Here is a 57,671-nt window from a genome sequence, read left to right as displayed (position 1 = left end):
CGGACCCAGCTCCACATCCAGCACCACCTCGCCGTCCGGGGCCGGCAGGTCCTGCGCAGGCAGGGCCAGCTCGGCCACCACGGCATGGGCTGCCGGAAGCACCGCCAGCAACTGGCCGCTGTGCAGGGCGGGCGGGCCGACATGGGCCAGGGTGTCCGTCGAAGCGCTGCCCAGCACGGGCGCCACCTCATAGCCGCCGCGCACCGCCACATAGCAGCGGGCACCGGCGACGGGTTGGGCAAGGCTCAGCGTGTCGCCATCGGCCAGCGCAATCGCGGCATGACGCGGCGCAGACCAGCGGCGTCCGTCGGCCGTGGTGATGCTGATGGGTGCATCCGCGCCCGTCACTGCAACGACGTTCTCGCCCACGCTTTGCAGCGACAGGCCCCCACCTACTGTCTCCAGCACCGGCAGCTGGCTGGCATTGCCGACCAGCCGGTTGGCCGTCTTGAACGCCGCCTGATCCATGGCACCGGAGGCAGAAACACCCTGCCCGGCCTGGCCGTGGCGACCCATGTCCTGGAACAGCGTGAGCAGACCCGTGGCGCGCACACGCAAGGCGCAGCCATTGAAACTCGTAGCTGCTTGCGCCTGTTCGCTTTTGGTCTCAGATACTTTTCCATCTGAAATCGAATCAGAGAAATCGCCAGCAGCTACTTTTTGAGTAGCAGCATCGACAAACTGCACGCGGTAGCCGGGCTGCAGCAAAGCCGGCAGATCGCGCGCCAGATCCCACATCGCGGCATCGGTCACGCCGATGATCTGCCAGCCGCCGGGGCTGGCCTGTGGATAGACCGCGCTGAAGCTGCCGGCCAGCGCCACCGCACCGGCCGGAACCTTGGTTCGCGGCGTGGCACGGCGTGGCACGTTGAAGATGGGATCCCCACCGCTCAGATAGGCAAAGCCCGGCGCAAAGCCGGTGAAGGCCACCGACCATTCGCTGCCGGTGTGGCGGCTCACCACTTCCTCGGCTGTGATGCCCAGTATCTGCGCAACCTCGGCCAGATCTTCGCCGTCATAGCGCACGGGAATCTGCACCAGCACATCCGAGCGCTGCACGCTGCCGCTGAGATCGCAGTCGGCAATGCGTCTTACCAGTTGCGCCGCGCCGATGATATGGGGCGCGAACTGGACAAGAATGGTGCGCGCGGCAGGCACCAGCTCCTGCACGCCCTCTATGGGTTGGGCCTGCAAGGCACCCAGCAGCACCAGCGTCTGCTGCAGGTCGGCCAACTCCACCAGAATGGCCTGGCGGTTGACGGGCAAAAAGCGCATGGAACTCATGGTGCTGTTTCCACAAAGGAGGTGATCTGCACGCCCTCCTGCTCGAAACGCTGGCGGATGTTGCGCGCAATGGCCACGGCACCGGGACTGTCGCCGTGCACACAGATGGAGTCTGCCTCCACGCGCACCAGGCTGCCGTCCACGGCCTCGATCACGCCCTCACGCACCAGGGTCAGCATGCGCTGGGCGATCAGGTTTTCGTCGTGCAGCACGGCACCAGGCTCGCGGCGCGAGACCAGGGCGCCGTCGGGCGTATATCCGCGATCGGCAAAGGCCTCGGCCACTACGCAGAGACCCGCATCGCGGGCCCAGGCTATCAGGGGCGCACCTGCCAGAGCCATCAGCACCAGCTTGGGATTGATGGCCTTGATGGCATTGATCACATCCATGGCCTGGCGCTTGTCCTGGGCAATGGTGTTGTAGAGCGCGCCGTGCGGCTTGACATATTGGACGCTGGTGCCGGCTGCCTGCGCCAGGCCTTGCAGAGCGCCGATCTGGTAGATCACGTCGGCCACCAGATCGCCGCTGGCCACATCCATGTTGCGACGCCCGAAACCCGACAGGTCGCGGTAGGCCACATGCGCACCCACGACCACGCCGCGCGCCTTGGCAGCCCTGAGCGTGGTCAGCATCCCGGCCGGGTCGCCGGCATGAAAGCCGCAAGCCACATTGGCGCTGCTGACGATGTCCAGCATGGCCGCATCGTCGCCCATGCGCCAGGCGCCAAAGCTCTCGCCCAGATCGCTGTTCAAATCCATTTTCATCATTCGTCTCCCGGTCAGCCTCAATGCAGCTGACCTGCGTGTTCCAGCAAATCCTGCTGCACCGTCATGGCCGTATGAATGGCTGTACGTATGCCCTGGATCTGTGTGTCCAGCGCCATGCTGGCCATGCCTGGCTGGCGCGCGGCCTGCTGCGGCAGCGCAGGTATGTGAATAAAGCCGCCGCGCACGCCGGGGCCCGCACGGCGAGACAGCCTGTGCATCAGGGCATAGAACACATGGTTGCAGACAAAAGTGCCCGCCGTGTTCGATACCGAAGCCGGAATGCCCGCATCGCGCAGATGGCGCACCATGGCCTTGATGGGCAGGGTCGAGAAGTAGGCCGCGGGCGCGTCGCGCACCACGGACTGATCGACGGGCTGATGGCCAGCGTTGTCCGGAATGCGGGCATCGTCGATATTGATGGCCACGCGCTCGGGCGTGATTTCGCGGCGCCCGCCGGCCAGTCCGAGGCTGATGATCAGCGTGGGCTGCAGCCTGGCCAGCGCCTCGTCGAGCGCAACCATGGCCGCGCCGAACACGCAGGGCAGTTGCACGGCATGCACCACGCCATCAGCAATCAGCTCGCCATCCAGCGCTCGCGCCACTTCCCACGAGGGGTTGACGCTGTCTTTGTCGAAGGGCTCGAAGCCGGTCAGCAGGATTCGGTGGGCAGCCTCAGTCATGGCAACTCTCTCTTAACGGAACATCAGGAAGTTGAGCAGGAACACATTGACGATCAGCAGCGTGATGGCCGTGGGAACCTGCGCACGGATGACGGCATTTTTGTCAATTTCCAGCAGTGCTGCGGGCACCAGGTTGAAGTTGGCCGCCATGGGTGTGAGCAAGGTGCCGCAGTAGCCCGACAACATGCCGACCGCAGCCATCACGGCCGGGTCACCATGGTAGACGCCAACCAGCACGGGCACGCCCACACCGCCCGTCATCACCGGAAAGGCCGCAAAGCCATTGCCCATGATGACGGTGAACAGCGCCATGCCGATCACGTACACGGCCACGGCCACAAAGCGCACATCCATGTTGATGTAGGTGGTGGTCACATAGGCCACTGCCTTGCCCACGCCGGCATCCGAGAACACCAGACCCAGCATGCCCAGCATCTGCGGCAGCACCAGGGCCCAGCCCAGCGCGTCGATCAGGCGGTGCGACTCGCGCAGGCCCTGCACCGGGGTCTCGCGTGTCATCTTGCAGGCCAGCACCAGCGCGATCACGCAGCCGATGCCCAGACTGACCAGCGTGCTGTTCTTGGGGTCGATCAGGGGAGTGCCGCCAAAGACCAGATGCTTGGCCGACAGCGTGCCCACCATGGTGATCAGCGGGATGGCCAGCGCCGGCACGAACAGCTTGTTGCCCAGGCGCTTGGCGCTTTCCAGGTACTGCGCATCGGTGCGCGGCTGGTGCTTGCCGCCCATCACGCCGCCGAAGCCGGCAATCAGGGCCATGACGACCGCGACCGCTCCCACCCATACGGGCGGCAGCAGATCACCGACGAGGAACACCAGCGCATACAGCGCCCAGAACAGGCCAGCCGAGAAACGGCGCGGGTTGCTGCCATCGCGCAGCGTCATCAAGGCCGTCACCGCCAGCACCAGGCCGACGAGGTAGTACAGGTATTGAATGGTGATGGTCATGCCTGTTCTCCCTGGGCAGATTTCTTTTCCGCAGCAATTTCACGCGCCAGCTGCTTGTCCAGGCGATGCAGGCGGAAGGCATGGATGGCAAATGCCGAGATGGCCGTGGGAATGCCCCACAGCGCGACATGAATCGGCTCGACCTCGATGCCGGCCTCCTTGAGGAAGGTGGTCATCAGCACGATCGCGCCGAAGGCCACAAAGATGTCTTCACCAAAGAACAGGCCCACGTTGTCCGTGGCAGCCGACAAGGCGCGCAGCTTCTCGCGCACCTTGCCCGACAGCTTGCCGTAGCGGTTTTCCGTCGCGCCTTCGGCCATGGGAGCCAGCAGCGGACGCACCATCTGGGGATGCCCGCCAAGGCTGGTCAGGCCGATGGCTGCCGTGAGCTGACGCGCTGCCAGGTAGACGATCAGCAGACGGCCGGCTGTGGCCGACTTGATGGAGCTGATCCAGTTCTGCGCATGCTGACGCAGGCCATGGCGCTCCAGCAGGCCGATCACGGCCAGCGGCAGCAAGATGATGAGTGGCAGATTGCGGGTCTTGATGAAGCCGGTCCCGATGGCGGCCAGAACCTTGTCCAGCGGAAAGCCCGCCGCAAAGGCTGTGCCGATGGCGGTCACGATGACCACCAGCATGGGATTAAAGCGCAGCGCGAAGCCGGCAATGATGATGAGCACGCCGATCAGCGGCCACAGGTTTACGTCTACAGGCATGGAAGCCTCCGGAAATCACGCCCTGATCCGCTGCGCGGCGGGCTCTACCAAAGACGGGAACGCTATCGGCAACCCCGCCCAGCTCTTTTGAGGAAGGCCGGGCAGCTCTGCTTCAGACCTGCTTCATTCCTCATATTGTTGAACAATCTATTTAGATTGATTCCACAAATGAAATTGTTTGCAGAACAAATAGACTTTGTAATAGAGCAAACCCTAGGTTGCACCACTCTTTGGGACTTCTCTGAGTCAACAGAACGATGGCTACACTCTGGCGACAGCCAAAAGGGAACGCCATGAAAGTCGCAGCAGAGGTCCAGAACCTGACCGAACGCATCGCCGAAGAAATACGCAGCCAGCTGGTCAAGGGCGTGCTGAGCCCGGGCCAGCGACTGTCCGAAGCGGCACTCAGCGAAGCGCTGGATATTTCGCGCAACACCTTGCGCGAGGTGTTCCGCATGCTGACCAAGGAAGGTCTGCTGGTGCACGAGCCCAACAAGGGCGTATCGGTGGCCGTGCCCAGCATGGCGTCCATCATCGACATCTATCGCGTGCGGCGCATGATCGAGTGTCAGGCCCTTGCACAGGCTTACCCCATGCACCCGGCGCTGACGCGGATGCGCGAGGCCGTGGAAAGCGGCCAGCGGCACAGCGAGGCCGAGGACTGGTCCGAGGTGGGCACAGCCAATATGGCGTTTCACAAAGCCATCGTGGCCCTGGCCGACAGCGAACGCCTCAACGAGATGTTCTCGCATCTGCTGGCGGAGCTGCGCCTGGCCTTCGGCCTGCTGCGCGACCCGCATTTTCTGCATGCACCTTATGTGAGCATGAACCTGAAGATTCTGCAGATCTTCGAAGCCGGCAGGCCCGCGGAGGCGGCACAGGAGCTCAGTGCCTATCTGGTGCATTCCGAACGCATCATTCTGGCCGCCTATGCCCGGCGTCTGGCAGAGGCGGGGATCAAGGCCCCTTGAGGGATCTTGTTCAACAAAATGCCATTTTCAATAGAGGCAAAGCAATAAAACACCCTACGTTTCTTTGAAACTCGTTGAAATCCCTCATGGATGTTTGTTGAGACAAATGCTACTTTTGGCACAACTCTTGCCTGAGTTCATTCGTCTGCATCTCTTATCCGAGGAGTTCTCATGAAGCGTCGCATTTTCTGCGCCACCGCAACCTTGCTCGCCGGCATCGGCATTGCCGGTCATGCCATGGCACAAACCAAGTGGGATTTCGCCACCGCATACGGGCCTGGAAACTTTCACTCCAAGAACAACGAACTGTTTGTGAAGGATGTGGATGCTGCCACGGGTGGCAAGCTCAAGATCACGCCGCACTTTGGTGCGTCGCTGTTCAAGATGCCCGAAATCAAGCGTGCCGTGCAGACCGGCAATGCACAGATGGGCGAATTCTTTCTGGTGAGCTTTCAGAATGAGTCGCAGATCTTCGGCGCCGACGGACTCCCGTTCCTGGTGAGCAACTATGACGAGGCCTACAAGCTCTATCAGGCTCAGAAACCCGCGCTGCAAAAGCTGCTGGACAAGCAGGGACAGGTGCTGTTGTATTCCGTGGCCTGGCCTCCCCAGGGGATCTACACCAAAAAGCCCGTCAACTCCGCGGCCGATCTCAAGGGCATGAAGTGGCGCGTGTACTCCCCCACTACCGCCCGTATTGGCGAACTGATTGGCGCCCAGCCCGTGACCGTGCAGGAGGCCGAGCTGTCCCAGGCTCTGGCGACCGGCGTGGTGGATGGCCTGATCACCTCCAGCGCAACCGGTGCCGACAACAAGCTGTTTGAAAGCCTGAAGTACTACTACAACGTGCAGGCCTGGATTCCCAAGAATGCCGTGACCGTGAGCAAGAAGGCCTTTGGCGCGCTGGACAAGAGCACGCAGGAGGCCGTGCTCAAGGCCGCTGCCGCTGCCGAGCAGCGCGGCTGGAAAGAGTCCAGGGAAGTGGATGCACGCTCGATTGCCGCCCTCAAGCAAGGTGGCATGCAGGTCGAGCAACCCTCCGCCCAGCTCAAGGCAGACCTGGGCAAGATCGGCGCGACCGTGATCAAGGAATGGACGGACAAGGCCGGCGCTGACGGCCAGGCCATTCTCGACGGCTACAAGGCTGGCAAGTAAGGCGCAGATTGCATCGGCTCGCCCGACCCCGTCATCCGGGGCGGGCGGCCGACGACCTCATCCTCTCAGGAAGACAAGCATGCGCAAGTTACTCAACGGCCTCTATGACGGCAGTGCCTGGCTTGCCGGCATCGCCATGATCGGCGTGCTGGCGATGGTGCTGCTGACCATCACCAGCCGACTCTTTGGCTTCAGCGCCCCGGGCACCGATGCCTACGCAGGCTATGCCATGGCGGGCGCTGGCTTCATGGCCCTGGCCAGCACCTTGAAGAAAGGTGAACATATCCGCGTCACCCTGCTGCTGGGCGCGCTCAAGGGCAAGGCCTACAAGGCGCTGGAATTGACCGCCCTTGGCGTCGCCACCATTCTTTCGGCCTTTCTGGCTTTCTATTCCACGCGTCTGGTATGGCAGTCCTGGGAGATCGAAGACATCTCCGTGGGCATAGACGCCACACCGCTGTGGATTCCGCAGATCTTCATGGCTCTTGGCACGATTGTTTTTTTCATCGCGTTCTGTGACGAACTGGTGCTGGAGCTGCTGGGTAAACGCAAGGCGGTAGAGAAGGAGGGAACCCCTCATGAATGAAATCACCGCAAGCATTGCACTGATTGTGGTGCTGCTGGTCCTGCTTGGCGGCGGCGTCTGGGTCGGACTGACGCTGGCAGGCGTTGCCTGGTTCGGCATGGAATTCTTCACCGCGCGCGCTGCGGGCGATGCCATGGCCATGACCATCTGGGGCTCTGCCAGCAGCTGGACCTTGACGGCCTTGCCCCTGTTTGTCTGGATGGGCGAGATTCTCTACCGCACCAATCTGTCCGAGAGCATGTTTCGAGGTCTGGCGCCCTGGGTCAATGCGCTGCCGGGCCGCCTGCTGCACACCAATGTCATTGGCTGCACGATTTTTGCGGCAGTGTCCGGCTCCTCGGCCGCCACCTGCGCCACCGTGGGCAAGATGAATGTGCCCGAGCTGCGCAAACGCGGCTATCCCGAGAACATGGTGATCGGCTCGCTGGGCGGCCCCGCCACACTGGGTCTGCTGATCCCGCCCTCCATCATCTTGATCGTCTACGGCGTATCGGCCGAGCTGTCGATCTCCAAGCTCTTCATGGCAGGCGTGCTGCCAGGCATCATGCTGGCCCTGATGTTCAGCGGCTGGATCGTGGTCTGGGCCCTGATGAACCCGGACAAGGTGCCCAAGGCCGACAGCACCATGAGCTTCAAGCAGAAAGTCTACGAGTCGCGCCACCTGATCCCCGTCGTGCTGCTGATCTCGGGCGTGATTGCCAGCATTTACAGCGGCATTGCCACGGCGACCGAAGCCGCCGGCATAGGCGTGATGGGAGCGCTGATTCTGTCGGCCCTGCAAGGTGCACTGAGCTGGAAGAACTTCAAGGAATCGCTGTTCGGAGCCACCCGGCTGTACTGCATGATTGCGCTGATCCTCGCCGGTGCAGCCTTCATGACCTTGTCCATGGGCTATATCGGACTGCCACGCCAGCTGGCTGAATACGTGGGCAGCCTGAACCTGTCGCCCGCCATGCTGATTGCGGTACTGGGCCTGTTCTACATTCTCATCGGCTGCTTTCTGGACGGCATCTCCACCATTGTGCTGACCTCCGGCGTGGTTCTGCCCATCATCCAGGCCGCAGGCATAGACCCCCTGTGGTTCGGCATCTTCCTCGTGATCACAGTGGAGACCGCTCAGATCACGCCACCGGTGGGCTTCAACCTGTTCGTGCTGCAGGGCATGACGGGCAAGCAGATCACCTATCTGGCCCGCGTCTGCGCACCCTACTTCCTGCTGATGGTGCTGGCACTGGTCATACTGTGGTTCTTCCCGCAGATCGTGACCGTGCTGCCCAATAATATGTAAGCAAAATCGCTCTACTCGAACGCCCCGCAAGGGGCGTTTTTCATAGGCGAGCCAAGATGGCCGCATGCATGCCAGGACATGCGGGCTTCAACGCCGGGATGTTGATGCCGCATCCATCTGACAGGGTGTTACGAAAAATGCTCACTACGCTGTTAGATTAGTTGGGTTAGCCATCCAGACACATCGCAATGAAAGAAAAAATCAACTTCATTGAGAGGGAGCGCCTCTACCGACATGAACTCAAACGCCGCCGCGTGAAGTTTCTGCCCATGCAGGTACTGCGCCGGGTCTTCAAAGCGGCAGGAGTCTAGCCAGCGCTGAAGCCAGCCATCCACCTGTCATGCCAAAAACGAAACAGCGCTCCATGGGAGCGCTTTTTCGTGGCACGAAGCAACCGGCTTATTCCACCGTGACCGACTTGGCCAGGTTGCGCGGCTTGTCCACATCGGTGCCGCGTGCCACCGCCGTGTGATAGGCCAGCAGCTGCAGCGGCACCACGTGCAGAATGGGGCTCAGGGCACCATAGTTCTCGGGCATGCGAATCACATGCATGCCTTCGCTGCTTTCGATATTGGTCTTGGCATCGGCCAGCACATAGAGAACACCGCCGCGCGCACGCACTTCCTGCATATTGCTCTTGAGCTTTTCCAGCAGTTCGTCGTTGGGTGCCACGGTGACCACAGGCATCTGGCTGTCCACCAGTGCCAGCGGGCCATGCTTGAGCTCGCCGGCAGGATAGGCTTCGGCGTGGATATAGCTGATTTCCTTGAGCTTGAGCGCGCCTTCCAGAGCGATGGGGTAGTGAATGCCGCGACCCAGGAACAGCGCGTTTTCCTTCTTCGCAAAGTCTTCGGCCCAGCTGATGATCTGCGGCTCCAGCGCCAGCACGGATTGCAGGGCCACGGGAAGGTGGCGCATGGCCGTCAGATACTGCTGCTCCTTCTCTTCCGTCAGACGTCCCTTGGACTGGGCCAGCGCCAGCGTCAGCAGGAACAGACCTGCAAGCTGCGTCGTGAAGGCCTTGGTCGATGCCACGCCGATTTCCACGCCGGCGCGCGTGATATAGGCCAGCTCGCACTCGCGCACCATGGCGCTGGTGGCCACATTGCAGATGGTCAGGCTGTGCTTCATGCCCAGGCTCTGGGCATGGCGCAGGGCCGCCAATGTATCGGCCGTCTCGCCCGACTGGCTGATGGTCACGATCAGTGTCTTGGGATCGGGCACGCTGGTGCGGTAACGGTACTCGCTGGCCACCTCCACATTGCAGGGGATGCCGGCAATCGCCTCTATCCAGTACTTGGCCGTGCAGCCGCTGTAATAGCTGGTGCCGCAGGCCAGGATCAGGACCCGGTCGATCTCCTTGAATACTCGCCAGGCCGCCGCGCCGGTCTTGCCTTCCGAAGTGACCCCGTCAAACAGCTCGGGGGCAATGTTCTTCAGGCCTTCCAGCGTATCGCCCAAAGCGCGCGGCTGCTCGAAGATTTCCTTTTGCATGTAGTGGCGATAAGGGCCCAGTTCGGCTGCGCCGCTGTGCGCCATCACGGTCCTGACCGGGCGTTGCTGCTCTGTCAGGCGCTCGCCGCTCTTGCTGATGACCCAGTAGCGTCCTGGCTGCAGATCGATCAGATCGCCCTCTTCCAGGTACACGATCTGGTCGGTCACACCCGCCAGCGCCATTGCATCGCTGGCCAGGAAATGTTCCGCGCCGTCCTTGCCCACACCCAGAATCAGCGGCGAGCCGGCACGAGCGCCCACCACACGGCGGGGTTCATCCCGGTGCATCACGCCGATCGCATAGGCGCCATGCAGGCGAGCCGTCGCGGCTTGCACGGCTTCGAAAAGATCGCCGTTGTAGAGGCTGTCCACCAGGTGAGCAATGACCTCGGTGTCGGTCTGGCTGGCAAATACATAGCCCTTGGCCTGCAGCTCGGTACGCAGGGCTTCGTAGTTCTCGATGATGCCGTTGTGCACCAGGGCCACGCGGGCCGGCGCATCGGCATCGGCCACGGGCGAGATGCCGGGACCATGGCTGAAGTGGGGGTGGGCATTGCGTACGGCAGGCTCGCCATGAGTGGCCCAGCGGGTATGGGCAATGCCGGTGAAACCTTCCACATGCTCGGTCTTGACCTGCTCCATCAACTCGGCCACGCGGGCTGTAGAGCGCGCACGCTGCAAGCCCAGGCTCAAGCCGCTGGCATCCGCTGCCTGTACAGCCACACCACAGGAGTCATAGCCGCGGTACTCCAGCCGCTGCAGACCCTGGACCAGAACCGGAACGATATTGCGATGAGACACCGCAGCAACAATGCCACACATAGAGGTACACCTTAGGTTGTTTGAGCGAGCATGCTAACGGTTGCAATAAAAAATTTTCAACCAATAAAAACAACAAAATGATTGAAAATTTCACAGAATCGGAATATTGATTATTTATTCAATAAAATTTAAATAAATGAATGAAAATTCCATCAATCTGGATGACATCGACTTGCAACTGCTGCAGCAATTGCAGCTGGATTCCAGCCTGAGCAACCAGGCCCTGGCCCGGCATCTCGAGCTGTCTGCCCCTACCTGCCTACGCCGGGTCAAACGCCTGCAGGAGCTGGGTCTGATCGAGAAACAAGTCGCCATCCTGAGCAGCGAACACATCGCCCGCCTCACCGGTCATGGCCTGCAGGCCATTGTGGAAGTCTCGCTGGACCGGCAGGACAGCAGCTCACTGCTGCAATTCGAGCACAAAGCCGTGTCCGAACCCGGCGTGCAGCAATGCTGGCGCGTCTCTCCCGGCCCCGACTTCATCCTCGTCATTGCCACCATCGATATGCCTGCCTACCTGGCATTGAGCCAGAAGCTGTTCACGCAGGATGCCAATGTGCGCAATGTCAAAGCCTTCTTCAGCATCAAGCGCGCCAAATTCAGTACCGAACTGCCCTTGCCCGTCTCCAATCATTAGGGACTTGCACGCCTTTATTTTTGAACTGCCATGTGTGGTGTGGATGCCGCGCAAGCCCCTCAATATTTGATACAAATTGTATTAAATAGATTATTCTCGCATCCTTGACTTAAGCCAATTCCACCAGATGCCCTTGCATCGAGATATTCACCGCCGGACCTACCCTCTGCGCGCCTCTTATATGGCACTGGGCGGAGCGGTGGTGGCTGCGAGCCTGTCATATCTCCCGACCAATCTCGCCTGGTGGGCATTCACGACGGTCAGTGCGCTGGTATGGCCGCATATTGCTTTCTTGCATTCAAGCCGGCAACAGGATCAGTTCCATGCCGAGTATTTCAATTCTCTGATAGATGCGCTGATCGTCGGCTGCTGGATTTCTCTGATGCACTGGAGCCTGCTGCCCAGCATCTGCATTCTGGCCATAGGCGTGGCCGATCGCTTCTATACCGGTTTGAAGCGCCGCTGGCTGCCCTCACTGATCGCGCTGCTGTGCGGCATGCTTTTCATGAGCATCGCCATAAGGCCCACCCCGCAATGGGCCGCGCCACTGGCGGTACAGCTCAGCCTGCTGCCGCTGATCATCCTGCACAGCGCCTATGCAAGCTGGTCCAACAGCCGAATGCTCAAGACTCTGGCCAGGCAGAACCTGCAGCTCAAGTTGCTGGGGCGCATTGATCCTCTGACCACGGTATACAGCCGCGATTACTGGTGGAAAAAAGCCCGTGCCGCGCTGCATCAGCACCGCACCGCCAAGGAGCAGACCTGCCTGCTGGTGATTGACATTGACCGTTTCAAAAGCGTGAATGATCTGTACGGCCATATTGTGGGCGACGATGTTTTGAAAATGATCGGGCTGGCAATTAGAAACAGCCTGCGCAGCAACGATATTGCAGGGCGCTACGGCGGCGATGAATTCACCGTGCTTTGCAAGCACACCACGGCCAAGGAGGCATATTCGGTCGCCATGCGTATTTGCGAGAAAATTGCTCAGATACGCATTCGCGAATATCCACAGCTGCACATCAGTGCGAGTATCGGCGTTGCGGCAGCCGATGAAGGTTTTGGCTCGGTGACCGAGTGGATAAAAGCGGCCGACAGTGCGCTTTACAGTGCCAAGAGCGGCGGGCGCGACCAGGTGATGGATGCCACGCAACAACCCGAGCGGCAGCACAGTCCCTCGACCATGCCCATGCGACCGGAATCCACGCGAATCAGCCCGGCGAGCGCCGAGCAGGAAAGCCTGGACCGCGACGTGGTCTGACCACTCAGGGCAGGCAGGTGGGCCAATGCATCTGCAACTGGCATCCCGCATTGAGCTGGGCCTGGATTTCCGCCTCGCCGCCATGGCGGCGGCAGATATCGCGCACCAGCGCCAGGCCGATGCCGAGGCCCTCGAACTCGGCCTCGCGATGCATGCGCTGAAAGACGCCAAACAGCTTGCCTGACCGCGCCTGCTCGAAGCCGGCTCCGTTGTCGGCCACGGTGATGAAGCAGCCTCCCTGCCCGTCGCGCTGCACATCGACCTGAATGCGCGCCAGCGGCACGGCCCGCGTGAACTTGACGGCATTGGCGAGAGCTGCGTCCAAAGCCTGCTCCAGCAGACGCGGATCTGCCTGCAACATGGGGGCGACAGCGGGCAGACACCACTCTATGCGTCGGCCTTGCGCGCCTGCCTGCAGACGCTGGCGCAGACTGCCCAGCAAGGCCAGCAAGTCCACAGGCTGCGGCTGCAGCACATGGCTCTGAGCCCGATTCAGCTGCAGCAAGCCGTCGAACATGGCCGCCATGCGCTGGGCGGACTGATCCATGGTCTGGAGGAAGCTGCGCGCTTCCTCCAGGTCTTCGGCACCGGGGCTGGCGGACTGCAGCAGCTCGGCAACCAGCGGATTGAAAGCCAGCAGATGGCGCAGCGGCGCCCGCAAATCATGCGAGACGGCATGCATCCACTCCTGCTGGGCCGTGCGCAAGGCGGCCAGTTCGGCCTCGCGCCTGGCCAGCAGCGCCAGCGCTTCGTCCAGGGACTGAGGCGCCATGCTCTCCAAAGCTTGCTGCGCTTGTTCCATCAGGCTTTGGGCAGCTTTTCAGGGCGCTTCCAGTTGCGGATGCTGACCTGCCTGCCACGTCCTACCGTCAAGGCACCAGCCTCGGTGTTCTTGGTCACGGTGGAGCCACCGCCCACGGTGCCGCCGGCGGCAATCGTCACCGGAGCCACCAGCACGCAGTTGCTGCCGATATGCACATCGGCCTCGATCACGGTACGGTGCTTGTTCACGCCGTCATAGTTGGCAGTGATGCTGCCTGCGCCGTAGTTCACGCGCTCACCCACCGTGGCGTCGCCCAGATAGGCCAGATGATTGGCCTTGGCGCCGTCGGCCAGCGTGGAATTCTTCACCTCCACGAAGTTGCCGATATGCACTTCGCGACCCAGTCTGGCGCCGGGGCGCAGGCGGGCAAACGGGCCGACCAGCGCACCCTGGCCCACTTCCACGCCGGCCTTCTCGCCATCAATGTGCGTGAAGGGGTGGATCACGGCATCGTCGGCAATGCTCACATTGCTGAGATGGCAGTTGGCCCCGATCCGGGCGCCGGCGCCAATCGTCACCTTGCCGGCAAAGATGCAGTTCACGTCGATTTCCACATCCTGGCCGCAGCTCAGGTTGGCCTTGGCGCCGCGCGCATCGTCACGCAGGTCGAAGCGCGCAGGATCGGCCATGCGCACGCCCTGCTCCATCAGCTCGCGCGCCTGGCGCAGCTGGTGGGCGCGCTCCAGCTCTGCCAGTTGCAGCGGGCTGTTGACGCCCGCCACCTGCAGCGCATCGGCAATGCGGTGGCCCACCACGGGTACGCCGTCGGCCACGGCCATGGCGACGATATCGGTCAGGTAGTACTCGCCCTGGGCATTGTTGTTGTCGAGCTTGGCAAGCCAGGCCGTCAGATGCCTGGCGGGCACGGCCATGATGCCGCTGTAGATCTCGGTGATGGCGCGTTCGGCCTCGCTGGCGTCCTTTTGCTCGACGATGCGCTGCACCGTGCCGGCATCGTTGCGCACGATGCGGCCATAGCCCGTGGGATCGGCCATGGTCACGGTAAGCAGCGCCATCTTGTCGCTGCCGGCGGCATCGAGCAGACCCTGCAGCGTGTCGGCCCGGGTCAGCGGCACATCACCCGACAGCACCACGACCAGGCCATCGTCCTTGAGCGCAGGCACGGCCTGCTGCACGGCATGGCCGGTTCCCAGCTGGGGCTCCTGGCGCACAAACTTCAGGTCCATTGCACCATTGGCGCCATCTGCGCCATTGGCAGCGGCGATGGCCGCTTCCACTTCCGCAGCACCATGGCCCGTCACCACCACGGCCGAGCGCGCCTTGAGCTGCGCAGCAGTATCCAGCACATGCTGCAACAGGGCGCGTCCGGCCAGCTTTTGCAGCACCTTGGGATGGCGGCTTTTCATGCGGGTGCCTTTGCCGGCAGCCATGACGACGATGTCCAGAGGTGCAGTCATATTGATTTGTGGAATGAAAACCGCCTGATTATCGACCCATAGCCGTGCTCGGCAACTGCAAGCGCAGGCAACAGTCGCCGCAAACACCTTATGCTTGCCCTGCCATGCCTCATGCAACCACCAGCCCCACTCCGCTGCTTCGCACCCGCGCCGTCGGCGCCGGCCATCTGCGCGCCTTTCTGGCCGTGGCCCGACACCTGAACTTTCGTGCCGCGGCGGACGAGCTGGCACTGACCCAGTCTGCCGTCAGCCGCCAGATCCAGTCGCTGGAAGACGAGGTGGGCATCCCGCTGTTCCTGCGCCATTCGCGAGCCGTGGAACTCACGGGTGCCGGCGCCCAGCTGCTGCATGCCGTTCAGCCTGCACTGGAGTCGATCGACGCCACCGTGCGCCAGATCCGCCAGACCGTGGGCCGCAAGAGCGTGGCCATCACCACCTGGGCCAGCTTTGCTGCCATGTGGCTGATTCCGCGTCTGGAGGCTTTCCAGCGCGCCTATCCCGATATCGACATTCGCATAGACACGGGCGACGCCGTGGTGGATCTGGAGACCACCGATGTGGACCTGGCCATACGCTACAGCGCCGGCGTCGCCGATGCTTCGGCAAAGGCTTTGTTCGGCGAAGAGCTGGTGCTGGTCGCAAGCCCAGCCCTGCTCAGGAGCGGCCCCGCCGTGCACAGCCCCGCCGATGCGGCCCGCTACACCTTGATTGAAACCGGCGACGTGCACCGCATGCCCCAGCTGGAGTGGCTGAGCTGGCAACGCTGGTTTGCCGCCAACGGCTGCGACCAGCTGCAGCCGCCGCGCTGGCTGTACTTCAACTACGCCCACCAGATCGTGCAGGCCGCGCTGGCGGGCCAGGGTCTGGCCATCGCGCGCCTGCCGCTGGTAGCCGATGCGCTGGCGGCCGGCACCCTGATCGAGGTATTGCCCGAACATCGCCTGGCCTCGCCTCTGTCGTACTGGCTGCTGCAAGGCCCACGCAGCAGCGAGCGGCCCGAAGTGCAGGCCTTCTGTCAGTGGCTGATGGAACAAGCCCGCCAGACGCGCGACGCCATGCAAGGCGCGAGCGAGTCAACCCAATAAAAAAGAGAGCTACTCACGTATGACCTGCATCGGTTTCAAATACAAAGTGATTTGAAACGCAGATGTATCAAGCGTAAAAAGCTCTCATTTTTACTGTCACCTCTTTAGGCCGCGCCACAGCGGCAAAGGCCTTCCCCTGTGGCGCCAAGCGCAAAGAGGCGAATGGGGCGAAGCGCCCCAGGGCGCTCAGCTCAGCGTGACACGCGCAAACTTGCGCTTGCCCACCTGCAGCACAAAGGTGCCGGCATCCAGCTTCAGTGCGCGGTCGCTGATGACGTTGCCGTCGACGCGCACGCCGCCGCCATCGATCAGGCGGTTGGCTTCGCCGGTCGATGCAGCCAGATTGGCCTGCTTGACCAGCGCACCAATGCCCAGCGGAGCGCCGGACAGGCTGATTTCAGGGATGTCATCGGGAATGCCGCCCTTGGAGCGGTTGATGAAATCCTGCTCGGCCGCATCGGCGGCTTCGGCGCTGTGGAAGCGCGCGGTGATCTCCTTGGCCAGCGCCACCTTGGCATGCTTGGGATTGCCGCCGGCCTCGATCTCGGCCTTGAGCGCGGCGATCTCGGCCAGGCTCTTGAAGGACAGCAGGGTGTACCAGTCCCACATCAGCTCGTCCGAGATCGACAGCACCTTGGCGAACATGGTGTTGGCGTCCTCGGTGATGCCGATGTAGTTGTTCTTGGACTTGGACATCTTGTGCACGCCATCCAGGCCCACCAGCAGCGGCATTGTGAGCACACACTGCTGCTCCTGACCATACTCGGCCTGCAGATGCCTGCCCATCATCAGATTGAACTTCTGATCGGTACCGCCCAGCTCCAGGTCGGACTTGAGCGCCACCGAGTCATAGCCCTGCAGCAGCGGGTAGAGAAACTCGTGCAGGCTGATGGAGCTGCCGTCGGTGAAACGCGTATGGAAGTCGTTGCGCTCCATCATGCGCGCCACCGTGTACTTGGCCGACAGCTGGATCATGCCGCGCGCGCCCAGCTGGTCGCACCACTCGCTGTTGTAGCGCACCTCGGTCCTGGCCGGGTCCAGCACCTTGGCGGCCTGGGTGTAATAGGTCTCGGCGTTCACCTTGATCTGCTCGGCCGTCAGCGGCGGACGCGTGGAGTTGCGGCCCGAAGGGTCGCCGATCAGCGTCGTGAAGTCGCCGATCAGGAAGATCACCTGATGGCCCAGATCCTGCAGCTGGCGCATCTTGTTGAGCACCACGGTATGGCCCAGGTGAATGTCGGGAGCTGTCGGATCCAGACCCAGCTTGATGCGCAGGGGCACGCCGGTGGCTTCGGACCTGGCCAGCTTCTGGACCCACTCGTCCTTGGGCAGCAGCTCATCGACTCCACGCAGAGTGACTTCCAGCGCCTGGTTCACTCTGTCGGTCACGGGAAAACTTGTAACAGCAGATTGATTCATAAGGGTTTTTCGGCAGGCGAGGTAGGACGCGGCCGATATACTTGGAGGTTTGGTGTTACGGTCAATTCTAGACTGCTCCCTCATAAAGACCTCTTTGGATGGACTTATGGCACGGTAGAGCTGCTGGAGACGTGTCAGTCGTAACAAATACCAACTCCACCGACACGCTTTCCCAAGGATTTGATGTTTTGATGACTGGCTTGAAAAATGCCGGCGGTGCTCTGCTTGCGCGGCTGACATCGGCTCTGCAAAAACACCCCAAGCGCGCTACGGCGGCGCTGGCGACTGTTTTGCTGACCGGTGGCAGCGGCGCCTTCGCAGTGGCCAGCCTGGGCCCCGACCCCGCCGACCTCCCCGTACGTACACTGACCGAACCCGTCACCTCCCTGGCCGCCGGCCAGGATCTGGCCGATCTGACGGATCTGCAGTCCTTCTCCCTCTACCGTTCCGAATACACCCGCAGCAACGACACCACCGAGTCGCTGCTGCAGCGCCTTGGCATTGCCGACCCGCAGGCCGCAGCCTTCATGCGCAGCAACGAAGCCGTGCGCCAGAACGTGCTGGGCCGCGCCGGCCGCCTGGTGTCAGCAGAGACCACACCCGACCAGCAGCTGAGCCAGCTGACCGTGCGCTGGGCTCCCAGCGAAGATGGCAGCTTTCAGCGCCTGACGGTGGAACGTGTTGACGGCAAGCTGCAATCCAAGATCGAGACCGGCAAGCTCACGGCCAGCCCCCGCCTCGCGGGCGGCGTGATTCGCTCCTCCTTCTTTGCCGCCACGGATGCCTCCGACATTCCCGACAGTGTCTCCATGCAGATGGCCGACATCTTCCAGGGCGAGCTGGACTTCCGCCGCGGCCTGCGCAAGGGCGACCGCTTTGCCGTGGTCTATGAATCGCTGGAAGCCGACGGCGAGCCGCTGCGTGCCGGCCGCGTGCTGAGCACCGAGTTCTACAACAATGGCAAGTCGCATCAGGCCATGTGGTTCCAGGAAGCAGGCAAGAAAGGCGCCTACTACACGCTGGACGGCAAGAGCCTGCGCCAGGCCTACCTGAACTACCCCGTGGAGTTCTCGCGCATCAGCAGCGGTTTTTCCATGCGCGTCCACCCCATCCAGAAAACCTGGCGCGCTCATCTGGGCACCGACTTCGCTGCACCCACCGGCACCAAGGTGCGCACCGTGGGCGACGGCGTCGTGTCCTTTGCCGGCGTGCAAAACGGTTACGGCAATGTGATCTTTGTCGATCACGCCAACCAGCACACCACCGTCTACGCCCACCTGAGCCGCATCGACGTCAAGCGCGGCCAGCGCGTGGACCAGGGCGACATCATCGGAGCCGTGGGCTCCACGGGCTGGGCCACCGGCCCTCATCTGCACTTCGAGTTCCGCGACAAGGGCGAGCAGCGCGACCCGCTGACCATTGCCCAGATCACCGACGCCGCCCAGCCCATCTCCAAGGCTGCCCGCCCGGCCTTCGAGCAGCAGGCAGCGCAGATGCGCATCGAACTTAACGCCGGCACGCAGTCGTTCGCCTTGGCCAGCACACGCTGATCCATCGCTGCGACACAACCTGAGGGCTGCAAATTGCAGCCCTTTTTCATTTCCGCATCAGGATCGTTTGCAGCGACCGCCAGGAAAGCCGCAAACGCTACAGCTAAGATAGTAAACCGCACGCCAACCCTCTGATCTACCATGTCCAATGCCATTGAACAAGCCGCTCAAAGCAACCTCTATATCGGCCTGATGTCCGGTACATCGCTGGACGGCGTCGACGGGGTTCTCGTGGACTTCAGCCAGGGCACGCGAGTGCTGCAACATGCCAGCTGCGGCTTCGACGCGGCATTGCGCGCCGAGTTGCTGGCCCTCAACACCGCTGGTGGCCAGGACGAGCTGCATCGCGCCGCCCTGGCCGCCAACGCACTGGTGCGCCACTATGCTCAGGTGGTGGAGCAACTGCTGACTGCAGCCGGCGTCCGGGCCGGGCAGATCGCAGCCATAGGCGCCCATGGCCAGACCGTGCGCCACCGTCCGCAGATGTTCGATGGCACGGGCTATACGCTGCAGCTCAACAACCCCGCCCTGCTGGCCGAGCTGACCGGCATCAGCGTCGTCGCCGACCTGCGCAGCCGCGATGTGGCGGCAGGCGGCCAGGGCGCGCCGCTGGTGCCGGCCTTTCACCAAAGCGTGTTCGGCAGGCCCGCTGAAACCGCACTGGTGCTCAATATCGGCGGCATTGCCAATCTCAGTGTGCTGGGTGCCGACGGCTCAGTGCTGGGCTTCGACACCGGCACCGGCAATGCGCTGATGGACGGCTGGTGCCTGCGCCATACCGGCAGGAGCTATGACGAGAGCGGCCGGTGGGCCGCCAGCGGCAAGGTCCTGCCCGAGCTGCTGGCAGCCATGCTGGGCGATCCCTATCTGGCCCAGCAGCCGCCCAAGAGCACGGGGCGCGATCTGTTTCACGCCGAGTGGCTGGAGCGGCATCTGCAGCAGCATGCGGCCCAGGCCGCCGCGGCCGATGTACAGGCGACCCTGGCCGAATTCACGGCCGCCAGCTGCGCCCATGCCGTGCAGCGTTTCGGCAGGGACGGCACCGAACTGCTGGTCTGCGGCGGCGGCGCACTGAACACCTATCTGATGCAGCGTCTTGCCGCCCTGCTGCCGGGCGTGAAGTTGGCCTCCACGGCAGAGTGCGGCCTGCCCCCGCTCGAAGTGGAAGCAGCCGCCTTTGCCTGGCTGGCACGCCAGTGCCTGCTGGGCCTGCCCGGCAATCTGGCCAGCGTGACAGGCGCCAGCGGCCCGCGCATTCTGGGCGCCATCCACCCCGCTTGACCGCGCGGCCGCCGGCCCGCCTGCAGGCTCAGGCCGCTACTGCGGCATCCGCCTGCGCCTTGTGCTGCACCACAGGCAGATCGGGCAAGCCGAAATGGCCGCGCAGCGTGCTGCTCTGGTAGTCGCTGCGAAACAACCCGCGCTTGCGCAAGATGGGCACGACCTCGCTGGCAAACAGCTCCAGCTGCTGGGTGATGACCGGTGGCATCACATTGAAGCCATCGGCGGCGCCCGTGCGGAACCAGTCTTCGATCGTGTCCGCCACCTGCTCGGGCGTGCCGGCAATTGCCAGATGCCCGCGCGCGCCTGCCAGTCGCTTGAGCAGCTGACGCAGCGTGAGTCCATCGCGCAGCGTGGTCTCCACATAGCCCATGGCGCGACTCCTGGAAGCTTCCACCAGCGCGGGGTCGGGAAAATCGTCGCGGGTCAAGCGGCGGTCCAGCAGCAGACTGCTGAAGTCATGGCCGCCAAAGCGGGCCGACAGGCGCCCCAATCCCACGTCGATGCTGGTCAGGCTGTCGAGCTCCTCCCACACCTGGCGGGCTTCGTACTCCGTGGATCCAATCGCGGCGCTGATGCCCGGCAGAATCACAATGTCCTCGGCCCTGCGCCCCAGAGCCTTCGCCTGCCCCTTGATATCGGCATAAAAGCCTTGTGCCGACTCCTTGCTGCCATGCGCCGTGAAAATGGCCTCGGCCCATTGCGCGGCAAAGGCCCGGCCCGTTTCGGACTGCCCGGCCTGCACCAGCACCGGACGGCCCTGGGGGCTGCCCGGCACATTCAGCGGTCCGCGCGTACGGATATGCGTTCCCGCATAGTTGACGGGGCGCACCTGGCCTATGTCCAGGAACTGGCCCGATTCGGCATCGTCCACCACCGCAGCGCCCGGAAAGCTGCGCCACAGCGCATCCACTGCGGCCACGAACTCGTCGGCGATGCGGTAGCGCTCGGCATGCTCCACGTTCTGCTGCAACCCGTAGTTCTCGCCGGCCCGGGGCAGCCAGGAGGTCACGATATTCCAGCCTGCCCGGCCCTTGGAAAGATGGTCCAGCGTGGCGAACTGCCGCGCCAGCGTATAGGGCAGGCTGTAGGTGGTGGAAGCCGTGCCGATCAGCCCGATACGCTCGGTATGCTGCGCCAGTGCAGCCAGCAGCAGCAGCGGCTCGAGCTGGCCTGAAGAAGCCATCTGCCCGTTGTCGGGCCCGACCAGCCCGTCGGCCAGAAATACGGCATCGAACTTGGCGGCCTCGGCGATGCGGGCCGCATCCACATAGAGCTCCAGATCGGTCAGTGCCTTGCGATTGGCTCCTGGGTGACGCCAGGCACCTTCGTGGTGGCCTCGTGTCATCAGAAACAGGTTCAGGTGTAGTTGTCGTGTCATGGCAGGGCTTCTTTCAGGAAAATTCGGCTTCCACACCCAGGCTGCGCAGCAAGGTCGTGCGCAGCTGCATGAAAGCGGGGTGATCCGGTCGCCGCGGATGGGCCAGATCCAGCGCATGGTCTTCGGCGATCTTTCCGTCCCTGAGCACCAGAATCCGGTCTGCCAACATCAGGGATTCGTCCACATCGTGGGTCACCAGAATCACCGTCGGGCGTATGCGCTCCACCATGCGCCGCAGCAGGCCCTGCATGCGCAGGCGGGTCAGCGCATCCAGGGCGCCAAAAGGCTCGTCGGCCAGCAGCACATGCGGCTCGCGCAGCAAGGAGCGAGCCAGTGCCGCTCTTTGCTTTTGCCCACCGGACAGGGTGGCGGGCCAGGCCCCGGCCTTGTCTTCCAGGCCCACCTCGCGCAGTAATTGCACTGCGGCAGGCCGGGCCGCCTGCGCATCCAGCCCCAGCGTCAGGTTGTCCAGCACCGTCAGCCAGGGCAGCAGGCGCGAGTCCTGGAACAGCACGGAGACATTGCCATGGGCCAGCGCCGCCCCCGAACTCCGGGCCTCGGCATTGAGGCCGGCCAGAGCCCGCAACAGCGTGGTCTTGCCGGAGCCCGACTCCCCCAGCAATGCCACGAACTGCCCGGGGACGATATCGAGATGGAGGTCGTCGAGCACCTGCTTGCCATGGAAGCTGCGGCTGAAGCCGTGCAGTTGCACGGTACCGGTCAATGATGGATGGCTCATGATCCCAGCGACCTCCGATAGGACAGCACACGTGCCTCCAGGCGCCGCACTGCGGCATCGGAGAACAGACCCAGCAAGGCGTAGATCAGGATTCCCACCACGATCACATCGGTCTGCCCCCAATCGCGCGCACGGTTCATCAGATAGCCGATACCGGTCTGCGTGTTGATCAGCTCCAGCACCACCAGCGCCGTCCAGCACAGCGAGACCGCCATGCGCAGGCCGACAAAAAAGCCCGGCAAGGCTCCCGGCAGGGCCACCTTGCGAATGAACTCGGCACGCGACAGTCCCAGCGTCTGCGCCAGCTCCACATGGCCGATGTCGATGCTGCGCAGCGCTGCATGGGTGTTGATATAGATGGGAATCAGCACGGCGGTGAAGATGAGGAAGACCTTCATCGCCTCGCCTATGCCCAGCCAGATGATGGCCAATGGAATCAGCGCCAGCGTGGGAACGGCCCGCTTGATCTGCACCAGACCATCGATCAGGGCCTCGCCGCTGCGGCTCAGTCCGGCGACCAGCGCCAGCAGCACGCCCACCACAATGCCCAGAAACAGCCCTGTGTAGGCTCGCCCGGCCGAAGCCAGCAGATGCGGCAGCAGGCTTCCATCAAGGGCCATTTCATAGCCTGTACGCAATGCCTGCGACGGTGCGGTCAGCGTCTCGGACGAAAGATATCCCAGGCGCGATGCGGCCTCCCATACCAGCAGCAGCAGGGCCGGCCCGGCCAGCAGCATGCCCGGCGACAGGCGGTCCTGCACCAGTGCCGGGGCCTTGCGGTCCGGCGCGGCAAGCGGCGCTCCGGTCTGAGACTGCCAGCCGGCCACGCGCGCTTCCAGAGGAATCGGAGTCATCACGGCAACTCCTCAGCGATTGGCGACGATCACGCCGTCATAGCTCGCCACAAAGGAGTCCCTGGCATCCAGGCGCCGGGGCAAACTGCCAGCGCTGTGCAGGATGTCGATGAGCTTCTGATGATGAGGCTGGGCCTGTGCGGCGGTCTGGAACTCGAGCGGAGCCTGCGCCGCCTGTATGGCCGCAGCGCTCTCGGCATCGAGGCGCTGGAAATTGCGCAGGTAATGCTGCTCCCATTCCTTGCGATGGACATTGCTCCAGCGCCCCGCGCGCACGAAGGAGGCCAGGAACTCGCGGATGGCTTCTGCCTTCTGCGGATCGGCCAGCACATCCGGGCGGGCATAGATATAGGAGGTGGACGGCAGCAGTTGACGCTCCAGTGGATCGGGCACCACACGCGCACCGATCTGCCTGGACAGCCGCGTGACATGCGGCTCGGCAATGGTGGCGACATCCACGGCACGGGCGCGCAAGGCATCGTTGAGTTCGGACACGCGCAGATGCACCAGCGTGACATCCTTGAGCGTCAGGCCCGCCCGGTTCAGGGCCTCGATGAGGAAAACCTGGCGACCCGAGCCTTCGACATAGCTCACGCGCTTGCCACGCAGATCGCTCAGGCGCTCCACCCCGGCACCGGCATGCTGGAGCAAACGATATTCAGCCCTGGCTCGGGTGAAGGTTGCGATGATGGGCAGGTTCACGCCTGCGGCCCGAGCCTGGATGGGAGGCGTGTCACCGACATAAGCCATGTCCAGCGCCCCGGCCCTGATGGCCTCGAAAATGGCCGGACCGCCCGCAAAATTGGGCAGCTCCAGCTGAAAGCCTGTCTTCTTGCGCTCACCGCTGGCATCCAGCAGATGACGAATCAGCTCGCTCTGATCAGCGACAACCAGCCTGGTCCTGGCGTCTGCCGCAGCACGCGCAACACCGGCGGCGCCCATGGCAGCCACTGCCAGCAATGAAGGCCCTGCCAGCAGGAATCGACGCTTGTCCACTCTCTTCTCCCATGTATGCAATGGGACGGATGCTAGGGAGCAGTCGACAGATCAAAAAATATTGATTTCAAATTTGGAAACAACCAACTCATCCGAGCGCCGGTGTCGGTCCAGCGGACGCACATGGATTTCGCTGTGCTGTCAGGCACTTAAGGCGGCAGGCGCCCATCGAGGCCAGGCGCACGAACGCACAACAAGCTTTGATTCGGCAATATGCTCATGAAATCAATGTTGTTGAGGCCCGGGGAAATGACTGACCATCCGGGCGTCTGCCTATAAAGGCACAGGCCATCGGCAGGCCTGACCCTCACAATGCAAAAAGCAGCCCGACCCACCAGTAGCCGGACTGCTTTTCGCATCTTGGATGTCCTGTCCGGCTGGCTCCTTCGAGCCATGCCGGGTTCGATCAGCGCCTGAAGATCAGTGGCCGCCGACGTAGATGAACTTGAACAGGAACAAGGCAGCAATCACCCACATGATCCAGTGCACCTCCTTGACCTTGCCTGTGCACAGCTTGAGTACGGCATAGGTGATGAAGCCGAAGGCCAGACCGTTGGCGATGGAGTAGGTGAAAGGCATCATCAGCGCGGTGACGACTGCCGGTATGGCTTCGGTGGTTTCATCCCACTGCACTTCCGTCAGGTCACGCAGCATCAGGCAGGCCACGAACAGCAGAGCAGGTGCGGTGGCATAGCCGGGCACGACACCGGCCAGCGGCGCGATGAACAGACAGGCCAGGAAGAGCATGGCAACCGTGAGAGCCGTCAGGCCCGTACGACCGCCGGCCTGCACACCGGCAGCGCTCTCCACATAGGCGGTGGTGCTGGAAGTACCCAGGATGGAGCCCACAAAGATCGCACCTGAATCGGCCAGCAGCGAGCGGTTGAAACGACCCATGCGCTCAGGCACCAGCAGGCCGGCGCGGCGCGCCACGCCCATCAGCGTGCCGGTGGCATCGAACAGCTCCACCAGGAAGAACACCAGCACCACGTTGAGGAAGCCCGTGGTCAGCGCCGTCTTGATGTCGAGCTTCATGAAAGTGGGCTCGATGGAAGGAGGTGCCGAGAAGATGCCGTGGAAGGTGTTGCCGCCGAAGAAGAACGAGGCCACTGTCACGACCAGGATGCCGATCAGCAAGGCGCCCGGCACCTTGAGACGGTCCAGCACCACGATCAGCAAAAAGCCCAGCAGCGCCATGATGACCTCGGGCTTGTGCAGATCGCCCAGCGTCACATAGGTGTTCTGGTCGGCCGCAACCACACCGGCGGTCTTGAGCGCGATCAGCGCCAGGAAAAGACCCAGACCCACGGTGATGGAAACGCGTATGGACTGCGGTATGCCCTTGATGATGAGCTCACGCAGTCCCAGCATGGTGCAGATCAGGAACAGACATCCCGAGACGAACACCGCCCCCAGGGCTGCCTCCCACGTATAGCCCATCTTGAGCACCACCACGTAGGCGAAATAGGCGTTCAGCCCCATGCCCGGCGCCAGCGCAATCGGGTAGTTGGCATACAGCGCCATGATGGTCGAGCCCAGCGCTGCGATCAGGCAGGTGGCGACAAAGACCGATCCCTTGGGCATGCCCGCATCACCCAGAATGGAGGGGTTGACGAACATGATGTAGGCCATGGAAAGAAAGGTCGTCAGCCCTGCGACCAGTTCTGTGCGCACATTGGTGTTGTGCTCCCTGAGTTTGAATATCCGCTCTGTCCAGTTCATTGCATAGTCTCCGTGTTGTTTTGCATGCGAGGCGCAACGCGAGGAACGCGCCCGGTCCTGCGCCGCCGGATGGACGGCGCAGCATATGGCCTTGCCCCGCGGCAAACAGCCATGACTCAGAATGGCTGCCGCCTCGCAAGGCGACAACACCTGTGAGGAAAAACTAGCCAGTGTGCCCTTGAACGGCTTCCACTGCTCGCAGGATGGCCTCTGACGTGGCAGGCGCCTGCAGGGGCGGGTTCACACGGTGCTCACCGGCGGCGGACACCGCATCGCGAATCGCGAAAAACACCGAGAACGGCAGCAGCAGCGGTGGCTCACCCACGGCCTTGCTGCGGTGGATGGAGTCTTCGTAGTTGTCGCCCTCGAACAGGCGCACATTGAAGACCGGCGGGCAGTCATTGGCCGTGGGAATCTTGTAGGTGCTGGGCGCATGGGTCATGAGCTTGCCGCTTTGCGGGTGCCAGACCAGCTCCTCGGTCGTCAGCCAGCCCATGCCCTGGATGAAGGCGCCCTCCACCTGACCCACATCGACGGCCGGGTTCAGCGAGCGGCCCACGTCGTGCAGCACATCGGCGCGCAGCAGCTTCCATTCGCCCGTCAGCGTATCGATGACCACTTCGCTGACGGCCGCGCCATAGGCAAAGTAGAAGAAGGGGTGGCCCTTCATGCGCTTGCCATCCCAGTGCAGGCCGGGCGTGGCATAGAAGCCATCCGACCACAACTGCACACGCTGCAGATAGGCGGCGCGCACCAGCTCGGCAAACGGCACATTCTGGCCATTGACCTGCACCTCATTGTTGGCAAAGCGCACGTCATGGGCATCGCCGCCATGCAGGCGTGCGGCGCATTCGGCCAGACGCTCGCGCAGCTGGCGTGCGGCATCCTGTGCGGCCTTGCCGTTGAGGTCGGCTCCCGTCGAGGCAGCCGTGGCCGAGGTGTTGGCCACCTTGCTGGTATCGGTGGCCGTCACACGCACATTCTCGAATGCCACGCCCAGCTCATGTGCCACCACCTGCGCCACCTTGGTGTTCAGGCCCTGGCCCATTTCGGTGCCGCCATGGTTGACGAGAATCGAGCCATCGGTATAGATATGGACCAGTGCGCCGGCCTGGTTGAAGTGGGCCACATTGAAGGAGATGCCGAACTTCAGCGGTGTCAGCGCCAGACCGCGCTTGAGCACGGCACTGCCGGCGTTGAAGGCATTCACGGCCGCACGGCGCGCACGATAGTCGCTGGACTCCTCCAGCTCGGCCACCAGCTCGTGAATCACGTTGTCGGTCACGACCTGCTCGTAAGGCGTGATGTTGCGCTCGCCCTTGCCGTAGAAGTTGACGCGCCGCACATCGAGCGGATCGCGCCCCAGGCTGCGCGCCACCGTATCCAGAATGTTCTCGATGGCAATCGCGCCCTGAGGTCCGCCAAAGCCACGGAAAGCCGTATTGCTCTGGGTGTTGGTCTTGCCCATATAGCCATGCATGAGCACATCGGGCAGCCAGTAGGTATTGTCGAAATGGCAGAGCGCACGCGTCATCACCGGCGCCGACAGATCGGCAGAGTGACCGGCGCGCGAGACCATGGAAATCTCGGCTCCCAGCACGCGGCCTTCATCGTCATAGCCCACTTCGTACTCATACCAGAAGCAGTGACGGCGACCGGTGATCATGAAGTCGTCGTCGCGGTCCAGACGCAGCTTGACCGGTTTCTGCAGCCTGGTTGCCGCCACGGCCGCCACGCAGGCGAACAGCGCCGACTGCGACTCCTTGCCGCCGAAGCCGCCACCCATGCGCCGGCATTCCACATGCACGCTGTGCGAAGCCACGCCCAGAGCATGAGCCACCAGATGCTGCATTTCGCTGGGATGCTGGGTGGAGCAATGAATATGCACAGCTCCGTCTTCCTTGGGCGTGGCGTAGCTGATCTGTCCTTCCAGATAGAACTGCTCCTGCCCGCCCACATCGAAGGAACCCTTGAGGCGGTGCGGCGCGGCATCCATGGCGGCGCGCGCGCCGCCTTCGCGGGTGCTGCGCTCCAGGTGCATGGGCGGCATCACGTACTGGCCCAGCTCATGGGCCTTGCGCGGTGTCAGCACGGGCGGCAGCTCGCTGATGGTGGCCGCGGCCTTGGCCAGGGCGGCCGCACGTCTTGCCGCATCGCGCGAGCGGGCAATCACGGCGAACAAGGGTTGGCCTACGTAGCGGATTTCGCCATCACACAGAATCGGGTCGTCATGAATGATGGAGCCGCAGTCGTTGACACCGGGGATGTCGGCAGCCGTGATCACGTCCACCACTTCGGGCATGGCGCGCACGGCCTCCAGCGCCAGCGCCGTCAGACGGCCGTGGGCCACGGGCGAGAGCCCCAGCGCGCAGTGCAGCGTGCCTTCCAGCTCGGGCAGGTCGTCGATATAGGCGGCCTCGCCGGCCACATGCAGGTGTGCGGACTCATGCTTGCGACTGACGCCCACGCGTGCGCCCTGATCATGGGCCTTGGCTTCGGTCACTTCGTCAATGCGATAGGCCTGATTCTTGCGGTAGTCGGCAAAGGCTTCCGCCACCAGTTCATTCGTCAATTCAAGGGGGTTGTTCATTTCAGACTCCTTGCTCCACGGCGGCGGGAACGACGTGGGGCATCACGCTCCAGACACTGGTCGCATCAGTGCCCTGCGGCTGATCGGCGCGCGTTTCCAGCCACAGACGCTGGATCAGGTTCTGCGCCACCTTGAGGCGGTAATCGGCGCTGGCGCGCATATCGCTCATGGGCTTGAAATCCTGGGCCAGCGCGGCCTGCGCGGCCTTCACGTTTTCAAGGCTCCAGGGCTTGCCCAGCAGGGCCGCTTCGGCTGCCGCCGCTCTTTTGACCGTGGCGGCCATGCCGCCAAAAGCCAGCCTGATGGATTGCACGATCTCGCCATCGAGCTCGATGGCAAAGCCGGCGCACAGGGCCGAGATATCGCAGTCGAAGCGCTTGCTGATCTTGTAGCCGCGCACCTGGCGCTGCATGGCCGCCAGCGGCACCGCCAGAGCCTGCACGAACTCGCCAGGCTCCAGCTGGTTCTTCATATAGTCCAGATAGAAATCCGTCAGAGGCATGCGGCGCACGCGCTCGCCCTTGCGCAGCTCGATCTGGGCATCCAGCGCCATCAGCACCGGCGGCGAATCGCCGATAGGCGAACCATTGGCCACATTGCCGCCCATGGTTCCCGCATGGCGGATGGGCATGGAGGCAAAGCGCAGCCAGACATCGGTCAGGCTGGGCCAGCGCTGCACCAGCGCACTCCAGGCTGATTCCAGCGAAGCCCCGGCGCCGATGTACAGCTCGCCACCCTCGGCATCGGGCCGCACCTCGATGCGCTTCATCTCGGCCACGTCGCCGACATAAATCATGTCGCCCAGGTCGCGGAACTGCTTGTTGACCCAGAGCCCCACATCGGTGGAGCCTGCCACGATGCGGGCCTTGGGCTTGGCCTCGCACAGACCGGCCAGATCCGCCAGCGTGCGTGGAGCATGGAAGAAGTCGGTGCGCAGGCCCTGGGGCGCCGCATAGTTCAGACCCGCGTTGCCGGCCTGCAGGCCTTGCAGCGCAGCCACCACGGGCGCTGTATCCAGACGCACGGCAGGCAGATCGAACATACGCTGACCGGCATCGAGAATCGGGCGGTAGCCCGTGCAGCGGCACAGATTGCCCGAGAGTTCGTCGGCCAGTTGCTGACGCGTGGGCTCGCTGCCCTGCTGCTGATGATGCTCATAGGCCGACCACAGCGTCATCACGATGCCGGGCGTGCAGAAGCCGCATTGCGAACCATGGCACTCCACCATGGCCTGCTGTACCGGATGCAGGCTTTGCGGGCCTGCGGGCTTGCCGGCGCAGGCAGACTTTCCCGCGCACTGGCTCTTGAGGTCTTCCACCGTGAACAAGGCCTTGCCATGCAGGCTGGGCAGAAACTGAATGCAGGCATTGACGGTCTGCAGGCGCAGGCCGTTGACGGCCTCGGTATCGCCGGCTTCGGCCAGCTCGCCGATGACTACCGTGCAGGCACCGCAGTCGCCTTCGTTGCAGCCTTCCTTGGTGCCGGTGCAATGGGCATCCTCGCGCAGCCATTGAAGCACGGAGCGTGTGGGGTGCGGGCCTTGCACTTCCACCACCTCGCCGCGGTGGAAGAAGCGTATCGGTTGAGAGTTCTGACTGGTGCTCATGATCGTGGGACAGGGTGAGATTGAATGCCTGCATGCAAGATGCATTCCAAACGCAGCATTCGTCAAGATCGAAGGCTACGCCTGCATGGGCAGCCTCTCATACAGACGCGCTCATAGGGGCTATGTAGCGCGTCATATATCCGTGACCAAAATCAAGGGTGAACCCGTACAAAACCCGGTTCCCTACGGGTAAGTCCCAGGAAGTGGGAGCCGAGTCGCGCTCCCCTATCAATAGCTAATAGCGCCTTTTAATCAATGACTTCAAATTGAAAACAATCTGAAATCTTTTATTAGCAAGCGCTATAAGCTATCAAATTTTCAGGCGTCGCCGCCATCCGGAGCCGGGCGCACAGGCTCGTCGGCATCGAGCTGGCTGAACACCAGCGTCGCCGCCAGCGTCATCAGAGCCACCGTCACAAAGGTGGCGCGAATGGCCTGCATGCGCTCGTCGCTGTGCGCCGGCCACATATCGCTGAAGCCTGTCAGCAGGGCTCCGGCCAGTGCCACGCCCATGCTCATGGACAGCATCTGCACCATGGACAGCAGGCTGTTGCCGCTGCTCGCAGACTCGCCCTCCATGTCCTTGAGCGTGACCGAATTCATGGCCGAAAACTGCATGGAGTTGAAGCCGCCGAAGATGAACAGCTGCACCAGCAGCAGCCAGACCGGCGTTCCCGGCACCACCAGCCCGAAGGAGGCCAACATCACCGCCAGCATCACCGAATTGACCTGCAGCACGCGTTTGTAGCCAAAGCGCTGCACCGTGCGCACGGCAATGCGCTTGACCAGCATGCTGCCGGTGACGGTGGCCAGCATCATCAGACCCGCGTTCATGGGTGACATCTTGAGACCGACCTGCAGCATCAGCGGGATCAGGAACGGCGCGGCACCGCTGCCGAAACGCGTGAACAGATTGCCCAGCAGGCCCACGCGCAGCGAGCGCACCTTGAACAGACCCGGCGCAAACAGCGGCTCATCCACGCGCAGCGCATGCATCCAGTAGCTGGCCAGACTGGCCAGGCCGAACACCATGAGCACCACCACCAGCGCCATGCCCAGCCCCATGCCGGACAGGCCGTCCAGCGCGATGGAAATGGCCACCATGCCGAAGGCCAGCATGGCGTAGCCCTTGCCGTCAAAGCGGTGCACAGGCACGGGCGCACTGCGCGGAAACCAGCGCCAGGTGGCCCACAGCCCGATCAGGCCCACGGGCACATTGATCCAGAAGATCCAGTGCCAGCTGGCGTACTCCACCATCCAGCCGCCCAGGGTAGGCCCCAGCAACGGGCCGACCTGGCCCGGGATGGCAATGAAGCTCATGGCGCGAATGAACTCGCCACGCGGATAGGTGCGCAGCACGGCCAGCCGCCCCACGGGCAGCATCATGGCGCCACCCACGCCCTGCACCACGCGTGCCGCGATCAGAAACGGCAGGCTGGGCGAGAGCGCGCACAGCACCGAACCCAGCACAAACAGGCCTATCGCCCAGCCGTAGACGCGCCGCGTGCCAAAGCGGTCGGCCACCCAGCCCGTGGCCGGAATCAGCATGGCCGTGGTCAGCGCATAGGCCACGATGACCGACTGCATCTTCATCGGGCTCTCGCCCAGTTCGGTCGCCATGGCCGGCAACGCCGTGTTGAGGATGGTCGCGTCCAGCGACTGCATGAAAAAGCCTATGGCCACCAGCCACAGCAGTCTTTCTTTATGGGGGGCACTATGGTGCGCGGTGGGCATCTCACCCATGGGCAGCTCCGGAACGAGGCGGCAAGGCAACAAAAAAGCCGCTGACAAGCAGCGGCTTAAGCAATATGCGGGCGCCAGACCAGAGCGGTCGGCGCGCAGACAATCATTTCACTCAGACCGAGAAGCTGGAGCCGCAGCCGCAGGTGGTCGAGGCATTGGGATTCTTGATCACGAACTGAGCGCCCTGCAAGTCTTCCTTGTAGTCGATCTCGGCACCCACCAGATACTGATAGCTCATGGAATCGATCAGCAGCGAGACACCGTTCTTGGTCATGGTGGTGTCGTCGTCGTTGGTGATCTCGTCGAAGGTGAAACCGTACTGGAAACCGGAGCAGCCACCACCTTGCACAAAAACGCGCAGCTTCAAATCGGGATTGCCTTCCTCGGCAATCAGGTCTGCCACCTTGGCAGCAGCGCTGTCGGTGAAGACGATGGGGGAAGGCATTTCGGTGGTCGTGGTTTCAGCAACGGCGCTCATGGCATTACTCCGTAGTTTCTTGATTGCCTGAAATGTTACAGCAAGGGGCTCGGGAATACCGGCCGTATCTCTTTGTCGCCAGTGCAAGTGGGGGCTTTGCGCAGGCGCTGGACAAGGCTGCAGCCGCCCATGAAAAAACCGCCAGGAATTGCATTCGAGGCGGTTTTTTCGTGAAAAGACTCCGAAGAGTCCTTTCTGCAGGGGAAACGGATTAACGCTTCGAGAACTGCTTGGCGCGGCGTGCGGAGTGCAGACCGACCTTCTTACGTTCGACTTCACGAGCGTCGCGAGTCACGAAGCCGGCTTGGCTCAGTGCAGGCTTCAGAGCTGCGTCATAGTCGATCAGGGCACGGGTGATGCCGTGACGGGTTGCACCGGCTTGACCGGATTCGCCGCCGCCATGGACGTTCACTTGAATGTCGAAAGTCTCCAGGTTCTCAGTCAGAACCAGGGGTTGCTTTGCGATCATGATGGAGGTTTCGCGACCGAAGTACTGCTGAATGTCCTTGCCATTCACAGTAATCTTGCCGGAGCCCTTCTTCAGAAACACGCGAGCGACGCTGGACTTGCGACGGCCTGTGCCATTGTTCCAATCACCAATCATCTAGGTCTCCTTAGATTTCCAGAGCCTTAGGCTGCTGTGCGGTATGGGGGTGCTCAGCACCGCCGTAAACCTTCAGCTTCTTGATCATGGCGTAGCCCAGAGGACCCTTGGGCAGCATGCCCTTGACGGCCTTCTCGAGAGCACGGCCAGGGAACTTGGCTTGCAGGTCGCGGAAGTTGGTGGCAGTGATGCCGCCGGGGAAACCGGAGTGACGGTAGTACACCTTGTCCAGGTTCTTGGTACCAGTGACCTTGAGCTTGGAGGCGTTGATGATGACGATGTAGTCACCGGTGTCAACGTGAGGTGTGTAAATGGCCTTGTGCTTGCCGCGCAGACGGAGTGCCACTTCGCTGGCGACACGTCCGAGCACCTTATCGGTGGCGTCAATCACAAACCACTCGTGTTGCACCTCAGCGGGCTTTGCGCTGAATGTAGACATGAGTTTTCTCTTTCAAGAAGGTTTGGCGGTCCCTTTTCCGCGGTCGGTGCTTCTTCTTGAAAAAGACAGGTCTTTTAAAGGAAGCCTCTTAGGCGGGGTTACTCGGACCAATTTAAACTTGGCCCAAGCCTTCGCCGCGGGAACCATAAAATCGCTGCGAAGCCCGCCATTATACAAAAACGCCAGAATCTGCGTGTTTTCGTGCAGCAGCCTGTTGTGAAACAGCCCCTAGTGCCTGTTTCTCCCTCTGCACCCAGGCGCCGACAGCCTTTAAAGACCACAGGGTAAAAAGTGCTGTTCCCCTCTTGCCCTGCTGGTTACCATCCATTTCTATGTTCAGTTACCGCCACGCCTTCCATGCAGGCAATCACGCCGATGTGCTCAAGCACACCGTTCTGATTGCCACCGTGCAATACCTCACGCAAAAAGAGGCTGCGCTGACGGTGCTCGACACCCACGGCGGCGCCGGCCTGTACCGCCTGGACGGCGACTACGCCAGCAAGAGCGGCGAGGCCGAGGAAGGCGTGCTGCGCCTGGCTGCCGCCAAGGAGGCCGAACTGGCCCCTGTGCTGCAGGACTATCTTCAGATGGTGCGTCGCTTCAACCAGGGCAATGCCATCCGCAACTATCCCGGCTCGCCCTTCATCACCCAGGCGCTGCTGCGCGGTCATGACCGTCTCAAGGCCTTTGAGCTGCACCCCACGGACATGCGCTCTCTGACCGGCAACATGGCCCAGCTGGAGGTCAGGCGCCAGGTCGCCATCCTGCATGAGGATGGTTTCGAAGGCGTGAAGAAATTCCTGCCTCCGCCATCGCGCCGCGCCTTGCTGCTCTGCGATCCGAGCTACGAATTGAAGACCGACTACGGCCGTGTGCTGGACATGGCGGCGGACGGTCTCAAGCGCTTTCCCACAGGCACTTACGCCGTCTGGTACCCCATCATCCCGCGCCCCGAAGCCCATGATCTGCCCAAGCGGCTCAAGACCATGGCCACCAAGGCTGGCAAGAGCTGGCTGCATGCAACGCTCACGGTCAAGAGCAACAAAACCTCCGAACGCGGCGGCCTGCCCGCCAGCGGCATGTTTCTGATCAACCCGCCGTTCAATCTCAGGGATCAACTCAAGCCCGCCATGCCGCAGCTGGTCAAACTGCTGGGTCAGGACAGCAATGCAGGCTTTACGCTGGAGTCTGGCGGCTGATTGGCGGCTGTAGGCCGGCCCTTGCCGGCCCTCTGCAGTCCGGGCGCGCCAGCTTCACTGGCAGCCCCCTTCAACAGCAATAATGGTTCAGCGCTTGCGCTTGGCGGTCTGGGAGACCTTGCGCGCGGGCTGATTCGCGGATGCCGCGCGCGTCTTGGAGGCGGCAGCGCCCTGCGCCACACTGGGATGGCGCTTCTTGCCCGAAGCATTGAGCGTGGCCGGGCACTCGTCCTCATCGGCGTCCAGCTGCCACAGCTCCACGGGCTTGATGCCCAGACCCAGCATGCCCAGCTCCTGGGCCGCGGCCTTGCTCAGGTCGATGACGCGACCTGGCGCGAAGGGGCCGCGGTCATTGATACGCACCACCACGCTCTTGCCGGTCACGGAGCTGCGCACGCAAACGCGCGTCCCGAAAGGCAGGGTCTTGTGCGCTGCCGTCATGTCCATGCTGTCAAAGCGCTCGCCGCTGGCCGTCTTGCGGCCGTGGAACTGCCCGCCATACCAAGAGGCCAGGCCCTCCTGGTCGCTTTCTCGCGGAGGGCTCAGCTCGTACTTGCTGCTGTCTTCGGGCAGGTCTGCCTTGTCGGCATCCGCAGGCTTGTTGGCCTTGACACCCAGGCCTTTGTCGCGATAGTTGCTGCGCGCATAGGCGTCGGGCAGCAGGGGGGCGGAGACCGTGGGCTGCGCGCCCTTTTTTCGGGGCTGGCTCTGAACGACGGGGGGCTGTTCCTCGGGCTTTTCCTGCAGCGGAGCACAGCCGGCCATGGTCGCGGTGACGACGGCAAGACCTATCCACTGACAACAACGCAAGCGCCAAAATTTCGGTTGCACGGGCGCAATCTCCTTGAAAGCTCAAGTGAGAGCCGCCCAAGACCGGCCGCCTCGCGGCCGGCAAGCTTTTGGCTTACAGACCCAGACGGTCGCAGATCTCCAGAGTGGCGACGCTCTGGTTCATCGTATAGAAGTGCAGCCCGGGAGCACCCTGGCTGCGCAACTGCTCGCATAGATGAGTCACGACATCCAGACCGAACGCACGAATGGAAGCGGTGTCATCTCCGAACGCCTGCAGACGCAGACGAATCCAGCGCGGAATCTCGGCACCACATGCATCCGAGAAGCGCATCAGCTGTGTAGAGCTGGTAATCGGCATGATTCCTGGCACGACCGGCACGTCGAGCCCCAGAGCCCTCACCTCATCGACAAAGCGCATGTATGCGTCGGCATTGTAGAAGTATTGCGTGATGGCGGAATCTGCACCAGCGCGCACTTTAGCAACAAATGCGTCCAGATCGCTGCGAGGGGACTTTGCTTGGGGGTGAGTTTCAGGATAGGCGGCGACTTCGATGTGAAACCAGTCGCCGAACTCCTGGCGCACGAAAGCCACCAGATCGCTGGCGTACTGGAACTCGCCGCCCAGGCCGTAGCCGCTGGGCAGGTCGCCGCGCAAGGCGACGATGCGCTTGACGCCCATGGCCTTGAGCTCGTTCAGCTCGGCGCGCACTTTCTCATGCGTGGCGCCGATGCAGGAGAAGTGCGAGGCCGCGCCCACACCTTCGTTCTGAATGTCGCGAACCATGGTGAAGGTGCCTGCCTGGGTGGAACCGCCCGCGCCATAGGTCACGGAGCAGAACTCGGGCTTGCGCGCATACAGGGCCTGGCGCACGCCCACATGCTTGGCAGCGCCTTCGGGCGTCTTGGTGGGGAAAAACTCGAAGCTGACGGGAAAGCTCATGGCGGTCTATGTCTCTGAATCCTGGATCATGTGCGGGCGTCGAAGGCTCGGCACCCGCCACGCTTTTTACTCAACGCTCAACGTTCGTTGCGCTTTTTCTGCTTGCTGCGGGCCGGGCCGGGCTGGCCGAAGCTGGCCACCTCGGGGTCTTCATACAGCTCCTGCTTGGCGCGCTGGGCCTTGATGTCGGCACGCGAAGGGCGCTTGGCGGCCGCCTTGACGGCCGGCCTGGCCGCAGCCGCTTCGTCTGCAACGACGGGGGCCGGAGCCTTGACTTCGGCGCCCTGCTGGGCCCAGACAAAGAATTCGTGATTGCCGTCGCCGCCCTCTATGGGCGAGTCCAGCCACTGCTTGACGCTCAGCCCCAGATCGCCGAGGCAGTCGCGAATGCGCTTTTCGACCTCGGCGTACAAGGCCGTGTCGCGCACGATGCCGCCCTTGCCGATCTGGCCGGGCTGCAACTCGAACTGCGGCTTGACCAGCATCAGCAGCTGGCCATGGGGCTTGAGCAGCTGCACCACGGCAGGCAGCACCAGGGTCAGCGAGATAAAGGACAGATCGCCGGTCACGAAATCAAAGGCCGGGCTGATGTCGATATTTTCGGTACCGGGCTTGCGACGCAACTCCACCGGAGCCAGACCTTCGGCCCGGGCCTTGGCCTTGGCGGCGCGCTCGGCTTTGAAGCTCTCGACATCCTGTTCCTTGGCGTCGTCGCTGTCGTCATAGTCCTCATCGACCTGACCGCCGTTGCGCATCCAGGCATAGGGAGCGACGGGCTGGGTGTCGTTGTCCTCTTCTTCCTCGATGACTTCGCACAGCGCCTCGTCGCAGGCCTTCTCCAGCAGCTCGGGCGTCAGCGCGCGGGCGTTGAAGCCCTCGACGCAGACCACGCGTTCGTCATTTTTCAGGCGCTCGTGCAACTGGCCGTGGCCCACGTCGATGCCGATGACCTGGGTCGCACCGGCCTGCAGCAGGCAATCGGTGAAGCCGCCCGTGCTCTGGCCCACATCCAGACAGCGCAAGCCCTTGACGCTCAGGCCGGTCGCGGCCAGCGCGCCCTCGAGCTTGAGCCCGCCGCGCGAGATGTATTTGGCCTCGGCGGCGTCCAGCAGCTGCAGCTCGGCACCGGCAGGAATGTCATCGCCGTTCTTGGCCACTTTCTTCCATGGCGCCAGCGGCGTCAGGCGCCACTCCACACCCGAGGCGATCAGGCGCTGGGCCTGGGAACGGGTGGCAGCATGACCTGCTTCAACCAAAAAAACATCTGCGCGCATAGCGTCGCTTCCTTTGAAATAAACCGGCGCCAGGCGCTGCACAAAGGTGCAGCGGGCAAAAGAAATCTTTTGAGATAGCAGCCTACGCTTGATACATCTTGATTTCAGATAAATATTCACCTGAAATCTATGTATGACGTGCGCAAGCAGCTATTAAATTTAAACCACGACAGCCGCTCACTAATACTGGCAGAGCCTAGCAAAGTGACAGCGAGCAAGCGCCGCCGCGCAGCAAAGCTGTCGTCCCCCTCCCCTAGCGCGCAGCGCGTAGAGAGGGGGGGAAGGCGCAAAGCGCCTCAGGGGGGTGCTATTAATAACGATAAGTTTCAGGCTTGTAAGGGCCTTGCTTGCTCACGCCGATATAAGCGGCCTGCTCGTCGCTCAGTTCGGTCAGCATGGCGCCGACCTTCTTCAGGTGCAGGCGGGCGACCTTTTCGTCCAGGATCTTGGGCAGCACATAGACCTTGCCCACTTCGTAGGCGTCGGGGCGGGTGAACAGCTCGATCTGCGCCAGGGTCTGGTTGGCAAAGGAGTTGGACATCACAAAGCTGGGGTGGCCGGTGGCGCAGCCCAGGTTCACCAGACGGCCCTTGGCCAGCAGGGTGATCTTCTTGCCGTCGGGGAACTCGATCTGGTCGACCTGGGGCTTCACTTCTTCCCACTTGTACTTCTCGATCGAAGCCACATCGATTTCGTTGTCGAAGTGACCGATGTTGCAGACGATGGCCTGATCCTTCATGGCAACCATGTGCTCGTGGCGGATGATGTCCTTGTTGCCGGTGGTGGTCACGAAGATATCGGCCTTGTCGGCAGCGTATTCCATGGTCACGACCTTGTAGCCTTCCATGGCGGCCTGCAGGGCGTTGATGGGGTCGATCTCGGTCACCCAGACCTGGGCCGACAGCGCGCGCAAAGCCTGGGCGGAGCCCTTGCCCACGTCGCCATAGCCGGCCACGCAAGCCACCTTGCCGGCGATCATCACGTCGGTAGCGCGCTTGATGCCGTCCACCAGCGATTCGCGGCAGCCGTACAGATTGTCGAACTTGGACTTGGTCACCGAGTCGTTGACGTTGATGGCGCGGAACAGCAGCGTGCCCTTGGCCGACATTTCGTTGAGGCGGTGCACGCCGGTGGTGGTCTCTTCGGTCACGCCCATGATCTGGGCCGACTTGCGGCTGTACCAGGTGGAGTCCACGGCCAGCTTGGCCTTGATGGCGGCGAAGACGATGCGCTCTTCTTCCGAACCGGGGTTGGCCAGCACGGACAGATCCTTCTCGGCGCGCTTGCCCAGGTGCATGAGCATGGTGGCGTCGCCGCCGTCGTCCAGGATCATGTTGGGGCCTTCGCCTTCGGTACCGGCGGCACCGAATTCAAAGATGGAGTGGGTGTAGTTCCAGTAGTCTTCCAGCGACTCGCCCTTGATGGCATAGACAGGCACGCCGGTTTCGGCGATGGCGGCAGCTGCGTGATCCTGGGTCGAGAAGATGTTGCACGAAGCCCAGCGCACTTGTGCACCCAGAGCCGTCAGCGTCTCGATCAGCACGGCGGTCTGGATGGTCATGTGCAGCGAGCCCGTGATGCGCGCGCCCTTCAGGGGCTGGGCAGCGGCGAACTCCTCGCGCACGGCCATCAGACCGGGCATTTCGGTTTCGGCGATCCTGATTTCCTTGCGGCCCCAGGCAGCCAGGGAAATATCGGTAATGGCCGAATCAGCGGGGTTGAAGCGCACGGCAGCGTTCATGGTTTTCTCCAAATCTTGAATGAAAAACCACGTTCTGCAGCAGAGGGGGAATAAACCGGCTCACCGCACAGAAAGCGTGGGCGAGCGTCGTTGCGGGATGAAATCCGAGCCTCACGCCCCGCGCAGACCAGCTCATGGCTGGCTGGGGAACGCTGCAACGCTCCTCGGATGGACGGCGATTATAAAGGAATCAGCCTTCCAGGCCCACCAAGCGATAACCGACTTGCAACTCGGTTACCAGATGCCGGGGCTGGGCCGGATCGAGCTCTATCTTCTGGCGCAGATTGGCCATGTGCACGCGCAGATAGTGGGGGCGGTCCAGATATTCAGCGCCCCAGACCTGCAGCAGCAACTGGCGGTGGGTCAGCACCTTGCCATGGCCGGCAATCAGGGCCGCCAGCAGGCGGAACTCTATGGGCGTCAGGTGCACGGCCACTCCGTCGCGCCTGACATCGTGCGCCGCCAGATCCACCACCACCGCGCCGAAACGCGCACAGCTGCCGGGCTTGTCTGCCGCCGACGCCTGCTGGCGGCGGCGCAGCATCACGCGCAGCCTGGCCAGCAACTCGGGCACGCCGAAGGGCTTGGTCAGATAGTCATCGGCCCCGGCGTCCAGCGCCGCCACCTTGTCCTCTTCTCGCTCGCGCGCGGACAGGATCAGAATCGGCAACTGGCTCCAGCCGCGCAGCTCGGCAATCACGGTCTTGCCATCGGCATCGGGCAGACCCAGGTCCAGCACCACGGCGTCGGGCTGGCGGCTGGCGGCCTCGATCAGGCCGCGCCTGGCGGTTTCTGACTCGAACACCTGCCAGCCTTCGTCCTCCAGTGCCAGGCGCACAAAGCGGCGGATGCTGGCGTCGTCTTCAATCAGCAAAATGCGGGGTGCGGCGCTTGTCATATTCGGATTTGCATGTGATGCACGGGATTGTCGGCTCATTCGTCCATGGCCGGCTGCTCGGGCACGGGCAGCGAGATGCTGAAAACGGTGCCCGGCCCGGGGTCTGCCGCCGCTACCCGCAAACTGCCGCCATGGGCTTGCACAATCCGCTGAGCCAGCGCCAGGCCGAGCCCCATGCCGAACACGGCACTCTCCGCCTGCCCACGCGTGAACGGCTCGAACAGTTGCTCGGGGGACAGATGCACGGGCAGGCCCGGCCCCGCGTCCTGCACGCTCAGCACACAGTTGCCGTCGGCCACGCTCGCTGCCACGGTGATCGTCGTGCCTTCGGGCGTGTACTTGATGGCGTTGTCCAGCAGATTGACCAGCACACGCTCCATCAGCACGGCATCGAGCTGCAGCAAGGGCAGATCGGCCGGCAGCGAGGTCTGCAGCACATGAGCGGCCAGTCGCTCGCGCATCTGCGCCAGCGCGCTGCCCACCAGTTCGTCCACCGGCAGCCATTCACGCTTGAGCTGCACGCCGCCTTGCTGCAGGCGCGCCATGGCCAGCAGGTTGTCCACCAGTTGCTGCAGCGCCTGTGCCTGATTGCGAATCTGCACCAGCATGTGATGCGCCGGCCCCTGCGGCGCATGTGGCAAGGCCGCCTGGGCCGCGCCCAGGATGCCCGTCAGCGGCGTGCGCAGATCATGCGAGACGGCCGAGAGCAAGGTGTTGCGCATGCGCTCGCCTTCCATGGCGATCTGGGTCTGCTGCGCCACCTCCACAAAATGCACACGCTCCAATGCCAGGGCGATCTGGCTGGCACAGGCTTCAAGCAGACGGCGCTCCTCGGGCACTCGCAATCGTTGCGGCGCACGCAGCTGCAGCACCAGCACGCCACGCGAACGCACGGGCGCCATCAGCGGCACATAAAGTGCCGGCGCAGCTGCCAGGGTATCGGTTCCATGGCCGGCCATCTGGCCATGCTCCATGCTCCAGCGACCCACGCTGGTGTCGATCTGAGCTTCGCTGCCAGGCGCCAGCTGCAGGCGCTCATCGGCATCGGGCACCAGCAGCCCGGTCTGGGCATCGAAAACGCCTGAAATCGTGGTCAGCGCGATCTGCGTGACCTGCTCCTGCGTCAGCGCACCCGACAGGTCACGCGCCAGCCTGGCCAGCGCGCCGGCCCGCCTTTCGCGCTCTGCGGCCACGCGCGCCTCGTGGCGCAGCCGCGCCGTGAGCTGGCCGCAGACCAGGGCCACACCCAGCATCAGGCTGAAGGTGAACAGGTATTGCGTATCGTTGACGCTGAAGGAGTTGCGCGGCGGCACAAAGTAGAAATCGAACAGCAGCACTGACAGCAGGGCCGCCCATGCTCCGGGGCCGCGTCCCCAGCGCACGGCGGACAGCACCACCACCAGCAGGAAAAGCATGACGACATTGGCAGGGTCGAACACTCGCAGCAGCAGCTCAGCCACCGCTGTCGCGGCCAGGCAAGCCAGGGTCACGCCCGCATAGCCCTTCCACGGAATGGTTTTTTCACGCGCCGCCGGCAATCGCAAGGTGCTCTCGTTCTTGCTTTGCTTGACGGACAGCAGCAGCACGTCCAGGCCGGGATCCAGCGCAGCGATCTGTTCGGACAGGCTGGAGGCACGCCAGCGCAGCCATCGGCTCAAAGGTTCGTGCACACGCGCCAGCACCAGATGACTGGCATTGCGCTCACGCGCAAAGTCCACCAGAGCCTGGGCCACATGGGCACCGGGGATGGTGGCCGTTTCCGCGCCCAGACGCGCCGCCAGCGCCAGGGTCTTGAGCACGGCCTCCTGCGCTGCCCGAGGCCTATGCTGGCGCTCCGGCGCATCCACATAGACCACCACCCAGTCGGCCTCCAGCCGCCTGGCCAGGCGTGCCACCTGGCGCACCAGGGCATCATCACCGGCGCGGCCGCCCACGCCTACCAGCAAGCGCTCGCGCGTGGGCCAGACATCGCCGATGGAGCGCTCGCGGCGGTAGTCGCGCATGTCCTCATCGACACGATCGGCCGTGCGGCGCAGGGCCAGCTCGCGCAGCGCCAGCAAATTGCCCTGGCGAAAGAAATTGCGCGAGGCCCGCTCGGCCTGCTCCAGCGGATAGACCTTGCCCGACTTGAGGCGCTTGAGCAGCTCCTCGGGCGGGATGTCGACCACGATGACCTCGTCGGCATCGTCAAAGATATGGTCGGGCACGGTCTCATGGACCTGTATGCCCACAATGCCGCCCACCACATCGTTGAGGCTTTCCAGGTGCTGAACGTTGAGCGTGGTCCACACCTCGATACCCGCCTCCAGAAGCTCCTGCACATCCTGCCAGCGCTTGGGGTGGCGTGAGCCGCTCACATTGCTGTGCGCCAGCTCGTCGAGCAGCAGCACCTCCGGGCGGCGCGCCAGAGCTGCATCGAGGTCGAACTCGTCCAGCTGCCTGCCCTGGTAGACCAGCGTGCGCCGCGGCAGCAGCTCCAGGTCGTGCAGCTGCTGCTCGGTCTCGGCGCGGCCATGCGTCTCCACCAGCCCTACCAGAACCTTGCGTCCTGCCTGCCGCTCGCGCTGCGCAGCCGCCAGCATGGAATAGGTCTTGCCCACTCCGGCATTGGAGCCAAAGTAGATGCGCAGCTTGCCGAGATGGGCGCGCTGCCGATCTGCCTGCAGTTGAGCGACCAGCGCGTCGGGGTCGGGGCGCTGCGCGGCGGATGAGGGTGTGGATGAAGGCATCAGGCGATCAGCGTATCACTCAAGTCCGGTCAGAACCCGGCACTCAGGCCCAGCAGCCAGCCGCTGCGCGCCAGATCACGCCATTGGCCACGACTGTTGACGGCGCTGTAGTAGCGGGCATCGGCCGAGGTACCCGCGTACGCAAGCGATGCAGTCCACGCCCCCCAGGCCCTGGATAGCGAGATGCGCCAGTCGGCATAGGAAACATCGCTGTAATTGCGCACCCAGGTATAGCCGCCATGCAGGCCCAAGGTGGCGAGATCGCCCAGCGGATGCTGATAGTTCAGATCCAGATACTGGCTGCCGCGGCTGCTGCCTGCCGGCTGCAGCGCAGTGGCGAACGCCGAGCCGGCGGTACTCTCGCCCAGGCCGAAATAAGGCGTCAGTGCCACGGACCATTTGATGCTCAGACCACCATGAGTCGCCCCCAGATAGAGCTCGGTGGTGTCAAAGCGTTTGCTGCTGCCATCGCTTGCGCCCAGGCGTGCACCGGGATAGCGGTACTGCAAAAGCCCGGCATCCAGCAGCCAGTCAGGCACGAGCTCGCCGCGCCAGCCACCATAGATATCGTGCTCCAGTCCCTGGCCCCGGCCATAGCTGTTGGTTGAGACATTGGACAGCGACGTGCCCAGATAAAAGCCCTTGGGCAAGGCCAGTTCCACTGCGCCCTGCACGGCCGCACCTTGCCAGGTCTGCGAGATGCCGCGAAAGCGGTAGTCACTGATCAGGCCCAGCGAGCCGGTCAGGGAAGACCTGCTGTCGGCCTGCGCAGGAGCTGAGCTTTCAGAAGCAGATTGCGCTTTTGTTTCCTCGGCAGCAGAGGGCTTTGCACAGCTCAAGGCAATCATCAGCAACGCAGAGCCGATGGCCCAGGAGCGCGAGGCGTGAAATGGTTTTTGGGGATGGAAGAGACGCATGATGGTGAAGCAAACAGATCAGACTTGCCGCGCCCGCAGGGAACGCGGACAAGCCAGAGAAACGAGAAAGCAAGGCCTGGATATGACTTAGACGAGGCCCAGAACTGTCAGCAGCATGTCGATGAGCTTGATGCCAACAAACGGCACGATCAGCCCGCCCAGGCCATAGATCAGCAGGTTTCGGCGCAGCAGCAGGGCCGCACCCACGGCGCGATACTGCACACCACGCAAGGCCAGCGGCACCAGGGCGATGATGATCAGTGCATTGAAGATCACGGCACTGAGGATGGCGGAATCGGCGCTGTGCAGCTGCATCACGTTGAGCGAGGCCAGTTGCGGATAAGTGCCCACAAAGGCGGCAGGAATGATGGCGAAATACTTGGCCACATCATTGGCAATGCTGAAGGTGGTCAACGCGCCGCGCGTCATCAGCATCTGCTTGCCGGTTTCCACCACCTCGATCAGCTTGGTGGGGTTGCTGTCCAGGTCCACCATATTGCCGGCCTCTTTGGCAGCCTGGGTGCCGCTGTTCATGGCCACGGCCACATCGGCCTGGGCCAGGGCCGGAGCATCGTTGGTGCCATCCCCCGTCATCGCCACCAGGCGGCCCGCAGCCTGGTGCGAGCGGATCAGCTGCAGCTTGTCTTCGGGCCTGGCTTCGGCCAGGTAATCATCCACCCCTGCCTCTGCGGCAATGGCGGCAGCCGTCAGCGGGTTGTCGCCCGTCACCATCACCGTCTTTATGCCCATGCGGCGCAGCTCGGCAAAGCGCTCGCGCATGCCCGGCTTGACGATGTCCTTGAGTTCGATCACGCCCAGCACCTTGGCGCCATCTGCCACCACCAAAGGCGTGCTGCCCTTGCGCGAGACGTTATCCACAGACAGTTGCACCTGAGCCGGGAAGCTGCCTCCCAGTGCCTCGACATGCCGGCGCACGGCATCGGCGGCCCCCTTGCGCAAGCTGCGCAAGCCTTGTGGACTCTGCAGATCCACACCACTCATACGCGTCTGTGCGGTAAAGGGGACGAACTCGCCCGGAAAATCCGCACTGCTGCGATCGGGCAAGCCATGACGCTCCCTGGCCAGAGCCACCACGCTGCGGCCTTCAGGTGTTTCATCTGCCAGAGATGAGAGCTGTGCGGCTTCGGCCAGCTGCGCGGCGCTCGTTCCAGGGGCCGGCAGAAACTCGCAGGCCTGGCGGTTGCCCAGGGTGATGGTGCCGGTCTTGTCCAGCAGCAGCACGTCCACATCACCGGCAGCCTCCACGGCCCGGCCCGAAGTGGCGATGACATTGGCCTGCATCATGCGGCTCATGCCGGCCACGCCAATGGCCGACAGCAGGCCGCCAATGGTGGTCGGAATCAGGCAGACCAGCAGCGCAATCAGCACGGCAATGCCGACCACCGAGCCCGTTCCGGCCTGTGACACCGCAAAGGCCGAGAAGGGCCACAGCGTGACGATGACCAGCAGAAAGACCAGCGTCAGCCCCACGAGCAAAATCGTCAGCGCCATCTCGTTCGGAGTCTTCTGGCGCTTGGCCGACTCGACCATGGAGATCATGCGATCCAGGAACGACTCGCCGGGGTTGACCGTGACTTCCACCACCAGCCAGTCCGACAGCACGCGCGTGCCGCCGGTCACCGACGAGAAGTCGCCTCCGGCCTCGCGGATCACGGGCGCGGATTCGCCGGTGATCGCGCTTTCGTCCACCGAAGCAACGCCCTCGATCACCGTGCCGTCAAGCGCAATCGTGTCGCCGGCTTCCACGAAGATGACCACGCCCTTGCGCAGTTCGCTGGCGCGCATGGGAATCCATGAACTGCCGAAATGCGGTTGCTGCAGCAGCTTGGCCACCGTATCGCGCTTCATGCCGCGCAGGCTGGCGGCCTGGGCGCGGCTGCGGCCCTCCGCCAATGCTTCGGCAAAGTTGGCAAACAGCACGGTGAACCACAGCCACAGCGCAATCGCCAGAACAAAGCCGCTGTTCTCGCTGCCCGGCTCCATCAGGCTCTGCCACCACAACAGACTGCTCAGGATCGCACCCAGATACACCACAAACATCACTGGGTTGGCCCACTGCGTACGCGGCGAGAGTTTGCGCAGCGCATCCCACAGAGCCGACTTCACCAGCCTGGCATCGAGCAGGCTGCGGCCTGCCGTCATTTTCTTCGTGCTCATGGCTTACTCCTTCACTGCGCTGGTGGCGGGCTGCAAGGCGTCCAGCGCCAGATTGAGCTGCAATACATTCACACGCGGCTCGCCCAGCAAGCCCAGCGTGCGCTGCTCTGTTTCCTGCGCCAGCAATGGCTGCACCTGGTCTGGCGAGAGCCCTCGCGCCTTCGCCACACGCGGCAGTTGCAGCAGCGCATTGGCCATAGAGATATGCGGGTCCAGGCCCGATGCCGACGCCGTGACCGCATCCACCGGCACCGCCAGGTCTGCGGCCAGACCGTTATCGGCGCGGTACTGTGCGACACGCTGCGCCACGGCTTCGGACAAGTCCTTGTGCGTGGCCCCCTGGTTGCTGGCGCCAGACAGGCCTGCGTTGTAGGGAGCCGCAATGTTTGCCCCTTCCTGACTCGGATCGGGAGCGACTGTGGCGCTGGGACGGCCATGGAAGTACTGCGGCCCGGTGAATTGCTGACCGATCAGGGCCGAGCCCACGATCCGACCCTGGCGTTCGATCAGGCTGCCATTGGCTGCATGCGGGAACAGTGCCTGCGCCACACCCGTGGTCAGCAAGGGATAGGCAATGCCGGAGATCGCCATCACCAGCAGGGCGGCGCGCACGCTGCTGCCCAGCAGATGTGGCCAGGAGGCGGATTCCGCCTCGGGCTGCGCTTGAGCATGGCTTGGCAGCACTGAAGCGCAAAGAGTTTGAGTCGATGTTTTCATGATTTGCTCCCTGGTCTGCAGCCTTGCATGGACTGCAGACCATTGGCATCAATTGGATAGAACGTTAGGCGTACAGCTGAGCCACAAGCATTTGCAGGTGCTCGATCACGGGCCCCAGAGCCAGCGCCGGCAGAAAGGTCAGACCGCCCACCACCAGCACCACAAACACCAGCAGGCCCATGAACAACGGCGTGGCCGTGGGGAAAGTGCCCGGGCCCGGAGGCACGGTGGCCTTGGCGGCCAGGCTGCCGGCCACGGCCAGCATGGGCACAAGCGTCAGAAAGCGCCCTGCCAGCATGGCCAGGCCCGTGGTGGTGTTGAAGAAGGGCGTGTTGGCATTCAGCCCTGCAAAGGCCGAGCCGTTGTTGGCCGTGGCCGAGGCATAGGCGTAGAGAATCTCCGAGAAGCCATGCGGGCCGCGGTTGTTGAGGCTGGCTGCGGCATCCGGCCAAAGCACGGCCAGCGCCGTGAAGCCCAGAACGCAGGCCGGCGGCACCAGCACCGCAAGCATGACCAGCTTGATCTCGCGCACCTCGATCTTCTTGCCCAGGAATTCAGGGGTACGCCCAATCATCATGCCGGCCAGAAACACCGTGAGGATGGCGTACTGAATCAGGTTGATCAGTCCCACGCCGTCGCCGCCGAACACGCAGTTGAGCATCATCTGCGCCAGCGGCGTGATGGAGCCCAGCGGGGTCAGCGAATCATGCATGGCGTTGACCGAGCCCGTGGTGGCCGCGGTGGTGGTAGCCACGAACAAGGCCGTATCGGCAATGCCGAAGCGCAGCTCCTTGCCCTCCATATTGCCGCCGCTCTGGATCAGGCTGTATTGCTGATCGGCTCCGGCGCGCGCCAGCAGCTGGCTGCCGTTTTGCTCGGCCACAAACACCAGGCTCAGAAAGCCGACGAACATCACCATGCAGGCCGCAAACAGCACCCAGCCCTGCTTGCGGCGCAGCAGCATGGAGCCAAATGCGTAGGTCATGCCGGCCGGGATCAGCAGCATCGAGAGGATGTGCAGCAGATTGGTCAGCGGCGTCGGGTTCTCGAACGGATGTGCCGCATTCATGCTGAAGAAGCCGCCGCCATTCGTGCCCAGATGCTTGATGCTTTCCAGGCTGGCCACGGGCCCCATCAGCAGTTGCTGCCGGGCGCCTTCGAGCGTCGTCGCCACCGCGTCGGTGTGCAGAGTCTGCGGAATGCCCTGCCAGACATAGACCAGGGCCATGATGAAGGACAGCGGCAGCAGTACGCGCCAGAACACGCGCACGAAGTCGACCCAGAAGTTGCCGACATCCTTGCTACTGGATCGCGCCAGGCCGCGCACAAAGCCGGCACCGGCAGCAACACCCGTGGTGGCACCGGCAAACATCAGAAAGGTGATGACCACCATCTGCGTTGCATTGCTCAGGCTGTTCTCACCCGAGTAGGCCTGCCAGTTGGTATTGGTGATGAAGGAGGCTGCGGTGTTGAAGGCCAGGTCGGGCGCCTGCGCCGCGATCTCCAGCGGGTTCAGCGGCAGTGCGCCCTGCAGACGCAGCAGCAGATAACCCAGCAGCATCATCAGCGCATTGCTCAGCACCACAGCGGCGCCATAGCGCTGCCAGCCCATGCGCTCCTGCGGGTTCACGCCCATGACCCGGTAGCTCAGGCGCTCCAGCCAGCCATGACGCTCGCTGGTAAAGCAGCGTGCCAGCCATTGGCCCATGGGTATGGTCAGCAAGGTTGCCGCAGTCAGCACGGCGGCAAATTCCATCCAGGGTAACCACATGATCCACCCCTTTCACAGACGCGCCAGGGCGCGCACAAAGCCCAGCAGTCCGACAAAGCAGACCACCGTCAGGCTCACAAAAATCAGGTCTTGCAGCACTTGCATGGCAGCCCCTTCAGAATTTCTCGGGGCGCAGCAGCGCATAGCCCAAATAGGCAAACAGCCCCAGCGCCGTCAGGGCGGCCAGGGCTTCAATCCAGGTGATGGTCATTTCATTCCTCCCGCAAGCCGTTCACGCGGCTTGATTGCGATGGAGGAACTGTAGAAATTCGCCCGTCAAGAACGGGTAGAGATTGGGCGTGCCGATATCAAGACGGCATCAAGAAGCGGCTCGATTCGCGGCCGCAATCCCGGCCAGCCACTGAACGCGCAAGGCCAGCACGATGACCAGCGCCAGTACAGCCAAGGCCACGGAGCCCACGCCCGTCCAGCCCCAGCGCGACCAGAACCAGCCCGCCCCGGCCCCCAGCACGCTGGAGCCCATGTAATAGCCCCAGAGATATAGCGATGATGCGTGCCCCTTGGACTGCGTGGCCAGTCGCCCCACCCAGCCGCTGGCTACCGAATGCGCGATGAAGAACCCTGCCGTCAGCAGGACGATGCCGAGCACGATGACGGCCAGCGGCTGCAACAGGGTCAGAACCACGCCTGCGGCCATCAGCAAAGTGCCAGCAACCAGCACCGGGCCGCGGCCCAGCCTATCGGCCAGCCCCCCGGCAATCGGCGACGCCGCCGTGCCCAGCAGATAGGCGTAGAAGATATGGCTGATCTGCAGCTGGCTCAGACCATAGGGCGATGCGCTGAGCAGAAAGCCGGCATAGTTGTAGATGCTGACAAACACGCCCATCAGGCCGAAGGCGATCAGAAACAGCAGCGGCAGGCCCGGGTGGCGCAGATGCCGGCCCCAGGCCTGCAGGTGATACCGGGCACCCAGCCCGGTCTTCTTGATGAAGTTGCGCGAGTTGGGCAGCAGCCAGACAAAGCCCAGGGCTGCCAGCAGGTCAAGCACCGACAGTGCAGCCATGGCATGGCGCCAGCCCCAGAACTCGGTCATGGCGCTCATGCCGACCCGGCCCAGCATGCCGCCCAGCGCCGTGCCACCCACATACAGGCCCATGGCAAAGCCCAGGCCGGGCGGGTCGATCTCCTCGGACAGATAGGCCATGGCCACGGCAGGCACGCCGCCCAGCAACAAGCCTTCCAGCGCGCGTGCGGCCAGCAGCGCATGCCACTGCGGCATGAACGAAGCCAGCAGATTGCACAGCGCCGCCAGTGCCATGGAGATGAACATCAGCTTGCGCCGCCCCAGCCCCTCGGACAAGGCCCCCGCCAGCACAATGGAGCCGGCCAGGCAGGCCGTGGATACCGACAGCGCCAGCGCGCTCTGTGCCGGACTGACGGCAAAGCTGTGGGCCAGCTCGGGCAGCAGCGGCTGCACGCAGTACAGCAGGGAGAAGGTGGCAAACCCCGCCAGGAACAGCGCCACGCTGACCCGCCGGTACTCGGGCGTGCCGCGCTTGATCCATACCGGAGCGGCAGAGGCTGGAGACTGGATGGGCAAGGAGGTGTTCACATCCTGCGGGGCGCTGTTCATGAGGGGTAAATAAGGACCGGAGACTAGGCCGCTATTGTGCTCCGCATCTGCCAGTTGCCGGAGCCAGCGGCCCTGGGCAATGGCGTCGCCCGTCCCGCATTTGCCGGAGCATCTCCATGAATTGGCCCTGCCGTTAAAATAAGCGCCCTCAAGACTTATTCACAGGTCTGCCCTGCATGGGTGCGGGCCTGGTGCGGCAAACGGACCGCCGCACCTTTTGTTGTCACAGCCGGCGTTCTCCGGCTGTATTTACAGCTCTCAATACTGTGTCATACGCCCCAGAAACCCGGCGCCGTCGTACGTTCGCCATCATCTCCCACCCGGACGCGGGTAAGACCACGCTGACCGAAAAGCTGCTGCTGTTCTCGGGCGCGATCCAGATTGCCGGCGCCGTCAAGGGCCGCAAGGCCTCGCGTCACGCCACCTCCGACTGGATGGAAATCGAGAAGCAGCGCGGCATCTCGGTGGCCTCGTCGGTGATGCAGATGAGCTACCGCGACCATGTGATCAACCTGCTCGACACTCCCGGCCACAAGGACTTCTCGGAAGATACCTACCGCGTGCTGACGGCCGTGGACTCGGCGCTGATGGTGATCGACGCGGCCAACGGCGTGGAGTCGCAGACCCGCCGCCTGATCGAGGTCTGCCGCCAGCGCAACACGCCCATCATCTCCTTCGTCAACAAGTTCGACCGTGAAGTGCGCGACCCGCTGGACATCATGGACGAAGTCGAGCGCGAGCTGGGCATGCCCTGCTGCCCCATCACCTGGCCCGTGGGCCAGGGCAAGAGCTTCGGCGGCATCATCAATCTGCAGACACAGAGCATGACGGTGTTTGCCGCCGGCAGCGAGAAGCGCCCCGAAGACTTCGAAGTCATCCCGCTGACCGAAGTCGACAGGCTGCGTGCCCGCTTCGGCCAGGCCTACGACGATGCCATCGAGAGCATGGAACTGGCCCAGGGCGCATCGGCCGAATGGGATCACCAGGCGTTTCTGGAAGGCAAGCTGACCCCCGTGTTCTTCGGCTCCGGTGTGAACAACTTCGGTGTGATGGAAGTGCTGAACGCAGTGGTCGACATGTCGCCCCCGCCCGGCCCGCGCGTCGCCTTCACCGAAGTGAACCGCCAGCGCGAAGAAGTCACCATCAACCCCGAAGACAAAACCTTCGCAGGCGTGGTGTTCAAGGTGCAGGCGAACATGGATGCCAACCACCGCGACCGTATCGCCTTCGTGCGCGTGGCCAGCGGCAAGTACACGCCTGGCATGAAGATGAAGGTGCAGCGCACCGGCAAGGAGCTGCGCCCCACGTCCGTGGTGACCTTCATGAGCCAGCGCCGCGAGGCCGTCGACGAGGCCTATGCGGGCGACATCATCGGCTTCACGATTCACGGCGGCGTGCAGCTGGGCGACTCCATCACCGACGGCCCCAGCCTGCAGTTCACCGGCCTGCCCTTCTTCGCACCCGAAATGTTCATGACCGTGGTGCTCAAGAACCCGCTGCGTACCAAGCAGCTGCAGCAAGGTCTGATGCAGCTGGGCGAGGAAGGCGCGATCCAGGTCTTCAAGCCCGATGTCGGCGGCAATATGCTGCTGGGCGCCGTGGGTCAGCTGCAGTTCGAAGTGGTGCAGCACCGCCTCAAGACCGAGTACGACTGCGACGTGCGCCTGGAAGGCTGCCAGTACACAGGGGCGCGCTGGATCACGGCCGACTCGCCCGCCGAGCTGCGCGAGTTCGAGAACGCCTACCCCATGCGTCTGGCGCATGATGCAGCCGACACCCTGGCCTATCTGTGCACCAGCCCCTATGACGTGCGCCTGGCGCAGGAGCGTTTCCCCAAGATCCACTTCCACCCGCTGCGCGAGCATGCGGGCCTGGCACTGGGCTCGGCGAATTGAGCGTGGTCACCCCCTGAGGCGCTTCGCCTAGGCGGCCCCGCGCCTTCCCCCTCTCTGGCTTCGCCGGAGGGGGACGACATCCTCGCTGCGAGGCGGCTCTTGCTCGATGTCTCTGAGCTGGACCGCGCTAGCTTCAGGCGAGGATCAACATCGAGAGAGTTTGTTGTGAGCCAAGAATTTCTGCGCCCTTTGTCTGAACTGCGGACACCTGCCAAGCTGCTGGGCGTGCTGACCGATATCGACGACACGCTGACCACCGACGGCGTGGTGCCCGAGCATGTGGTGGCCGCGATTGCGCGCCTCAAGGATGCGGGCCTGAAGGTGGTGCCCATCACCGGCCGTCCCGTGGGCTGGAGCGTGCCCTTTGCATCGGCCTGGCCCGTGGACGCCATCGTGGCCGAGAACGGTGCCGTGGCCCTGCGCCGCAATGCCCAGGGCGGCCTGGACAAGCTCTACCAGCAATCCGCCGACGAGCGCACCCGCAACTTTGCCCGCATGCAGCAGGTGCTCGAGCAGATCGAGGCCACCGTGCCCGGCGCCAGACGCGCCACGGACTCGGCCGGCCGCGAATGCGATATCGCCGTGGACCACAGCGAATTCACGAACATGCCCCAGGCACAGATCGATGAATGCGTGGCCATCATGAAGGCGGCCGGCATGAACGCCACCGTCAGCTCCATCCACATCAACGGCTGGTTCGGCGAGCACAACAAGCTCGAAGGCGCGCGCTGGATCACACGCGAGCTGTTCGACATCGATCTGGACGCCACGCTGGCGCGCTGGGTGTATATCGGCGACTCGACCAACGACCAGCAGATGTTCGAGCACATGCCCCACAGCGTGGGCGTGGCCAATATCGCGCGCTTCGTGCCTCAGCTCAGGCATCTGCCGCGCCATGTGACCTCGGCCGAGCGCGGCGACGGCTTTGTGCAGCTTGCCGATCAGTTGCTGACTCAGCAAAAATAGTAGCTTCAACCGCTCTTTGCTTAACGATTTCACTATCAAAACAATCTGAAATCGTTTGAAAACAAGCGCAAGCAGCTCTCATTTTCAAAGGCCTCCGTGCTTGCCGGCACAGAGGCCTTTTTTGATGCCCATCCATCGCCAAACACGATGCACCCACCCGTACAAGACGACCCCCGGGCGCGTAAAAACCCACGGTTGGCACTCACTACAATTTTTGATTCATTTCAAAACATTTCTGAGAGACCAACACCATGCGCATGATTCGCCGCACCTTCGTCGCCACGGCCGTGGCAGCAACAGCCGCCCTGAGCGCAGGCACTGCATTTGCCCAGGGCAAGGAAGTCAAGATCGGCTATGCGCTGGCCGTCAACTCCCACTACGGCGCTGCCGCCAACGCCTGGGCCGAGGGCGTGGAAAAAGGCACCAACGGTGCCTACAAGTTCAAGCAGTTCCCTGCCTCCGCCCTGGGCGGCGAGCGTGAGCTGATCGAAGGCCTGCAGCTGGGCACCGTGGAAGCCGCCATCGTTTCCACTGGCGCCCTGAGCAACTTCGTGCCCGATGTGGGCGTGGTGGACATCCCCTTCCTGTTCCGCGACACCCAGCACGCACGTGCCGTGATGGACGGCGCCTTCGGTCAGGACCTGCTGGCCAAGTTCCAGAAGCGCGGCCTGATCGCCCTGGCCTGGGGCGAGCAGGGCTTTCGCCATCTGAGCAACAACAAGCATGCCGTCAATGGCGTGGCCGACCTCAAGGGCCTGAAGATCCGCGTGACCGAGAACCCCGTGCACATCACGGCCTTCCGCACCCTGGGTGCCTCGCCCACCCCCATGTCCTGGCCCGAAGTCATCGGTGCGCTGCAGCAAGGCACGATCGACGGCCAGGAGAACCCCATCTCCGTGCTGGTGTCCGCCAAGCTGTGGCAAGTGCAAAAGCACCTGACCCTGACTTCCCACGTCTACGCCCCCATGGCCCTGATCGTGTCGCCCTCGTTCTGGGGATCGCTGAACGCCGCCCAGAAGACCGCCTTCACGGAAGCCGCCAAGAGGGGTGCGCTGGCCTCGCGCGCCTTTGTGGACAACGTGGAGAAGAAGGGCGTTGAAGAAGCCAAGGCCAACGGCATGAAGGTCGTGGAGAAGGTCGATCAGGCCGCCTTCCGCACCGCGCTGGAGCCCGCGTACAAGGAATACGCCAAGAAGTTCGGCCAGAAGACGCTGGACTCCATCACCGCCGTCAAGTAAGCAACCGGCAACACGGGCCTGCCTCCGCGGAGACGGGCCCGTGCATTTTTCTCCCTCCTGGGCAAGGCAGGTCCTTGCCCGGCTGCGGTCAGCACGAATGGACTTGCGCCAATTCCCGCCGATGATGACGCAGCCTTCAACTCCGTGACGCAGCCGGCTCTTGCGGCAGGTTTCGCCGCTGCCTCTGCTCACCCCCACTCCTATGCTTGATCGTATCGAACGCATTCTCGTGGCCGGCAATCGCTGGCTGCTGATCTTGCTGCTGCTGGCCATGGCCTGCATCGTCTTTGCCAACGTGGTGCTGCGCTACACCACGGGCGACTCCATCGTCTGGGCCGAGGAAGTGGCCCGCCACATGATGATCTGGGTCACTTTTCTGGGCTCCGGCCTGGTGCTGCGCTTTGGCGGCCATGTGGCCATCGACAATCTGCACCGCAGCGTGAGCACCCGCAAGGCGCAGGCCATGCGCGGCTTTGTCGTGCTGATCCTGGCGGTCTTCTTTGTGGTGATGACCGTGACCTCGTCGCAGTATGTGTACGCCACACGCTTTCAGACCACGGCGGCCACGGACATTCCGATCTCCTATATCTACGGCGCCATGCCTGTGGGCTTTGTGCTGATGCTGATCCATCTGCTGTTCATCGCACGCGGCTACATCACCACAGGCAGCTTCGCCGAGTCCGATGAAATGGATGCGGATGCCGCAGCGTCGATATGAAACACCCCCTGAGTCGCTGCGCGCCTTCCCCCTGGAAGGGGGACGACAGCCTAGCTGCGGGGCGGCGCGGCCGGCATAGGCCCTTGCTCGCTGCCCCTGGCTTGGGTCAGGCCAGTTTTATGCGTTGCGCCACGAATCTGAGTCGCTGTGCGCCTTCCCCCTGGAAGGGGGACGACAGCCTAGCTGCGGGGCGGCGCGGCCGGCATAGGCCCTTGCTCGCTGTCCCTGGCTTGGTTCAGGCCAGTTTTATGCATTGCGCCACGAATCACTGATCGATTGAAACATCATGGGTATCACTTTATTTGTTGCCATCATCGCCCTGCTCACGCTGGGCTTTCCGGTGGCGTTTGCGCTGGCCATCTCGGCAGCCCTTGCAGTCTTTGTCGGCGGACGTTATCCACAGCTGATCGTCTTCAAGGAAATGTTCACGGGCATCGACAGCTTTCCGCTGATGGCCGTGCCCTTCTTCATCCTGGCCGCAGAGCTGATGTCGGGCGGTGCGCTCACGGCCGTGCTGCTGCGCTTTGCCGCCCAGTTCGTCGGCCATCTGCGCGGCGGCCTGGGCTATGCCAATGTGCTGTCGCTGACCATGTTCTCGGGCATCTCGGGCTCGGCCCTGGCCGATGCCGCCGGCCCCGGCTCCATGATGGTCAAGATGATGGACAAGGCCGGCTACAGCCGTCCCTATGCGGCCGCGCTGACGGCCAGCACCGCCATCGTCGGCCCCATCATTCCGCCCTCGGTGAGCATGATCATCTATGCGCTGCAGGATGAGAACGTGTCCGTGGGCGGACTGTTCATGGCCGGTTTCATTCCCGGCATTCTGATCGCGCTGGCCATGGCGGCCGTCAACTGGTGGGTCTGCAAGAAGCGCAACTACCGCAGCACCGAGCCGCGCCCTTCGGCACGCGAGATGTGGAGCACCAGCTTCAAGGCCATCCCCGCGCTGATGCTCATCGTGCTCATCGTGGTCGGTATCCGCTTCGGCATCTTCACGCCCACGGAAGCGTCCGTCGTGGCCGTCTTCTATGCCCTGGTCTGCGGCAAATGGGTTTACCGCACGCTCAAGTGGTCGGCCCTGCCCGGCATCCTGGCGCGCTCGGCCATGCTCACGGCCTCGGTGCTGCTGGTGATGGCGACCTCGGCCGCCTTTGCCTGGGTGCTCACGGTGGAAGGCATTCCGCAGTATCTGTCCGAGCTGATCGTGAGCTGGGAACTCTCGCCCGTGATGTTCCTGATTGCCGTGAACATTCTGCTGCTGGTCTTCGGCATCTTCATGGAGCCGCTGCCCGGCGTGATGATTCTGGTGCCCATTCTCGCGCCCATCGCCTTCAGCCTGGGCATCGATCCCACGCACTTCGCCATGGTGGTGATCGTCAACCTCACGCTGGGCATGATCACGCCGCCGGTCGGCGGCCTGCTGTTCGTGACCGCCGTGTCCACGCGCGTGTCCATCACCGAGCTGACGCGCGAGATGCCGCTGTTCCTGCTGGCCCACTTCGTCGTGCTGTGCCTGCTGACCTTTATCCCCGAGCTGTCGACCTGGCTGCCTCACACGCTGGGCTTCCAGTAACCGCCATGCTCACGGCAAAAAGGGCTGCCCCAGGGCAGCCCTTTTTTGCTGCACATCCCGCGTCCAGCGGATAGCGCAGCGCTAGAACAAGAGCTTGCCCATGCGCTGTGCAGCAGCCTGCAAATGCGGCAAACCCATCAGCGCCTGTTCCAGAGACATGCGTGCCTGCGGCGCATGCACCGCCAGCGCAGCACGGCACAGCCCTTTGTCGTCCTTGATCGGTACGGCCACGGCAATCATTCCCAGCATGAACTCTTCACGGTCGCAGGCATAGCCAAGCGCTTGAATCTGCTGGACCTGTTGGGCCAATGCCTCGGCTGATTGCAAGGTGCGTGACGTACAAGGCGTCAGCAGCAGGTTTTCCAGCACGGCCTGACGACGCTGATCAGCCATATGCGCGAGGAAAAGCTTGCCACTAGCCGTCGCATGCAAGGGTACGAGGGAGCCGACCTCCAGCTGCATGCGCAAGGGCCAGTGCGTCTCCACACGGTCCAGATAACGTACACGGGTTCCATCAAGAACCGTGAGGTTGCAGGTCTCACCCAAGGTCTGCACCAGCTGGGACAAAACCTCATGGCGCAAAGCCTGGCGCGGATCGCATTGCAAGGCTTTCACCGCGAGACTGAGCAAGCGTGGACCCGGTGCAAAACTGCGGTCTCCCTCGTGCCGCGTCAGCCACTGGCGCGACTCCAGCCCCGAGCACAAACGCGAAGCCGTGGCCTTGGGAAAGTGCAGCGCATTGGCAATTTCCATCAGCCCCGGAGGTTCGCTGCTTTGGGTCACGTAATCGAGCACCGCGAGCGCACGGTCCGACATTGAGCTGGGATCTTCCTGGGAGGGTTGTGCGGCATCGGAAGCACTTTGTGGAATTGCTACGGGCATGACAGGAATGATGGCACAGCTCGCTGATACGCCAGTTGAAAGCCCATGCGTCCCGGTATTTACACCAGCAAGGGAAAGCGCTGATTGCAGCGGGCAATCACGCATTTAGAGTTCCATCAAAAGGAACAAATAGTTCCTCCAAACAGAACAAAAGGAGATTTTCGTGTCAGAAGCGATCGCAAGTTATGACTACGTCATCGTCGGCGCCGGCTCTGCGGGATGCGTTCTCGCCGCACGACTTTCCGAAGACCCCGGCAACAAGGTCCTGCTGCTGGAGGCAGGGCCTCCTGATCG

The 57,671-nt window shown here is 63.1% G+C and carries 49 protein-coding genes and 1 riboswitch (2 of these 50 cut by a window edge); of the genes, 16 read left to right on the top strand and 33 right to left on the bottom strand.

What is annotated here, in order from left to right:
* The 5 genes in view from FSY45_RS11450 to FSY45_RS11430 are tightly spaced (at most 20 nt apart) and all read right to left on the bottom strand, a layout consistent with a single transcriptional unit that may run on beyond the window.
* Window positions 1-1,275, bottom strand: partial view of an urea amidolyase family protein gene (locus FSY45_RS11450; RefSeq protein ID WP_046461003.1) — the 5' portion only. It extends 345 nt beyond the left edge of the window; the window shows 1,275 of its 1,620 coding nt (coding positions 1-1,275); the start codon lies at window positions 1,273-1,275; its stop codon lies off the left edge, out of view.
* A 5-nt stretch (window positions 1,276-1,280) separates the two neighbouring features.
* Window positions 1,281-2,048, bottom strand: a complete 768-nt coding sequence (locus FSY45_RS11445; RefSeq protein ID WP_003061781.1) for a LamB/YcsF family protein — start codon at window positions 2,046-2,048, stop codon at window positions 1,281-1,283.
* 20 nt (window positions 2,049-2,068) lie between these two features.
* On the bottom strand, window positions 2,069-2,731 hold the full coding sequence (gene pcp, locus FSY45_RS11440) for a pyroglutamyl-peptidase I (protein ID WP_046461002.1): 663 nt from the start codon (window positions 2,729-2,731) through the stop codon (window positions 2,069-2,071).
* Between the two features lie 12 nt (window positions 2,732-2,743).
* Complete coding sequence (locus FSY45_RS11435; RefSeq protein WP_003074320.1) at window positions 2,744-3,697, bottom strand: DUF979 domain-containing protein; 954 nt, start codon at window positions 3,695-3,697, stop codon at window positions 2,744-2,746.
* Window positions 3,694-4,413 carry a DUF969 domain-containing protein gene (locus tag FSY45_RS11430; RefSeq protein WP_046461001.1) on the bottom strand — a complete coding sequence of 240 codons (720 nt, stop codon included), beginning with the start codon at window positions 4,411-4,413 and terminating at the stop codon, window positions 3,694-3,696. The genes FSY45_RS11435 and FSY45_RS11430 overlap by 4 nt, the downstream gene beginning before the upstream one ends.
* 293 nt (window positions 4,414-4,706) lie before the next feature.
* On the opposite strand from FSY45_RS11430, the gene FSY45_RS11425 reads away from it, so the two are divergent.
* From FSY45_RS11425 to FSY45_RS11410, 4 genes are all read left to right on the top strand, one after another.
* Window positions 4,707-5,384, top strand: a complete 678-nt coding sequence (locus tag FSY45_RS11425) for a GntR family transcriptional regulator (RefSeq protein ID WP_012836944.1) — start codon at window positions 4,707-4,709, stop codon at window positions 5,382-5,384.
* 171 nt (window positions 5,385-5,555) lie between these two features.
* Window positions 5,556-6,539, top strand: a complete 984-nt coding sequence (locus FSY45_RS11420) for a TRAP transporter substrate-binding protein (protein ID WP_012836943.1) — start codon at window positions 5,556-5,558, stop codon at window positions 6,537-6,539.
* A 79-nt stretch (window positions 6,540-6,618) separates the two neighbouring features.
* Window positions 6,619-7,125 carry a TRAP transporter small permease gene (locus FSY45_RS11415; RefSeq protein WP_003061770.1) on the top strand — a complete coding sequence of 169 codons (507 nt, stop codon included), beginning with the start codon at window positions 6,619-6,621 and terminating at the stop codon, window positions 7,123-7,125.
* On the top strand, window positions 7,118-8,413 hold the full coding sequence (locus tag FSY45_RS11410) for a TRAP transporter large permease (protein WP_003061766.1): 1,296 nt from the start codon (window positions 7,118-7,120) through the stop codon (window positions 8,411-8,413). Before FSY45_RS11415 ends, FSY45_RS11410 begins: the two co-directional genes overlap by 8 nt.
* Window positions 8,414-8,812: 399 nt before the next feature.
* Here FSY45_RS11410 and glmS read toward each other — a convergent pair whose 3' ends face one another.
* Window positions 8,813-10,729: a glutamine--fructose-6-phosphate transaminase (isomerizing) gene (glmS, locus tag FSY45_RS11405; RefSeq protein ID WP_003061764.1), complete on the bottom strand. Its 1,917-nt coding sequence runs from the start codon at window positions 10,727-10,729 to the stop codon at window positions 8,813-8,815.
* 136 nt (window positions 10,730-10,865) lie between these two features.
* Between glmS and FSY45_RS11400 the strand changes: the two genes are divergently transcribed.
* Together FSY45_RS11400 and FSY45_RS11395 are read left to right on the top strand one after the other, a co-directional pair.
* Entirely contained in the window at window positions 10,866-11,366 is a 501-nt protein-coding gene (locus FSY45_RS11400; RefSeq protein WP_046461000.1) for an Lrp/AsnC family transcriptional regulator, read from the top strand.
* 127 nt (window positions 11,367-11,493) lie between these two features.
* Entirely contained in the window at window positions 11,494-12,627 is a 1,134-nt protein-coding gene (locus FSY45_RS11395) for a diguanylate cyclase AdrA (RefSeq protein ID WP_034361285.1), read from the top strand.
* A 4-nt stretch (window positions 12,628-12,631) separates the two neighbouring features.
* On the opposite strand, the gene FSY45_RS11390 is transcribed toward FSY45_RS11395, so the two are convergent.
* Both FSY45_RS11390 and glmU read right to left on the bottom strand, forming a co-directional pair.
* Window positions 12,632-13,429 (bottom strand): ATP-binding protein, encoded by a 798-nt coding sequence (locus FSY45_RS11390; RefSeq protein WP_003061759.1) that lies wholly within the window; start codon window positions 13,427-13,429, stop codon window positions 12,632-12,634.
* A complete protein-coding gene (gene glmU, locus FSY45_RS11385) occupies window positions 13,429-14,868 on the bottom strand; it encodes a bifunctional UDP-N-acetylglucosamine diphosphorylase/glucosamine-1-phosphate N-acetyltransferase GlmU (RefSeq protein ID WP_046460999.1) in 1,440 nt (479 codons plus the stop codon). The genes FSY45_RS11390 and glmU overlap by 1 nt, the downstream gene beginning before the upstream one ends.
* Before the next feature lie 104 nt (window positions 14,869-14,972).
* Here glmU and FSY45_RS11380 point away from each other — a divergent pair, with 104 nt between their 5' ends.
* Window positions 14,973-15,953: a LysR substrate-binding domain-containing protein gene (locus tag FSY45_RS11380; RefSeq protein ID WP_046460998.1), complete on the top strand. Its 981-nt coding sequence runs from the start codon at window positions 14,973-14,975 to the stop codon at window positions 15,951-15,953.
* A 186-nt stretch (window positions 15,954-16,139) separates the two neighbouring features.
* On the opposite strand, the gene tyrS is transcribed toward FSY45_RS11380, so the two are convergent.
* Complete coding sequence (gene tyrS / locus FSY45_RS11375) at window positions 16,140-17,372, bottom strand: tyrosine--tRNA ligase (protein ID WP_003061750.1); 1,233 nt, start codon at window positions 17,370-17,372, stop codon at window positions 16,140-16,142.
* Window positions 17,373-17,563: 191 nt separating this feature from the next.
* Here tyrS and FSY45_RS11370 point away from each other — a divergent pair, with 191 nt between their 5' ends.
* Window positions 17,564-18,922 carry a M23 family metallopeptidase gene (locus FSY45_RS11370; protein WP_012836936.1) on the top strand — a complete coding sequence of 453 codons (1,359 nt, stop codon included), beginning with the start codon at window positions 17,564-17,566 and terminating at the stop codon, window positions 18,920-18,922.
* A gap of 141 nt (window positions 18,923-19,063) precedes the next feature.
* Window positions 19,064-20,203, top strand: coding sequence for an anhydro-N-acetylmuramic acid kinase (locus FSY45_RS11365; protein WP_046460997.1), 1,140 nt, complete (start codon window positions 19,064-19,066; stop codon window positions 20,201-20,203).
* A gap of 28 nt (window positions 20,204-20,231) precedes the next feature.
* Here the strand turns inward: FSY45_RS11365 and FSY45_RS11360 are convergent, their stop codons facing one another.
* From FSY45_RS11360 to rplM, 11 genes are all read right to left on the bottom strand, one after another.
* The gene (locus FSY45_RS11360; RefSeq protein WP_046460996.1) at window positions 20,232-21,584 is read right to left on the bottom strand and encodes an LLM class flavin-dependent oxidoreductase; all 1,353 of its coding nucleotides are present in this window, start codon (window positions 21,582-21,584) and stop codon (window positions 20,232-20,234) included.
* 13 nt (window positions 21,585-21,597) lie between these two features.
* A complete protein-coding gene (locus FSY45_RS11355) occupies window positions 21,598-22,323 on the bottom strand; it encodes an ABC transporter ATP-binding protein (protein ID WP_046460995.1) in 726 nt (241 codons plus the stop codon).
* A complete protein-coding gene (locus tag FSY45_RS11350; RefSeq protein WP_046460994.1) occupies window positions 22,320-23,177 on the bottom strand; it encodes an ABC transporter permease in 858 nt (285 codons plus the stop codon). The genes FSY45_RS11355 and FSY45_RS11350 overlap by 4 nt, the downstream gene beginning before the upstream one ends.
* 12 nt (window positions 23,178-23,189) lie before the next feature.
* Entirely contained in the window at window positions 23,190-24,173 is a 984-nt protein-coding gene (locus FSY45_RS11345) for an ABC transporter substrate-binding protein (protein ID WP_046460993.1), read from the bottom strand.
* A 420-nt stretch (window positions 24,174-24,593) separates the two neighbouring features.
* Window positions 24,594-25,895, bottom strand: coding sequence for an NCS2 family permease (locus FSY45_RS11340; RefSeq protein WP_148748081.1), 1,302 nt, complete (start codon window positions 25,893-25,895; stop codon window positions 24,594-24,596).
* A 163-nt stretch (window positions 25,896-26,058) separates the two neighbouring features.
* Window positions 26,059-28,485, bottom strand: a complete 2,427-nt coding sequence (xdhB, locus tag FSY45_RS11335) for a xanthine dehydrogenase molybdopterin binding subunit (protein WP_046460992.1) — start codon at window positions 28,483-28,485, stop codon at window positions 26,059-26,061.
* A gap of 1 nt (window position 28,486) precedes the next feature.
* A complete protein-coding gene (gene xdhA / locus FSY45_RS11330) occupies window positions 28,487-30,091 on the bottom strand; it encodes a xanthine dehydrogenase small subunit (RefSeq protein ID WP_046460991.1) in 1,605 nt (534 codons plus the stop codon).
* Window positions 30,092-30,409: 318 nt separating this feature from the next.
* Window positions 30,410-31,882: a multidrug transporter subunit MdtD gene (mdtD, locus tag FSY45_RS11325; protein ID WP_255443307.1), complete on the bottom strand. Its 1,473-nt coding sequence runs from the start codon at window positions 31,880-31,882 to the stop codon at window positions 30,410-30,412.
* Window positions 31,883-31,946: 64 nt separating this feature from the next.
* Complete coding sequence (erpA, locus tag FSY45_RS11320; RefSeq protein WP_003059000.1) at window positions 31,947-32,312, bottom strand: iron-sulfur cluster insertion protein ErpA; 366 nt, start codon at window positions 32,310-32,312, stop codon at window positions 31,947-31,949.
* 211 nt (window positions 32,313-32,523) lie between these two features.
* A complete protein-coding gene (gene rpsI, locus FSY45_RS11315) occupies window positions 32,524-32,916 on the bottom strand; it encodes a 30S ribosomal protein S9 (protein WP_003059002.1) in 393 nt (130 codons plus the stop codon).
* Window positions 32,917-32,926: 10 nt separating this feature from the next.
* Window positions 32,927-33,355: a 50S ribosomal protein L13 gene (gene rplM, locus FSY45_RS11310; protein WP_003059004.1), complete on the bottom strand. Its 429-nt coding sequence runs from the start codon at window positions 33,353-33,355 to the stop codon at window positions 32,927-32,929.
* Between the two features lie 332 nt (window positions 33,356-33,687).
* Between rplM and FSY45_RS11305 the strand changes: the two genes are divergently transcribed.
* Window positions 33,688-34,554 carry a 23S rRNA (adenine(2030)-N(6))-methyltransferase RlmJ gene (locus tag FSY45_RS11305; protein WP_003061727.1) on the top strand — a complete coding sequence of 289 codons (867 nt, stop codon included), beginning with the start codon at window positions 33,688-33,690 and terminating at the stop codon, window positions 34,552-34,554.
* A gap of 87 nt (window positions 34,555-34,641) precedes the next feature.
* On the opposite strand, the gene FSY45_RS11300 is transcribed toward FSY45_RS11305, so the two are convergent.
* The 12 genes from FSY45_RS11300 to FSY45_RS11245 all read right to left on the bottom strand — a co-directional run bounded on the left by FSY45_RS11300 (window position 34,642) and on the right by FSY45_RS11245 (window position 50,105).
* Window positions 34,642-35,319: a septal ring lytic transglycosylase RlpA family protein gene (locus FSY45_RS11300; RefSeq protein ID WP_046460989.1), complete on the bottom strand. Its 678-nt coding sequence runs from the start codon at window positions 35,317-35,319 to the stop codon at window positions 34,642-34,644.
* Window positions 35,320-35,458: 139 nt separating this feature from the next.
* Complete coding sequence (gene metF / locus FSY45_RS11295; protein WP_003061724.1) at window positions 35,459-36,286, bottom strand: methylenetetrahydrofolate reductase [NAD(P)H]; 828 nt, start codon at window positions 36,284-36,286, stop codon at window positions 35,459-35,461.
* A gap of 77 nt (window positions 36,287-36,363) precedes the next feature.
* Complete coding sequence (locus tag FSY45_RS11290; protein ID WP_046460988.1) at window positions 36,364-37,560, bottom strand: TlyA family RNA methyltransferase; 1,197 nt, start codon at window positions 37,558-37,560, stop codon at window positions 36,364-36,366.
* Between the two features lie 310 nt (window positions 37,561-37,870).
* A complete protein-coding gene (gene ahcY, locus FSY45_RS11285; RefSeq protein WP_046460987.1) occupies window positions 37,871-39,301 on the bottom strand; it encodes an adenosylhomocysteinase in 1,431 nt (476 codons plus the stop codon).
* Window positions 39,302-39,376: 75 nt separating this feature from the next.
* A riboswitch (S-adenosyl-L-homocysteine riboswitch) is annotated at window positions 39,377-39,473 on the bottom strand.
* Window positions 39,474-39,491: 18 nt separating this feature from the next.
* Window positions 39,492-40,199 carry a response regulator gene (locus FSY45_RS11280; RefSeq protein ID WP_046460986.1) on the bottom strand — a complete coding sequence of 236 codons (708 nt, stop codon included), beginning with the start codon at window positions 40,197-40,199 and terminating at the stop codon, window positions 39,492-39,494.
* Between the two features lie 35 nt (window positions 40,200-40,234).
* Window positions 40,235-42,928: a sensor histidine kinase KdpD gene (locus FSY45_RS11275; RefSeq protein ID WP_046460985.1), complete on the bottom strand. Its 2,694-nt coding sequence runs from the start codon at window positions 42,926-42,928 to the stop codon at window positions 40,235-40,237.
* A gap of 29 nt (window positions 42,929-42,957) precedes the next feature.
* On the bottom strand, window positions 42,958-43,845 hold the full coding sequence (locus tag FSY45_RS11270; protein WP_046460984.1) for a TorF family putative porin: 888 nt from the start codon (window positions 43,843-43,845) through the stop codon (window positions 42,958-42,960).
* Window positions 43,846-43,932: 87 nt separating this feature from the next.
* Window positions 43,933-46,023: a potassium-transporting ATPase subunit KdpB gene (gene kdpB / locus FSY45_RS11265; RefSeq protein WP_046460983.1), complete on the bottom strand. Its 2,091-nt coding sequence runs from the start codon at window positions 46,021-46,023 to the stop codon at window positions 43,933-43,935.
* A gap of 3 nt (window positions 46,024-46,026) precedes the next feature.
* Window positions 46,027-46,740: a K(+)-transporting ATPase subunit C gene (gene kdpC, locus FSY45_RS11260; protein WP_046460982.1), complete on the bottom strand. Its 714-nt coding sequence runs from the start codon at window positions 46,738-46,740 to the stop codon at window positions 46,027-46,029.
* A 64-nt stretch (window positions 46,741-46,804) separates the two neighbouring features.
* The gene (gene kdpA, locus FSY45_RS11255; protein WP_046460981.1) at window positions 46,805-48,511 is read right to left on the bottom strand and encodes a potassium-transporting ATPase subunit KdpA; all 1,707 of its coding nucleotides are present in this window, start codon (window positions 48,509-48,511) and stop codon (window positions 46,805-46,807) included.
* Window positions 48,512-48,626: 115 nt separating this feature from the next.
* Window positions 48,627-48,722 carry a K(+)-transporting ATPase subunit F gene (gene kdpF / locus FSY45_RS11250; protein ID WP_003061706.1) on the bottom strand — a complete coding sequence of 32 codons (96 nt, stop codon included), beginning with the start codon at window positions 48,720-48,722 and terminating at the stop codon, window positions 48,627-48,629.
* 108 nt (window positions 48,723-48,830) lie between these two features.
* Window positions 48,831-50,105: an MFS transporter gene (locus tag FSY45_RS11245; protein ID WP_046460980.1), complete on the bottom strand. Its 1,275-nt coding sequence runs from the start codon at window positions 50,103-50,105 to the stop codon at window positions 48,831-48,833.
* A 266-nt stretch (window positions 50,106-50,371) separates the two neighbouring features.
* Between FSY45_RS11245 and FSY45_RS11240 the strand changes: the two genes are divergently transcribed.
* The 5 genes from FSY45_RS11240 (at window position 50,372) to FSY45_RS11220 (ending at window position 56,495) form a co-directional block, all read left to right on the top strand.
* Window positions 50,372-52,000, top strand: coding sequence for a peptide chain release factor 3 (locus FSY45_RS11240; protein WP_034357174.1), 1,629 nt, complete (start codon window positions 50,372-50,374; stop codon window positions 51,998-52,000).
* Between the two features lie 165 nt (window positions 52,001-52,165).
* Window positions 52,166-52,966, top strand: coding sequence for an HAD-IIB family hydrolase (locus FSY45_RS11235; protein WP_046460979.1), 801 nt, complete (start codon window positions 52,166-52,168; stop codon window positions 52,964-52,966).
* Window positions 52,967-53,217: 251 nt separating this feature from the next.
* Complete coding sequence (locus tag FSY45_RS11230) at window positions 53,218-54,204, top strand: TRAP transporter substrate-binding protein (protein WP_046460978.1); 987 nt, start codon at window positions 53,218-53,220, stop codon at window positions 54,202-54,204.
* Window positions 54,205-54,406: 202 nt separating this feature from the next.
* The gene (locus FSY45_RS11225) at window positions 54,407-54,922 is read left to right on the top strand and encodes a TRAP transporter small permease (RefSeq protein WP_046461114.1); all 516 of its coding nucleotides are present in this window, start codon (window positions 54,407-54,409) and stop codon (window positions 54,920-54,922) included.
* A gap of 286 nt (window positions 54,923-55,208) precedes the next feature.
* Entirely contained in the window at window positions 55,209-56,495 is a 1,287-nt protein-coding gene (locus tag FSY45_RS11220) for a TRAP transporter large permease (RefSeq protein ID WP_046460977.1), read from the top strand.
* An 81-nt stretch (window positions 56,496-56,576) separates the two neighbouring features.
* Here the strand turns inward: FSY45_RS11220 and FSY45_RS11215 are convergent, their stop codons facing one another.
* A complete protein-coding gene (locus FSY45_RS11215) occupies window positions 56,577-57,311 on the bottom strand; it encodes an IclR family transcriptional regulator (RefSeq protein WP_255443305.1) in 735 nt (244 codons plus the stop codon).
* Window positions 57,312-57,540: 229 nt separating this feature from the next.
* Here FSY45_RS11215 and FSY45_RS11210 point away from each other — a divergent pair, with 229 nt between their 5' ends.
* On the top strand, window positions 57,541-57,671 hold the 5' end (the start) of the coding sequence (locus FSY45_RS11210) for a GMC family oxidoreductase (protein WP_046460975.1). The gene runs 1,516 nt beyond the window's last position; 131 of the gene's 1,647 nt are visible here — the first part of the coding sequence; the start codon lies at window positions 57,541-57,543; its stop codon lies off the right edge, out of view.

The organism is Comamonas sp. Z1 (assembly GCF_008121555.1).
Classification (GTDB): domain Bacteria; phylum Pseudomonadota; class Gammaproteobacteria; order Burkholderiales; family Burkholderiaceae_C; genus Comamonas; species Comamonas thiooxydans.
This window is presented reverse-complemented; position numbering and strand designations above follow the sequence as displayed.

Coding starts and splice junctions, on each gene's coding strand:
- FSY45_RS11230 (WP_046460978.1), top strand. CDS start 53,218: ATGCGCATGATTCGCCGCACCTTCGTCGCCACGGCCGTGGCAGCAACA.
- FSY45_RS11220 (WP_046460977.1), top strand. CDS start 55,209: ATGGGTATCACTTTATTTGTTGCCATCATCGCCCTGCTCACGCTGGGC.
- FSY45_RS11410 (WP_003061766.1), top strand. CDS start 7,118: ATGAATGAAATCACCGCAAGCATTGCACTGATTGTGGTGCTGCTGGTC.
- glmU (WP_046460999.1), bottom strand. CDS start 14,868: ATGACTGCACCTCTGGACATCGTCGTCATGGCTGCCGGCAAAGGCACC.
- metF (WP_003061724.1), bottom strand. CDS start 36,286: ATGAGCTTTCCCGTCAGCTTCGAGTTTTTCCCCACCAAGACGCCCGAA.
- FSY45_RS11270 (WP_046460984.1), bottom strand. CDS start 43,845: ATGCGTCTCTTCCATCCCCAAAAACCATTTCACGCCTCGCGCTCCTGG.
- FSY45_RS11280 (WP_046460986.1), bottom strand. CDS start 40,199: ATGACAAGCGCCGCACCCCGCATTTTGCTGATTGAAGACGACGCCAGC.
- FSY45_RS11215 (WP_255443305.1), bottom strand. CDS start 57,311: ATGTCGGACCGTGCGCTCGCGGTGCTCGATTACGTGACCCAAAGCAGC.
- FSY45_RS11420 (WP_012836943.1), top strand. CDS start 5,556: ATGAAGCGTCGCATTTTCTGCGCCACCGCAACCTTGCTCGCCGGCATC.
- FSY45_RS11365 (WP_046460997.1), top strand. CDS start 19,064: ATGTCCAATGCCATTGAACAAGCCGCTCAAAGCAACCTCTATATCGGC.
- FSY45_RS11290 (WP_046460988.1), bottom strand. CDS start 37,560: ATGCGCGCAGATGTTTTTTTGGTTGAAGCAGGTCATGCTGCCACCCGT.
- FSY45_RS11425 (WP_012836944.1), top strand. CDS start 4,707: ATGAAAGTCGCAGCAGAGGTCCAGAACCTGACCGAACGCATCGCCGAA.
- xdhA (WP_046460991.1), bottom strand. CDS start 30,091: ATGAGCACCAGTCAGAACTCTCAACCGATACGCTTCTTCCACCGCGGC.
- FSY45_RS11415 (WP_003061770.1), top strand. CDS start 6,619: ATGCGCAAGTTACTCAACGGCCTCTATGACGGCAGTGCCTGGCTTGCC.
- FSY45_RS11340 (WP_148748081.1), bottom strand. CDS start 25,895: ATGAACTGGACAGAGCGGATATTCAAACTCAGGGAGCACAACACCAAT.
- xdhB (WP_046460992.1), bottom strand. CDS start 28,485: ATGAACAACCCCCTTGAATTGACGAATGAACTGGTGGCGGAAGCCTTT.
- FSY45_RS11300 (WP_046460989.1), bottom strand. CDS start 35,319: ATGGCCGGCTGTGCTCCGCTGCAGGAAAAGCCCGAGGAACAGCCCCCC.
- FSY45_RS11370 (WP_012836936.1), top strand. CDS start 17,564: ATGACTGGCTTGAAAAATGCCGGCGGTGCTCTGCTTGCGCGGCTGACA.
- FSY45_RS11275 (WP_046460985.1), bottom strand. CDS start 42,928: ATGCCTTCATCCACACCCTCATCCGCCGCGCAGCGCCCCGACCCCGAC.
- FSY45_RS11305 (WP_003061727.1), top strand. CDS start 33,688: ATGTTCAGTTACCGCCACGCCTTCCATGCAGGCAATCACGCCGATGTG.
- kdpA (WP_046460981.1), bottom strand. CDS start 48,511: ATGTGGTTACCCTGGATGGAATTTGCCGCCGTGCTGACTGCGGCAACC.
- glmS (WP_003061764.1), bottom strand. CDS start 10,729: ATGTGTGGCATTGTTGCTGCGGTGTCTCATCGCAATATCGTTCCGGTT.
- FSY45_RS11395 (WP_034361285.1), top strand. CDS start 11,494: ATGCCCTTGCATCGAGATATTCACCGCCGGACCTACCCTCTGCGCGCC.
- tyrS (WP_003061750.1), bottom strand. CDS start 17,372: ATGAATCAATCTGCTGTTACAAGTTTTCCCGTGACCGACAGAGTGAAC.
- erpA (WP_003059000.1), bottom strand. CDS start 32,312: ATGAGCGCCGTTGCTGAAACCACGACCACCGAAATGCCTTCCCCCATC.
- kdpF (WP_003061706.1), bottom strand. CDS start 48,722: ATGACCATCACCTGGATTGAAGCCCTGGCCGCCCTGACGGCGCTGGGG.
- rplM (WP_003059004.1), bottom strand. CDS start 33,355: ATGTCTACATTCAGCGCAAAGCCCGCTGAGGTGCAACACGAGTGGTTT.
- FSY45_RS11380 (WP_046460998.1), top strand. CDS start 14,973: ATGCCTCATGCAACCACCAGCCCCACTCCGCTGCTTCGCACCCGCGCC.
- FSY45_RS11430 (WP_046461001.1), bottom strand. CDS start 4,413: ATGCCTGTAGACGTAAACCTGTGGCCGCTGATCGGCGTGCTCATCATC.
- ahcY (WP_046460987.1), bottom strand. CDS start 39,301: ATGAACGCTGCCGTGCGCTTCAACCCCGCTGATTCGGCCATTACCGAT.
- pcp (WP_046461002.1), bottom strand. CDS start 2,731: ATGACTGAGGCTGCCCACCGAATCCTGCTGACCGGCTTCGAGCCCTTC.
- FSY45_RS11435 (WP_003074320.1), bottom strand. CDS start 3,697: ATGACCATCACCATTCAATACCTGTACTACCTCGTCGGCCTGGTGCTG.
- FSY45_RS11225 (WP_046461114.1), top strand. CDS start 54,407: ATGCTTGATCGTATCGAACGCATTCTCGTGGCCGGCAATCGCTGGCTG.
- rpsI (WP_003059002.1), bottom strand. CDS start 32,916: ATGATTGGTGATTGGAACAATGGCACAGGCCGTCGCAAGTCCAGCGTC.
- kdpC (WP_046460982.1), bottom strand. CDS start 46,740: ATGAAAACATCGACTCAAACTCTTTGCGCTTCAGTGCTGCCAAGCCAT.
- FSY45_RS11360 (WP_046460996.1), bottom strand. CDS start 21,584: ATGACACGACAACTACACCTGAACCTGTTTCTGATGACACGAGGCCAC.
- FSY45_RS11445 (WP_003061781.1), bottom strand. CDS start 2,048: ATGAAAATGGATTTGAACAGCGATCTGGGCGAGAGCTTTGGCGCCTGG.
- FSY45_RS11245 (WP_046460980.1), bottom strand. CDS start 50,105: ATGAACAGCGCCCCGCAGGATGTGAACACCTCCTTGCCCATCCAGTCT.
- FSY45_RS11350 (WP_046460994.1), bottom strand. CDS start 23,177: ATGACTCCGATTCCTCTGGAAGCGCGCGTGGCCGGCTGGCAGTCTCAG.
- kdpB (WP_046460983.1), bottom strand. CDS start 46,023: ATGAGCACGAAGAAAATGACGGCAGGCCGCAGCCTGCTCGATGCCAGG.
- FSY45_RS11355 (WP_046460995.1), bottom strand. CDS start 22,323: ATGAGCCATCCATCATTGACCGGTACCGTGCAACTGCACGGCTTCAGC.
- FSY45_RS11400 (WP_046461000.1), top strand. CDS start 10,866: ATGAATGAAAATTCCATCAATCTGGATGACATCGACTTGCAACTGCTG.
- FSY45_RS11390 (WP_003061759.1), bottom strand. CDS start 13,429: ATGGAACAAGCGCAGCAAGCTTTGGAGAGCATGGCGCCTCAGTCCCTG.